44 protein-coding genes (1 of these 44 running past the window's edge) are annotated in these 57,671 nt (G+C 39.9%); 19 read left to right on the top strand and 25 right to left on the bottom strand.

Annotation, left to right across the window (positions count from 1 at the left end):
• From D0T56_RS11400 to D0T56_RS11370, 7 genes are all read left to right on the top strand, one after another.
• A protein-coding gene (locus tag D0T56_RS11400) for an FKBP-type peptidyl-prolyl cis-trans isomerase (protein WP_163320285.1) crosses the window boundary here: on the top strand, positions 1–818 show its 3' portion. 193 nt of this gene lie to the left of the window's left edge; only the last 818 of its 1,011 coding nucleotides appear in the window; its start codon lies beyond the left edge, outside the window; the stop codon is at positions 816–818.
• Between the two features lie 185 nt (positions 819–1,003).
• Positions 1,004–1,468: an Lrp/AsnC family transcriptional regulator gene (locus D0T56_RS11395; RefSeq protein WP_163320284.1), complete on the top strand. Its 465-nt coding sequence runs from the start codon at positions 1,004–1,006 to the stop codon at positions 1,466–1,468.
• Positions 1,469–1,802: 334 nt separating this feature from the next.
• On the top strand, positions 1,803–2,447 hold the full coding sequence (locus D0T56_RS11390; protein ID WP_163320283.1) for a PASTA domain-containing protein: 645 nt from the start codon (positions 1,803–1,805) through the stop codon (positions 2,445–2,447).
• Entirely contained in the window at positions 2,447–3,508 is a 1,062-nt protein-coding gene (locus D0T56_RS11385; protein WP_163320282.1) for an RluA family pseudouridine synthase, read from the top strand. Before D0T56_RS11390 ends, D0T56_RS11385 begins: the two co-directional genes overlap by 1 nt.
• A gap of 28 nt (positions 3,509–3,536) precedes the next feature.
• Positions 3,537–4,517 carry a D-alanine--D-alanine ligase gene (locus D0T56_RS11380; RefSeq protein WP_163320281.1) on the top strand — a complete coding sequence of 327 codons (981 nt, stop codon included), beginning with the start codon at positions 3,537–3,539 and terminating at the stop codon, positions 4,515–4,517.
• Positions 4,517–5,674, top strand: coding sequence for a 1-acyl-sn-glycerol-3-phosphate acyltransferase (locus D0T56_RS11375; protein WP_163320280.1), 1,158 nt, complete (start codon positions 4,517–4,519; stop codon positions 5,672–5,674). Before D0T56_RS11380 ends, D0T56_RS11375 begins: the two co-directional genes overlap by 1 nt.
• A 55-nt stretch (positions 5,675–5,729) precedes the next feature.
• A complete protein-coding gene (locus tag D0T56_RS11370) occupies positions 5,730–6,269 on the top strand; it encodes a hypothetical protein (RefSeq protein ID WP_163320279.1) in 540 nt (179 codons plus the stop codon).
• A 9-nt stretch (positions 6,270–6,278) separates the two neighbouring features.
• Here D0T56_RS11370 and D0T56_RS11365 read toward each other — a convergent pair whose 3' ends face one another.
• Positions 6,279–6,878 carry a ribonuclease HII gene (locus tag D0T56_RS11365; RefSeq protein ID WP_163320278.1) on the bottom strand — a complete coding sequence of 200 codons (600 nt, stop codon included), beginning with the start codon at positions 6,876–6,878 and terminating at the stop codon, positions 6,279–6,281.
• A 478-nt stretch (positions 6,879–7,356) separates the two neighbouring features.
• Between D0T56_RS11365 and purB the strand changes: the two genes are divergently transcribed.
• The 4 genes from purB (at position 7,357) to D0T56_RS11345 (ending at position 12,365) form a co-directional block, all read left to right on the top strand.
• Positions 7,357–8,700 (top strand): adenylosuccinate lyase, encoded by a 1,344-nt coding sequence (gene purB, locus D0T56_RS11360; RefSeq protein ID WP_163320277.1) that lies wholly within the window; start codon positions 7,357–7,359, stop codon positions 8,698–8,700.
• 54 nt (positions 8,701–8,754) lie between these two features.
• Positions 8,755–10,074, top strand: a complete 1,320-nt coding sequence (locus D0T56_RS11355; RefSeq protein ID WP_163320276.1) for a pseudouridine synthase — start codon at positions 8,755–8,757, stop codon at positions 10,072–10,074.
• Positions 10,075–10,119: 45 nt separating this feature from the next.
• Entirely contained in the window at positions 10,120–11,517 is a 1,398-nt protein-coding gene (gene asnS, locus D0T56_RS11350; RefSeq protein ID WP_163320275.1) for an asparagine--tRNA ligase, read from the top strand.
• Between the two features lie 89 nt (positions 11,518–11,606).
• Positions 11,607–12,365: a hypothetical protein gene (locus tag D0T56_RS11345; protein WP_163320274.1), complete on the top strand. Its 759-nt coding sequence runs from the start codon at positions 11,607–11,609 to the stop codon at positions 12,363–12,365.
• A gap of 15 nt (positions 12,366–12,380) precedes the next feature.
• On the opposite strand, the gene D0T56_RS11340 is transcribed toward D0T56_RS11345, so the two are convergent.
• From D0T56_RS11340 to D0T56_RS11300, 9 genes are all read right to left on the bottom strand, one after another.
• Complete coding sequence (locus D0T56_RS11340) at positions 12,381–12,650, bottom strand: DUF4834 family protein (protein WP_163320273.1); 270 nt, start codon at positions 12,648–12,650, stop codon at positions 12,381–12,383.
• Positions 12,651–12,746: 96 nt separating this feature from the next.
• The gene (pssA, locus tag D0T56_RS11335) at positions 12,747–13,451 is read right to left on the bottom strand and encodes a CDP-diacylglycerol--serine O-phosphatidyltransferase (RefSeq protein WP_163320272.1); all 705 of its coding nucleotides are present in this window, start codon (positions 13,449–13,451) and stop codon (positions 12,747–12,749) included.
• 7 nt (positions 13,452–13,458) lie between these two features.
• Positions 13,459–14,124, bottom strand: a complete 666-nt coding sequence (locus D0T56_RS11330) for a phosphatidylserine decarboxylase family protein (protein ID WP_163320271.1) — start codon at positions 14,122–14,124, stop codon at positions 13,459–13,461.
• 59 nt (positions 14,125–14,183) lie between these two features.
• Positions 14,184–15,119 carry a ribose-phosphate pyrophosphokinase gene (locus D0T56_RS11325; RefSeq protein ID WP_163320270.1) on the bottom strand — a complete coding sequence of 312 codons (936 nt, stop codon included), beginning with the start codon at positions 15,117–15,119 and terminating at the stop codon, positions 14,184–14,186.
• Positions 15,120–15,308: 189 nt separating this feature from the next.
• The gene (locus D0T56_RS11320) at positions 15,309–16,997 is read right to left on the bottom strand and encodes an alpha-amylase family glycosyl hydrolase (RefSeq protein ID WP_163320269.1); all 1,689 of its coding nucleotides are present in this window, start codon (positions 16,995–16,997) and stop codon (positions 15,309–15,311) included.
• Positions 16,994–17,788 carry a patatin-like phospholipase family protein gene (locus D0T56_RS11315; protein ID WP_163320268.1) on the bottom strand — a complete coding sequence of 265 codons (795 nt, stop codon included), beginning with the start codon at positions 17,786–17,788 and terminating at the stop codon, positions 16,994–16,996. Before D0T56_RS11315 ends, D0T56_RS11320 begins: the two co-directional genes overlap by 4 nt.
• 135 nt (positions 17,789–17,923) lie before the next feature.
• Positions 17,924–18,412 carry a CvpA family protein gene (locus D0T56_RS11310; protein WP_163320267.1) on the bottom strand — a complete coding sequence of 163 codons (489 nt, stop codon included), beginning with the start codon at positions 18,410–18,412 and terminating at the stop codon, positions 17,924–17,926.
• Positions 18,413–18,498: 86 nt separating this feature from the next.
• Positions 18,499–18,660 (bottom strand): 50S ribosomal protein L34, encoded by a 162-nt coding sequence (gene rpmH, locus D0T56_RS11305; protein WP_163320266.1) that lies wholly within the window; start codon positions 18,658–18,660, stop codon positions 18,499–18,501.
• A gap of 172 nt (positions 18,661–18,832) precedes the next feature.
• On the bottom strand, positions 18,833–19,741 hold the full coding sequence (locus D0T56_RS11300) for a helix-turn-helix domain-containing protein (RefSeq protein WP_163320265.1): 909 nt from the start codon (positions 19,739–19,741) through the stop codon (positions 18,833–18,835).
• Positions 19,742–20,079: 338 nt separating this feature from the next.
• On the opposite strand from D0T56_RS11300, the gene D0T56_RS11295 reads away from it, so the two are divergent.
• Positions 20,080–20,787 carry a hypothetical protein gene (locus tag D0T56_RS11295; RefSeq protein ID WP_163320264.1) on the top strand — a complete coding sequence of 236 codons (708 nt, stop codon included), beginning with the start codon at positions 20,080–20,082 and terminating at the stop codon, positions 20,785–20,787.
• A 40-nt stretch (positions 20,788–20,827) separates the two neighbouring features.
• On the opposite strand, the gene D0T56_RS11290 is transcribed toward D0T56_RS11295, so the two are convergent.
• The 9 genes from D0T56_RS11290 to D0T56_RS11250 form a co-directional block, all read right to left on the bottom strand.
• Positions 20,828–22,534 carry a SulP family inorganic anion transporter gene (locus tag D0T56_RS11290; RefSeq protein ID WP_163320263.1) on the bottom strand — a complete coding sequence of 569 codons (1,707 nt, stop codon included), beginning with the start codon at positions 22,532–22,534 and terminating at the stop codon, positions 20,828–20,830.
• Positions 22,535–22,734: 200 nt separating this feature from the next.
• Positions 22,735–25,368: a phosphoenolpyruvate carboxylase gene (gene ppc, locus D0T56_RS11285; protein ID WP_255491163.1), complete on the bottom strand. Its 2,634-nt coding sequence runs from the start codon at positions 25,366–25,368 to the stop codon at positions 22,735–22,737.
• Between the two features lie 453 nt (positions 25,369–25,821).
• Positions 25,822–27,195, bottom strand: coding sequence for an MATE family efflux transporter (locus tag D0T56_RS11280; RefSeq protein WP_163320262.1), 1,374 nt, complete (start codon positions 27,193–27,195; stop codon positions 25,822–25,824).
• A gap of 35 nt (positions 27,196–27,230) precedes the next feature.
• Positions 27,231–28,154 carry a putative 2-dehydropantoate 2-reductase gene (locus tag D0T56_RS11275; protein WP_163320261.1) on the bottom strand — a complete coding sequence of 308 codons (924 nt, stop codon included), beginning with the start codon at positions 28,152–28,154 and terminating at the stop codon, positions 27,231–27,233.
• Positions 28,155–28,251: 97 nt separating this feature from the next.
• On the bottom strand, positions 28,252–29,739 hold the full coding sequence (locus D0T56_RS11270) for a UxaA family hydrolase (RefSeq protein WP_163320260.1): 1,488 nt from the start codon (positions 29,737–29,739) through the stop codon (positions 28,252–28,254).
• Positions 29,736–30,155, bottom strand: coding sequence for an HIT family protein (locus D0T56_RS11265; RefSeq protein ID WP_163320259.1), 420 nt, complete (start codon positions 30,153–30,155; stop codon positions 29,736–29,738). Before D0T56_RS11265 ends, D0T56_RS11270 begins: the two co-directional genes overlap by 4 nt.
• A gap of 141 nt (positions 30,156–30,296) precedes the next feature.
• Positions 30,297–31,730 carry a tagaturonate reductase gene (locus D0T56_RS11260; protein WP_163320258.1) on the bottom strand — a complete coding sequence of 478 codons (1,434 nt, stop codon included), beginning with the start codon at positions 31,728–31,730 and terminating at the stop codon, positions 30,297–30,299.
• A 125-nt stretch (positions 31,731–31,855) separates the two neighbouring features.
• On the bottom strand, positions 31,856–33,088 hold the full coding sequence (locus tag D0T56_RS11255) for a DUF4861 domain-containing protein (RefSeq protein WP_163320257.1): 1,233 nt from the start codon (positions 33,086–33,088) through the stop codon (positions 31,856–31,858).
• A 27-nt stretch (positions 33,089–33,115) separates the two neighbouring features.
• A complete protein-coding gene (locus D0T56_RS11250) occupies positions 33,116–37,582 on the bottom strand; it encodes a hybrid sensor histidine kinase/response regulator transcription factor (protein WP_163320256.1) in 4,467 nt (1,488 codons plus the stop codon).
• Positions 37,583–37,785: 203 nt separating this feature from the next.
• Here D0T56_RS11250 and D0T56_RS11245 point away from each other — a divergent pair, with 203 nt between their 5' ends.
• From D0T56_RS11245 to D0T56_RS11215, 7 genes are all read left to right on the top strand, one after another.
• Entirely contained in the window at positions 37,786–39,192 is a 1,407-nt protein-coding gene (locus D0T56_RS11245) for a polysaccharide lyase family 1 protein (RefSeq protein WP_163320255.1), read from the top strand.
• 116 nt (positions 39,193–39,308) lie between these two features.
• Positions 39,309–42,578: a TonB-dependent receptor gene (locus D0T56_RS11240; RefSeq protein ID WP_163320254.1), complete on the top strand. Its 3,270-nt coding sequence runs from the start codon at positions 39,309–39,311 to the stop codon at positions 42,576–42,578.
• 28 nt (positions 42,579–42,606) lie between these two features.
• Entirely contained in the window at positions 42,607–44,427 is a 1,821-nt protein-coding gene (locus D0T56_RS11235; RefSeq protein ID WP_163320253.1) for a RagB/SusD family nutrient uptake outer membrane protein, read from the top strand.
• Positions 44,428–44,449: 22 nt separating this feature from the next.
• Entirely contained in the window at positions 44,450–46,009 is a 1,560-nt protein-coding gene (locus D0T56_RS11230; protein ID WP_163320252.1) for a DUF4957 domain-containing protein, read from the top strand.
• A gap of 86 nt (positions 46,010–46,095) precedes the next feature.
• Positions 46,096–47,736, top strand: a complete 1,641-nt coding sequence (locus tag D0T56_RS11225; protein WP_163320251.1) for a glycoside hydrolase family 28 protein — start codon at positions 46,096–46,098, stop codon at positions 47,734–47,736.
• 34 nt (positions 47,737–47,770) lie between these two features.
• Positions 47,771–49,813 (top strand): T9SS type A sorting domain-containing protein, encoded by a 2,043-nt coding sequence (locus D0T56_RS11220; RefSeq protein WP_163320250.1) that lies wholly within the window; start codon positions 47,771–47,773, stop codon positions 49,811–49,813.
• Between the two features lie 289 nt (positions 49,814–50,102).
• Positions 50,103–50,855 (top strand): hypothetical protein, encoded by a 753-nt coding sequence (locus tag D0T56_RS11215; RefSeq protein ID WP_163320249.1) that lies wholly within the window; start codon positions 50,103–50,105, stop codon positions 50,853–50,855.
• An 88-nt stretch (positions 50,856–50,943) separates the two neighbouring features.
• Here the strand turns inward: D0T56_RS11215 and D0T56_RS11210 are convergent, their stop codons facing one another.
• From D0T56_RS11210 to D0T56_RS11185, 6 genes are all read right to left on the bottom strand, one after another.
• Positions 50,944–52,677: a phosphoenolpyruvate carboxykinase gene (locus D0T56_RS11210; RefSeq protein WP_163320248.1), complete on the bottom strand. Its 1,734-nt coding sequence runs from the start codon at positions 52,675–52,677 to the stop codon at positions 50,944–50,946.
• 183 nt (positions 52,678–52,860) lie between these two features.
• Positions 52,861–53,499, bottom strand: a complete 639-nt coding sequence (locus D0T56_RS11205; protein ID WP_163320247.1) for a DUF3256 family protein — start codon at positions 53,497–53,499, stop codon at positions 52,861–52,863.
• Between the two features lie 39 nt (positions 53,500–53,538).
• The gene (locus tag D0T56_RS11200) at positions 53,539–54,438 is read right to left on the bottom strand and encodes an EamA family transporter (RefSeq protein WP_163320246.1); all 900 of its coding nucleotides are present in this window, start codon (positions 54,436–54,438) and stop codon (positions 53,539–53,541) included.
• Between the two features lie 16 nt (positions 54,439–54,454).
• Complete coding sequence (gene nhaA, locus D0T56_RS11195) at positions 54,455–55,618, bottom strand: Na+/H+ antiporter NhaA (RefSeq protein WP_163320245.1); 1,164 nt, start codon at positions 55,616–55,618, stop codon at positions 54,455–54,457.
• Positions 55,619–55,840: 222 nt separating this feature from the next.
• Positions 55,841–56,584 (bottom strand): tRNA pseudouridine(38-40) synthase TruA, encoded by a 744-nt coding sequence (gene truA, locus D0T56_RS11190; RefSeq protein ID WP_163320244.1) that lies wholly within the window; start codon positions 56,582–56,584, stop codon positions 55,841–55,843.
• Between the two features lie 75 nt (positions 56,585–56,659).
• Positions 56,660–57,325 (bottom strand): DUF5715 family protein, encoded by a 666-nt coding sequence (locus D0T56_RS11185; RefSeq protein WP_185153878.1) that lies wholly within the window; start codon positions 57,323–57,325, stop codon positions 56,660–56,662.
• Between the last annotated feature and the right edge of the window lie 346 nt (positions 57,326–57,671).

The raw sequence follows: 57,671 nt of genomic DNA, 5'->3' as shown, positions 1-57,671 counted from the left end.
CATTGGCTAGTTCATATCAGGCACGTATTGGTGCAGAAACCGATGAAGCAAAGAAAGCCGAGTTGGAAAAAGAATTTAAAAGCAAATTGGATTCGGCAAATACTGCAAATCAAAAAAATAAGGCTGAGTTTATGAAAGGTCTTACTCAAACATTAAATTTGGATGAGAAGAAAGATGCTTACGCAGCCGGTCTAATGGCGGGTGCACAAATGAGAATGCAAGTGAAAAGTTTAGAAACTTTCGCATTCGAAGGAACAGACGACAAAATATCGAGAGCAATATTGTTGGCAGCCGTGAAAGACGCAGCTAATGGCAAAGAACCTGCAATTGAAAATCCGAGCGAAGTATTTGAAAAAATGATCGGAGCTATGGAAGGAAAAGTTCAGGAAAGACAAAAAGCAAAAGAACAAGAAGAAGTTGGTAAGAACAAAGAAGAAGGACAAAAATATCTGGATGCTTACAAACAACAAGCAGGCGTGGTAGTTTTACCTAGCGGAATCGAATACAAAGTATTGACAGAAGGAACTGGTGTAAAACCATCGGAAACAGATACAGTTGTTGTTCATTATCACGGAACTTTGGTAGACGGAACAGTGTTTGACAGTAGTGTAAACAGAGGTGAACCAATCTCGTTCCCGGTAAATCAGGTGATTAAGGGATGGACAGAAGTTCTTCAATTGATGCCTACCGGATCTAAATGGCAAGTTGTTATTCCATCGGATCTTGCTTATGGAGATGCCAATACAGGCGGCCCGATTAAAGGAGGTTCAACTCTTGTGTTCGATATAGAACTGATAGACGTGAAGAAGGCAAAATAAGAATAATAGAACCCTGAAATTGAAGAAGGGATTATTGTACACAATAATCTCTTCTTTTTTTAGAAAAAATGTTTTATAACTATATATTTTGAATCTTTTTATGTGAAAAAAATATCAAAAAGATAGTAAATCAAAAAAATAATATTATTTTTGGTCTAAATATCGTAACGAAAAAGCACATAATTATGGATAAAATTGATAAACTGGACAAGAAGATTTTAGAAATTATCTCTCAGAATGCACGTATACCTTTCAAAGATGTAGCACTGGAATGTGGCGTTTCAAGAGCCGCCATTCACCAGCGTGTGCAGAGAATGATAGAGATGAACGTAATCGTAGGTTCAGGTTATATCATCAATCCGAAGGTACTCGGCTACAATACATGTACGTATATAGGCGTGAAACTGGAAAAAGGTTCTATGTATAAAACAGTTATACCCGAATTGGATAAGATACCCGAAATAGTGGAATCGCACTTTACAACAGGGCCTTACACTATTTTGGTTAAACTGTATGCCAGAGATAATGAACACCTGATGGATTTGTTGAACGACAGGATACAAGAGATAGAAGGTGTTGTTGCCACCGAAACCATGATATCGTTGAGTCAAGGTGTAAAAAGGCAGATTCCTATATCGAAAACGGAGTAAAAAACAATAAGAAATTATAATATGAGGGAGTAGCTATCGAAAAACGGATGGTTACTTCTTCTTTTTTTTAACAAATAAATACCTAATAAGTAAATAAATACTCTTTCTATCGGGGTTAAAGTATCATTTTATTCTTTTTTTTGTATTTTTGCGTGTTAAGTAAGTAGTCTATAAATTCAATGATATACTTTACTTGATTATAAGTTATTTCGGCCTTCGGGCAGTTACAAATAAACGTGGGGTGCACATAGAAAACCTATACAGGCTTACTTGTTTCGTAACTAAACAAAAAGTAATGAAAAAGGTCTGTGCGACCTTATTATCTAAACTAAAGATGGCTAAAACAGAAAAGAAATCGAAATCTAATATCTTCTTCAGAATATTTACGAACAAATACCTTACGAATATTCTTTTGATGGCACTCATTTTCGTCGCATCAATATTTTTGGTCTTGTTCTTGATGGATGGTTATACCAGGCACGGAACATCGGTTGATGTACCCGATCTGACAGGTCTGCAAGTGGAAGAAGCATCAGCCATACTCAAATCGTCAGGATTGGGATATGAGGTGATAGATTCACTGTTCGAGAAAAAAGCGGTAGGCGGAGCCATATTGGATCAAGTGCAAAAGCCAAAATCAAAAGTGAAGAAAGGACGTGTTATCTATCTGATAATTCAGGCAAAAGGGAAGAAAATGATCTCGGTTCCGGATGTGGAAGATAGTTCTTACAGGCAGGCCGAAGCGCTACTGAGTGCGTATGGACTGACAAATGTGAAAAAAGAGACAATCAGCTCCGAATTTAAAGACCTCGTTTTTTCGCTCGAATATAAAGGAAAAAAACTAAAATTGGGAGATCGCGTCCCGGTTGATGCAGAGTTGGTGTTGAAGGTTGGCAGTGGCACAGGCGAATCAGAATATATGGAGCCGATACCGGAAATTGACCCATCGACAGTCATTGACGAAACTTTCATGGAATAATGACAGAATATCAAGACGATATAGACGATTTTATAGAAGACAACCCAATTGATGACGCATCGGAAAGATATGAACATTATCGTTTCGTTGCCGATAAGGGGCAGAGCCTTCTGCGTATAGATAAATTCCTCACAGACAGGATAGAAGGAATTTCAAGAAATCGTATACAACAGGCTGCGGATGCAGGCTGCATATTGGTGAACGACCAGGTTGTGAAGTCGAACTACAAGATAAAACCAATGGATGTAGTTTCCATTGTTATGGATCGACCAAAACGGGTGTTGGAGATTATTCCGGAAGATTTGCCTCTCGACGTCGTGTACGAAGATGACGACCTGATGGTGATAAACAAAAAAGCCGGAATGGTGGTGCATCCCGGTCATGGAAACTATTCGGGAACGTTGGTCAACGCAGTGGCTTTCAGATTGAAAGATCTGCCCGGTTATGATGCGAAAGATCCCCGGATGGGGCTTGTTCATCGCATAGATAAAGGAACTTCGGGACTATTGGTGATTGCCAAGAATGAAAATGCGAAAACCCGTTTGTCGGAGCAGTTTTTCAACAAAACTACGAAGCGTTTGTACAACGCCTTGGTTTGGGGTAGCATTTCGGAAGACGAAGGACGGATAGAAGGAAATATCGGGCGAAGCGTGAAAGATCGCCTCCAGATGACCGTTTTTGAAGATGGCGAACAAGGTAAACATGCTGTTACACACTACAAAGTGTTGGAACGCTTGGGGTATGTGACTTTGGTTGAATGTCAGTTGGAAACAGGACGTACACATCAAATACGTGTACACATGAAATATATTGGCCATACGTTGTTTAATGACGAGCGATATGGCGGAAACCAGATTTTGCGTGGAACTACTTTTGCTAAATACAAACAGTTTGTTCAGAATTGTTTTAATACATGTCCCCGACCGGCATTGCATGCCCGGACTTTGGGATTTGTGCATCCGAGAACAAAAGAGGAAATGATGTTTGAGGCTCCGTTGCCATCCGATATGGAAGAATTGTTGGAAAGGTGGCGTAATTATGTATCCAGCAGGGAAATATAAAAGTAATAAATTCGTTATATAATTATATATGAAGAAAAATATTGCAGTTGTGTGGGGAGGCTATTCGTCGGAATGGATAGTTTCGGAAAAGAGCATGGTAGGAATCTGCTCTTTCCTCGACACCAAATTGTATAATGTTTATAGTGTAAAGATCGACAGGCAATCGTGGAATGTTGTGGCGGATGGCGCTGAATATCCGGTTGATAAAAATGATTTCAGTTTTTCTGTTGAAGGAGAGAAAGTTAATATCGACTTTGCTTATATCACCATTCATGGAACACCCGGCGAAGACGGGCATCTGCAAGGTTATTTTGACATGATCGGCATGCCGTATTCTTCTTGCGGATTGATGGCATCGGCACTAACATTTAATAAATATATCTGCAATAATTATTTGAAAAATTTTGGCATAACTGTTGCCAAATCGAGGCATTTTACGAAAGATATGTCATACGATTTAGGGCAGGTGGGCGAAGAACTAGGCTATCCGCTTTTTGTGAAACCCAATACCGGAGGTTCCAGCTTTGCCACAACGAAGGTAAAATCGCTGAACGATTTTCAGAAGGCTATGGATGACGCCTTTAACGAAGCTGAAGATGTGGTGGCTGAAAGTTTTATATCGGGAGTGGAAGTAACATGCGGATGCTATAAGATAGGAAATGAAAAGACTCTATTGCCATTGACAGAGGTGGTTACGACTAACGAATTTTTTGATTACAATGCAAAATATGCAGGGCAGGTGGAAGAAATAACTCCTGCACGGATTTCGGAAGAAATGACTTTGCGTATTCAGCAGTTAACATCACGTATTTACGATCTTGTTGGGGCAAAGGGTATTATAAGAGCCGACTTCATAATTTCGGATAATGTTCCGTTTTTGTTGGAGGTGAATACTACTCCCGGCATGACGGTTACGAGTTTCATTCCGCAGCAAGTGAAAGCAGCAGGATTGAGCATGACGGATGTGCTGACAGATATAATTGAGGAAGAATATAAAAAGGTTAAGTGATGGAAGATAGTACTATTTATGACGACATTGCTCCTGTTTATGATCATGAAGTAAAGCGGGTTATTCAGGAATTGCTGGATGATCAGGGATTTCGTAACGCATTGGAGTATCTGATTCCCGGCGTCAATTGGACGGAGTTGGGAGCGCAGATGTTAACCTTTGAAACAAAAATTGATTTTCAAAAAAGTATTATTTATCCGTTGGTATGGGGTGTTCTCAAAAAAACGGCGTCTTCCGTAACATCCTCGAACTGGGAAAATATTAGCCGGGACAAAAAACACCTGTTCCTATCCAATCACAGGGACATTGTTTTAGACGCAGGCATCTTGAATATATTGATGTTTGATCATAGTTTAAAGACAACGGAAATAGGTATCGGCGACAATCTGTTTGTGTACCCATGGATAAAGAACCTGGTGAGGCTGAACAAAAGTTTCATCGTTAAGCGTGGGGTTTCGGGTCGTGAAATACTATTAGCCTCGAAGCACATGTCGGAGTACATTCATTATGTAATCACCCGAAAAGGGGAGTCGATATGGCTTGCTCAACGTGAGGGGAGGGCAAAGGATTCGGACGACAAGACTCAGGAAAGCCTGTTGAAAATGTTGACGATGGCCTCTACCGGCAAGACGTTTTCCGATAGCCTGAAAGAACTGAATATTATTCCGTTAAGCCTGTCGTACGAATACGACCCATGCGATTATCTGAAAGCAAGGGAATTTCAGTTGAAAAGAGATAATCCTGAATATAAGAAGACTAAGAAGGACGATCTGATTAGTATGGAAAAAGGTATTATGGGATTCAAAGGAGATATTCATTTTCAGTTTGGCAAAGAAATAAACGACGAGCTGGATAAGATTGCGTTGGAGCCGGACAAAAAGAAGCAAGTTGAATTGGTTGCTCAATGTGTTGATAAAGAAATACATAAAAATTATAAGATATATCCGATCAATTATATAGCTTACGATTTGCTGAACGAGACAGATCGGTTTCGTTCGATGTATACGGAGGAACAAGCCGAAAATTTCAAGAGCTATATAGATAAGCAAATAGGCAAGATTGATATAGAAGAAAAGGACATAGAGTTCTTGAAAGACAGGTTCTTGGTGATGTATTCAAATACATTGAAAAACCACTTGAAAGCTATGAGTGAATGATGAAATAACATCTGTTGTTTTCGTTTTGTTGTTGATCTAAAAACTTGAAAAAAAAATGAGAAGGTTAATTTGTTTGATGTTGATGTGCTCTTTGGTATTGATATCTAAAGCTCAGATTATAGATACAGATGATGTAGCAGTTGTTGACGGGAAAATTATTTTTACAAAAGAGATGAAACTACCCGAAACTCTTTCCCAACCCGCTTATCCACAGATAAAAGAATGGGGGAGAAAGAGGTATGGAACAGATTTCCATTCTACAATCAAGTTTGACCAGAATAATGATGAAGTGAGGATTCACTCACGAATAGAATTGCTTTTGCCCGAAAATCAGGCGAAAAAGAGAGAGAAAATTCAAATGAAATACAAAGCCAATATATTTATTGTTCAAGATAAATATGTGCTGGAAGTGACTGAAATCGTTTATTTTGTAAACGAGGGCAGGAAGTTGAAACGCTACAAGGCCGAGGATCTCTTTCTGGAAGGCAGCGTGGTTGGAGGTCATTTTTCAGCCGAATTTAAAAACAATATAAGAAAAAGCACTACCTATTTTCTTAATGAACTTTGCCAAAGCCTTACCGAATACATAAAATAATATACAGCATTATAAATCAAGTTTCAATTGGCGGTCGAATAAATTGAAACTTAGCCTGTGATAGGGAGAAACTCCATGTATTTCTATTGCCTTGCGGTGTTCGGCAGTCGGGTATCCCTTGTTCTTATCCCACTTATAATGAGGGAACTCGTTGTGTAGATTCATCATGAAATCGTCCCGATAAGTTTTCGCAAGTATAGACGCTGCTGCTATCGGTTGAAATTTGCTGTCGCCCTTCACAATGCAAGAGTGCTTGATATCCCCATATTTTTTGAAGCGGTTTCCATCTATCAAAAGGTGTTGAGGCTCGCAATTCAGGGATGCTATTGCCCTGTGCATGGCAAGAAAAGAGGCGTTTAGAATATTAATCTTGTCAATTTCTTCGTGGTCGACAATGCCAATTGCAAAAGAAATAGCCTTTTCCTCGATAACAGGTCGTAACCTGTATCTCGCCTTTTCGGAAAGTTGCTTCGAGTCGTTCAATTCTTCGCAGTAAAAATCGGCAGGAAGTATAACGGCAGCGGCAAAAACAGGACCGGCAAGACATCCTCTTCCGGCTTCGTCGCAACCGGCTTCAATGAGGTCGGGATATAAAGAAAGTTGAAGCATAAAATATGTATGTTTTTTTTAATTTCGGAGATGAACTTTATATGGATATAACCCGTAGTGCATTTAATACTTTGATGTTAACTCATTTATTATAAGATACATATTGGTTTTGTCATTTTGAACGAAGTGAAAAATCTGTGTATTTTCAATCCAGATCCTTCGTTTTACTCAGGATGACAATGTAAATATGTATTATGTTTCAGTTAATTATCTTTTATTTTCTAAATGCACTACGAGTGGATATATCTCATTTTTAACGAAACAAATATACGATGATTTGCAGAAAATGTAAGTTTTGTTATAATATTCCTGCCAAAAAAAATATTTTTAGGCATTTATGTTCTCCGATATAAATTAATCATTATTTTTGTATTGATAATTAATAGCATCGGGAAAACAAAAACAAAGAAGATTGTTTATATTCTAAAATAAAGGCATTTAAATTGCATAGGAAACCAACATCCAAAAGAAAAATATAATGGACTTAAATACCCTAACAGCCATATCACCTATTGATGGGCGTTATCGTAGTAAAACACAACAACTGACGAACTATTTCTCCGAATACGCATTAATAAAGTATAGAGTACATGTAGAAATCGAATATTTTATAGCGTTATGTGAATTACCATTGCCTCAATTGAAAGAGGTGGATAGTTCAGTCTTCCCCGATTTAAGGAAAATCGTATCTGATTTTTCAGAGTCGGATGCCTCTCATATCAAGGAAATTGAGAGCGTAACCAATCATGATGTCAAGGCAGTAGAGTATTTTATAAAAGAGAAATTTGATCTTTTAGGATTAGAGCCTTACAAAGAATTCATCCATTTCGGATTGACATCGCAGGATATAAACAATACATCTATTCCATTGTCATTGAAAGATGCTTTGACCGATGTGTATTATCCGATGTTGGAGCAACTGATCGGATCGTTAAGAGCTAAGGCCGAAGAATGGAAAGATATCTCGATGCTGGCTAAAACCCACGGACAGCCGGCCTCCCCTACACGCTTAGGGAAAGAGGTTATGGTGTTTGTGAGCAGGATGGAGCAACAGCTTTCTATTTTGAAACAACTGCCGATTTCTGCGAAATTTGGCGGGGCAACAGGCAACTACAATGCGCACAATGTAGCATATCCCGAATTCGATTGGAAACAATTTGGAAACAAGTTTGTTTCAGAGAAGTTGGGCCTTCAAAGGGAAGAATGGACCACCCAGATATCAAATTATGATAATCTGGCGGCAGTGTTCGATGCCTTGAAGCGTATAAATACAATAATGATTGATCTGAACAGGGACTTTTGGCAATATATTTCGATGGAATATTTCAAGCAGAAAATTAAGGCTGGTGAAATAGGTTCTTCGGCAATGCCACATAAAGTGAATCCGATAGATTTTGAAAATGCCGAAGGAAATCTGGGAATAGCCAATGCCATTCTGGAACATTTGTCGGCTAAATTGCCCGTTTCACGTTTGCAAAGGGATTTGACGGATTCTACCGTATTGCGTAATGTAGGTGTTCCTATGGGACACATTCTCATATCTTTACAAAGCACACAAAAAGGATTGGATAAATTGCTGTTGAATGTTGAAGCATTAAATTCCGACTTGGATAATTGCTGGGCAGTGGTTGCCGAAGGTATTCAAACCATATTGAGAAGGGAAGGATACCCCAAGCCATACGAAGCGTTGAAGGCTTTGACCCGCACCAATGAGGCGATAACGCAACAATCGATACGTGATTTTATAGAAACTCTGGATGTGAGTGAAACCGTAAAAGACGAACTAAGAAAAATAACACCACATTCGTATACTGGAATTTAAGAAACAAGTAACCGTGAGGTTATATATTTAAACATTTAATTTTTTATTATTATCATGATTACAGACGACAGCCGCAATGAAGGAAAATCGCAACAAGACGGCGGAGGAATTAAGAAAAAAAGACCTCGTGTAGGAGAGGCAGGGAGAGTAGCTAATCGTGAGATTGGCGTTTCTCGGGGAAATACAAACTACAGGGATAATAACTCATCAGACTCCCAAAACAGAGGTGGTGGGTATGCACCTCGCAGGAATTATGACAACCGCAATAGCGGCTATTCTAACGACCGGGGAGGCGGCTATTCAAACGATAGAAGCGGAGGATACTCCAACGACAGAAGAAACTATTCGAACGACAATCGAGGAGGTGGCTACTCAGGCGGAGGAGACAGAGGAAACTATAACAACGGAAACCGTTATTCAGACGGTGGAGGAGAAAGACGTTCTTCCGGTGGATATAATAATGGAAATAACCGCAACTACAATAACCGGGGAGGAAATAGTTATGGTGGCGGCGGAGGACAACGTCCCAACAATCGACAGGGACAAGGAAACAGAAATCAGCGTCCGGGTGCTAATGTGCCTCGAAACGGAAAAGTTATACAGAGAGTAAAACAGCTGATTAAGCCTGTAAAATATAAGGAAAATATAGATCCGAATACGGATATCCGTTTGAACAAATATCTGGCAAATGCCGGAGTATGTTCACGTCGTGAGGCTGATGCCTTTATCACGGCAGGTGTGGTAAAAGTAAACGGAGTGGTTATATCGGAACTAGGTGCAAAAGTGAAAAGAGGCGATAATGTTACTTTTCAGGAGCAACCGGTATGTTTAGAGAGCAAAGTTTATGTGTTATTGAATAAACCTAAAAACTGCGTGACAACATCAGACGATCCTCAAAACCGTATGACGGTGATGGATTTAGTGAAAAATGCTTGTCCCGAACGTATATATCCCGTTGGCCGGTTAGACAGGAATACAACAGGTGTGTTGCTGCTTACCAATGACGGAGATTTGGCTTCTAAGTTGATGCATCCGAAATACTTAAAGAAAAAGATATATCAGGTGCGTCTCGATAAAGATGTGGCTATTGAAGACATGCAGGCTATTGCCGACGGAATCATGTTGGACGATGGAGAAATTCATGCCGATTCTATCGCTTATGTAGCCGAAGACGTTCTGAATGAGGTCGGTATTGAGATTCACTCAGGTCGTAACCGCATTGTCCGTCGTATATTCGAAAAGTTAGGCTATCAGGTATTGAAATTAGACCGTGTTTATTTTGCAGGCCTGACCAAAAAGAACCTTCCACGAGGACGTTGGAGATATCTGACTGAGTCGGAGGTGAATATGCTTCGTATGGGAGCTTTTGAATAATGAAGAAATAAAAACTATTAAGATTAGAATAATAACAAACACAAAATGGAAACAATTCGTAGAACTAAAATTTCAGATTTGCTCCAACAAGACGATTTCGGAGCAACCGTGAGTGTAAAAGGTTGGGTGAGGACCCGACGTGGTAACAAAAATGTTAGCTTTATAGCACTTAATGATGGTTCTACAATAAATAATATCCAGATTGTAGCTGAAATTGAAAAATTTGGAGAAGATTTTCTGAAACCTGTTACCACAGGTGCGTGTATACACGTTGTGGGCAAATATGTGGAGTCGCAAGGTCAAGGACAAAAAGGTGAAATTCTGGCAGAGAAGATAGAGATATACGGGTCGGCCGATCCGGCTACATATCCGTTGCAAAAGAAAGGTCACTCATTGGAATTTTTGAGAGAGATCGCTCACTTGCGCCCTCGTACAAATACATTTGGGGCTATCTTCCGTATGCGTCACCACATGTCTTATGCAATACATAAGTATTTTAATGACAGGGGATTCTATTATCTGCATACACCAATTGTAACGGCTTCCGACGCAGAAGGTGCAGGGTCTATGTTTCAGGTTACAACACTCAATTTGAACAATGTACCCAGAACGGAAATGCAGGATGTTGATTATTCGGAAGACTTTTTCGGGCGTCAAACAAATCTTACCGTATCGGGTCAGTTAGAGGGCGAATTGGGTGCAATGGCCTTAGGTGCTGTTTACACATTCGGACCAACTTTCCGTGCCGAAAACTCAAATACGCCACGTCACTTGGCTGAGTTCTGGATGATTGAGCCGGAAGTTGCTTTCTACGACATTCACGATAACATGGATTTGGCAGAAGATTTCTTGAAATATCTAATCCGCTATGCTTTGGATAATTGTGCTGATGATATAGCCTTCTTGAACGAGCATTTCGATAAAGAATTGATCGAACGCCTGAATTTTGTCGTAAACAATGATTTTGTGCGTTTGACTTATACCGAAGGGGTTAAGATATTGGAAGAAAGCGGACATAAGTTTGAGTTTCCTGTATATTGGGGTGCAGACCTTCAGTCGGAGCACGAACGTTATCTTGTAGAGAATCACTTTAAGCGTCCTGTAATCTTAACGGATTATCCGAAGGAAATCAAGTCTTTCTATATGAAACAGAATGATGATGGAAAAACCGTTCGGGGAATGGATGTCTTGTTCCCTAAAATCGGGGAGATTATCGGAGGTTCTGAGCGTGAATCGGATTATGATAAACTAACCAAACACATGGAAGAGATCGGTATGAATTCTGCCCCAATCTGGTGGTATATCGAGACTCGTAAATTTGGTACTGCTCCACATGCCGGATTTGGTCTGGGTTTTGAACGTCTTATGCTCTTTGTTACAGGTATGGCAAACATCAGGGATGTGATTCCGTTTCCGCGTACACCGAATAACGCTGATTTTTAAATAAGTATTATGAATAAAAAAGGAACTGAAATATTTCCAGTTCCTTTTTTATTTTAGATTGAATCTTGACAAAATAAAGAGCAAGCATAATGAAATTATTTACTCTATTATTATCTATTGTACTTTTGATAATTGGTTTTTCTTCTTGTAGAGATGATGACGATGAGGATAAGTTAAAACTTTTGACAGAAATAAATCTTGTTGATGAGGATGGGGCTCAATCAATGATTTTAGAATACGATTCGTCGAATAGAATTACGAAATTAAAGCATAAATGGGATCTTTACTATTCTAAAGGTTATTCAGAAGAAATATTTACCTATTCAGAAGATGGATTCCTTGAGAAAGTAGAGGATGATAACCAACATTATGAATGGTTTGCATATAATGGGGATTCTATTTTTGCAGAAAGAGGAGTCTTTATGTACAAAGGATATCCGGATCCGGCTATGATGGCGCGAGATACCTTAATATTAAATGCCAAAGGTCTCATTATTAAAATGTATTCAGGTATTCATTATACTCTATACGAATACGATAATAATAATTTAATAGAGATAGTTTCTTATTCTTCTTTTTGTGGAAAAGAATATCAAAGTTCAAAATTTGTATATGGATATGACAATAGCAAAAGTATTTTCTCCAATCAAATCACTCCTAAATGGTATTGGGTATATAAAGGAGGTCTTGTGGGTCATGTTGGAAACAATAACTGGAAAACCAGACAGGGTGGTAATTATGAAAATGTGCAGAGAAGCTATTTTATAGATGCTCATGGCTATCCAACCGGATATAAAGAAAATGAAAAAATATATAAGAATGCTTTTAAATATAAGGTAATTGGTTGATTGTTATGTTATAAGTTATTCCGTAATTTCTTCAAAATCAATATATTCTCCTTCTTCTTTAGAGAATATCTTTTTTTGTCCTGTATGTTGATGGTCTCTGCTGTCTTTTGACTCAGAATTGCTGTAATTGTAACTGCCTCTTCCTTGTTGTCTGCTCTGATATTGGCGGGAAACATTCTTGCCGAATAATAAACGCAAAATGCCTCTTACAATACCTCCACCTATGGACAGCACCGTAATGAACAGAACAAGTATAAGAAAAAAGAAAAATAATAGAAATGACATAACTCTTTTTGTTAAAATCAGAGATTAAAGATATAAATTCTAAGATAAACAAAGAAACTTGTTTCGTTATTTTAACGAGTTATGCGTGGTTTTTGTTCATTCCTTCACTTTCTTGTATGAGACAAGCGTCAAGGCTATGTAGAAGATAATTGTAGCTGCTATACCCATTATTTGCCATATTGCAATGGCTGCTATGCAGAAGATTATTAAAAGGTACTTTAATTCATTCCCTTTCAATTTTAGGTTTTTTACCTTTAAGGAAAACATCGGAATCTCGGAAACCATCAGTAATGAGAAAATAACAATCAGAACTATTATTATGTATACAATGGTGTCGGATGCTACAAATTTTTCATTCAATCCATAGCATAAGCTGATCCAGAACAATGCGTTGGCTGGTGTTGGCAATCCGATGAAAGAGGTAGTCTGCCTAGTATCAATATTGAATTTAGCCAATCTAAGAGCTGAAAATATGGTCAGGACAAATGCAAAATAGGGTAGGATATTTTGCAACGAATGTAGAGCCGATTCAGCACCTAAGGCACTTGTAATGTAATGAAAAACGATAAGGCTGGGTGCAACACCGAAACTCACGAGGTCGGCCAACGAATCCAGTTCTTTGCCAATGTCGGAGTATGCTTTGAGCAGGCGAGCCATAAATCCATCGAAAAAATCGAAAATACTCCCCAATATTACGAAAAATACAACCCAAAAATATTCACCTTGAAAAGCCATTGTGCAAGCAATACATCCTGAAAATAGATTGAGGCAAGTGAATAGATTTGGAATATGTTTTTTCATCAGTGTCTTATTTTATGGGAAGTTCTGCGATAACTGTTTGATTTCCCGTTACTTTTTGATCCATGTCTACCAATACAGGGGTGCCCACCGGCAGATAAACATCTACTCTGGAGCCAAGTTTGATGAATCCGAAATGTTCATCAATATGAGCATCATGCCCAACTTCGGGGTAAGTTATGATGCGCCTAGCCATAGCTCCGGCAACCTGTCTGACAAGTACTTCCGTGCCATCTTCCCTTTGAATGACGACTGTCGATCTTTCGTTTTCCGTGCTAGACTTGGGTAGGTAAGCAGCCTGAAAACGCCCTTTGTGATGTTTCTTTAGCACAACTTTTCCGTTTACCGGAAACCAATTGGCATGAACATTGAGGGGAGACATGAAGATGGAAACCTGCAATCTTTTGTCTTTAAAATATTCGGGTTCAAACACTTCCTCTATGGCAACAATTTTACCGTCGGCAGGGGCAACAACCGAGTCCCGCATATTTCCGGAAAATCTTCTGTATGGACTTCTATAAAAATTTAGTACTATCAGAAAGAATATTATAGAAGCTGCTAATACGAGATAGTTGAGTATTGAATATGGGCAAAAACGTAACATACACCCATTGATGAGAATCAAAAGGATTGTTAGTGTAGCCAGAACTCCGCGCCCTTCATGATGTACAGTCATATTTTGTATAGTGTGATGGGTATCAAATTTTTTACTAATTTTATTTACATCCCTTGTGTTTAAAGGACATAAAGAGAACTGATCGACTCATTGAGGCGAACCCTGCGAATGGATTCGGCAAAAACATCGGCAACCGACAGGATGGTTACTTTTTCGCATTTCTTTGAATAAGGGATGCTGTCGGTAAATAAAATTTCAGATAAGCTGGACTGGTCTACACGAGCCGAAGCCGGATCCGACATCACAGCATGACTGGCAATCGCTTTTACGGAACGAGCTCCGTGTGCCATCATCAAATCGGCTGCTTTTGTAATTGTACCGGCAGTATCAACAATGTCGTCCACCAATAAAACGTCCATGCCTTCCACGTCTCCAATGATTTGCATTTCCGAAATTTCGTTAGCTTTTTTACGCAATTTGTAGCAAATAACCATCGGTATTCCGAAATATTTGGCATACGAACTGGCTCTTTTTGTACCACCAACGTCTGGTGTTGCTATAACCAAATTTTCTTTGTCCAGCGTATTGATATATTCTGTGAAAATTGCGGAAGCATACAAGTGGTCGACAGGAACATTGAAGAATCCCTGTATCTGGTCGGCATGCAAATCCATGGTTATAAGCCTGTGTATCCCCGCAGCGCTTAGCATATCGGCAATAAGTTTAGCTCCGATGGATACACGGGGTTTGTCTTTTCTGTCTTGGCGAGCCCATCCGAAATAAGGGATAACGGCTACTATTGATCTGGCAGAAGCTCTTTTAGCAGCGTCGATCATCAAGAGAAGTTCGAGGAGGTTGTCCGAGTTTGGAAATGTCGATTGCACCAGAAAAACCTGATGTCCTCTGATTGATTCTTCGTACGAAACAGAGAATTCCCCGTCGGCAAAACGTTCAATATTCATGTTTCCGAGGGTGCATCCTAAACTTTTACATATTTTTTCTGCCAAATAGCGTGAATTTGTTCCTGAAAAAATTTTAAAAGGCTCCTTTTCCATTTTCTTCTTCTCTTATGTTTTTTGAGTGACTAATTAATTGAGTATAAAAATACTTAATGATTTATTATCAAGTTGTAACCCGCTAAGGTTGTTTTACTTGCAAAGCAATAAAATAAGTTTGCGACCTTACTTGTGTTTTGATGGTGCAAATTTATAAAACTATTTAGTATTACAGTCCCTCTTTTCTAACTATTCTACTACAAATTTGAAAATTCTTCCGCTATATGCTTCCAATTTGGTTTCGAAGCTAGATGATAGACCGGATTTTAACGATTGTTTTTTGTTGGATAATAAATCTTTAGCCGACCTGAACTTCGAGGCGTCAATATTGAGGTAGTCGTATACTGCCTCAGGTATATTGATGTTGATATTTACCGCCTTATCGTCAAAATTGGCAACAATAAGCAACAGGTCTTTTTTATATCCTCTGAAAAATGCATATTGTTTGGTTGGGTCAAAATCGGGATTGTCATAGTTTACATACATGACATCGAAAAACTTACCATCGGATATGGCCTGTTCGGAAGAACAAAGAGACAGTATCTTTGTGTATATTTTTCTCAGATTTTTCTGATCTTCAGTCAAATTGCTTAGTCCGAATTTGCCGTCATTGTACCAGTTGCGGATAGAATCGACAGACCAGTAATCGAATATGGTTGTTCGTCCGTCAATGCCGCTGAAACCTTCTTTATCCATGCCTTTTTCGCCGAGTTCTTGTCCCGAGTATACCATGAACGGGCAAGTGTTCATTGTTGCTGAAACAATGAGTCCCGGAATGGCTTTGAACGGGTCTTTTGCAAAGAAATCGGATGCAATGCGCTGCTCGTCATGATTTTCGAGAAAGTTGAGCATGTGAGGTTGCAAATCGCCCAGACTTTGCCAGCAGCCGGTTATGTCTGAGCTGGGGCGGTTGCCTGTAATAATGTTTTTGAGCGAATCGTAAAGTCCGACTTTGTCGTACAGATAGTCGAATCCTGCCTGAATATAACTTGCATATTCGTTCGGATTGTATACCTCGGCAATGAAAGTGATTGACTTATATTTGCTTTTGATTTTCGGAATCACCCAGTTCCAGAATTCGACGGGAACCATTTCTGCCATATCGCAGCGGAAACCGTCGACGCCTTTCGATGCCCAAAAAAGCAAGATGTCTTTCATTTTGTACCAGGTGTCGGGTTCGGGTATAAAATATTTGTTACGCCCGTTTGCGTAGTCAACCCCATAGTTTAACTTGACAGTTTCGTACCAATCGTAAAAATTGGGAGTGTTGTCAAATCTGTCGTTACCTGTTGCTTTTGCCGGAAATTCGTGATAGGCATTTTCTCCTTTGTCGGCAGCAAAGTCGAGGTAAAGTTCTTGATTCGGTGTATAATAAAAATTATTATCCGGAGCAAAGGCTCTGGATGTATCGTCTTTTTCTCCCAGATTGTCTACCTTTCGGCGTTTTGCATCCGAAAAATATTGGCGGGCAACATGGTTGGCAACAAAATCTACAATAACTTTTAAGTCCTGCTTGTGCGATCTTTCAACCAGGTCTTCAAATTCTTCCATCCTGAACTCTACCGAGTCGGCCAAATCGGGGTCAACATCATAATAGTCCTTGATGGCATAAGGGGATCCGGCATTTCCCTTCACTACGTCGGGATGATCTTTTTTTATACCGAAGCCTGAGTAGTCGGTTTTTGTGGCATGTTCTATTACTCCGGTATACCAGATATGGGAAAAACCCATTTTTCTGATTTCGGAAAGAGCCTTTGTTGTGAATGAACTGAATTTCCCAACCCCGTTTTCTTCTATTGTTCCGTTTTCTTTATTGACATTTGTTGTGTTTCCAAACCATCTTGGAAATACCTGATAGATCAATAACTTACCTTTCATATTGTAACTAATTTGATTTTGTTTAACTCTTTTAGTAATATTTCTTTAGATGTATCATATCCTATTTTGTAGATTTCGTCTACATGATCGAGGTCGAACATTGTATATTTCGAGACGTTTGTAGATTCAATCAATATATCGCACAATTTCCTGTCATACAAAGTGTTGGATGATGACATGTAGTGAAAAGACCTTTCTGCCACATGTAGCATAGATTTCTTATATTTCATCTTTGTCAGAGGTGCTACATTTACTCCAACAATCTTTTCGCATAAAGGTTTGATCACTGATACCGGAAAATTCTTGAATAATCCTCCGTCGACATAATATTTGCCATCAATTTCTTTTGGCGTGAATATTATCGGAACAGAACAGGAGGCAACAATGGTTGGGATAAGTGTACCTTCCGAAAAATGGGTGCTGATGCCTTCCTCTATATCGGTGGCTGTGACAAAAAGAGGTGTTTGCAGTTGCTCAAAAGTTTTTGCCCTTAAGTACTGTTTCAGAAAGGTTTCTATTTTGTCACTTTTAAAAATGCCGGCACTTGGTATTGTAAATTTGGCAAATTCCGAGAATGCCTTTTTCTTGAATATTTCGGCTATTTCTTGCGGAGCATACCCGTCGGCATACAAAACTCCGGCTAAAGAACCGGCACTGGTTCCGGCTATAACCTGGGGTTTAATACCTATTTCGTCCATAGCCTGAAGTACGCCAAGATGAGCGAAGCCTTTCGCGCCACCTCCACTTAATGCTAAACCTAATTTGTAGGGGTATTCTCTGCTATTATTCATGAATAGATATGCTTAAAAATATGTCTTTAGTCGAAAATACAAATTTACTGCTTTTAATTGATTGCTAGTGTCGTTTTTCGGAAAAAAGAATATAAGAGTCAGTCTATTACAGAAAAAAAAATCGGATAGTTGCGATTATACATTCTCCTTTACCATTCTGAAATATGGTATGATTTTGGGTACTACGGCTTTAACGTAGGGGTATGTGAGTGAAGTATCTTCGGTATTGGTCGCTGTTGGTTCGTTTATTTGGAACTGGGCAACGAGATTGACAAGAAGGCTTAGCAGGAAGAAATATTTTATCGTGCAGAATAAGCTGCCTGCAAGCCTGTTGGGCAGGTTCAGTTTTATAGTTTTCAGTATGCCGGTGAGAAATTTCCCCATCAGTATGATGGCTAACCCGATTATTAAGAATGCTATGATGAACGTAGCCGGTTTTGCATAGTGCATAGATTCGGGGCTGAACTTCATGTACGGAAGTATGAATGCCGATACTTCACCAACAAACAAGGTTCCGGCAACTAAGGCTGCCAGATAGGCAATTTGCATAATGAATCCCGACATATAGCCTTTGATTACTGCAAAAACAAGTACTGCAAAAACGAAGAAGTCGAACCAATTCATAAGCAAATGTATATATACAACAAAAGTAAGAATTTTATAAATTCTTACTCAGTTTTGTTTAAACAAAATATCTTTAAACAGGCTTTTTATTTTTTAGTGCCTAGGTATTCGTCAGATACTGATAGTTTTTTTCTACCTTTGGCTCTGCGAGAAGCTAACACTCTGCGTCCGTTAGCAGTAGCCATTCTTGAGCGAAAACCGTGTTTGTTTTTTCTCTTTCTGTTCGATGGTTGGAAAGTTCTTTTCATTGCGATATTATATTATATGTTTTATATTCTTGACAATCGGGTTGCAAAATTAGGGAGTTTATTTTAAATAAACAAGTTAAATGCAATGAAAATTGAAGAATATTTAACTGCGAAGTTGCATGGGGAATAAATTCAGGAAGAATGAAAAACAAAACTCTGCAAGATTTTATAGTCAAGCTCTCTCTCGAAAAAAGTATCTATGTTCTATTGCATATCTCATAATAATTTGCCTATCTTTGTACTTTGGTAAACAACTAAATAATAGCCTTCTGTCACTGGGTAAGTGACGGAGGGGTCTTTTTTTTCTTCTGATTTCGGAAGGAGAATTTCCCAGATTTTTGTGACAAAATTCGTTGAAGTGAGAAAGCGTGCTGAACATGTTTTCTGTCGATATTTGCTTCAAACTTTTGTTCGTGTAATAAATATCGTGATACACCATATTTGCCCGACGCTTTCTGAGCCATGAGTAAGCCGATACGCCGAACGATCGCCTGAACCGCTTGTTGAACCCTGAATAGCTATAATTCATAATTTCAGCCAGTTGGCGGATATTTTTAATATCTTGAGATAACAATTTCACCTGTTCCGAGAAGTATAAATCGTTTGTGATATAGCTGCTGAAAAAACGGCTGAGCTCTTTCTGTGTGTAAGACGCCTTCAGTATGTATATCAATTCCTTTGCTTTTATTCTTGCTAAGGAGTTGTAATCTAAACTACTACCCTTGTAGACCTGTAACGATTCGATGTATGCGGAGACAATCTCGTTGAAAGTCAAATAGAGGTTTTGATTGTTATCATTTTCATCTGTTTTGTCCGATTGAAAGTATGTCAACTGATTGATTTCCTCACTTATATCAATGGATATCAGAGCAGATTCCTCCATTGCCTTTACGACTGTTTCGTAGCCGGTAGGGATCATGAATATCTTTCCTGCCGAAATCCTTTCATCTTTATGCGATAAAGAAGAAATATTCAATCGACCTTTACTAATGAGAATAACGCTGCAATTTCTCCTGTTTGTTTTCCATTCCTGACCTTTTTGAAGATCAACGAACAGAATTCCTTTTTCTTCATATTCCATATTTTCTGTTGTTTAAGTATTTGTTGCTGTGCGTGTTTAACCAATGTCTAATAATTATTTTTCGTATACATTTTTCGTCTGAACCAGAAAGTGACTGTCTTCTAAAAACTTAGAATGAAATAAGTAGCCCGACTTACTTCTCCTTTTCGACCATGTTTTATCAATGTTTATCTTTTTCAATTTCACCCTTTCTTAACTAATTGATTACAAACAGAATAACATATCCAAAATCACTCCTCCGTCACTTACCCAGTGACAGATATGCAAAGGGTTAAAACAGAGATATTTAACACAACAAACAACATTAGAAACTTATGAAAAAGAGCAGTTTAGTTTTATTGATTTTTTTAGCCGTTACGGCACTCAAAGCACAGGTGGGAGTGAACACGGAATCGCCACAGGGAGTATTTCACATCGATGCGGCACGTAACACGAGTAGTAACACAAACATCGCAGACGATGTGGTGGTGGATGCGCAAGGCAGAGTCGGAGTTGGGACGAATGCGCCGCAGACTAAAGTAGATATCCGTTCCGGAACTATTAACAAAGGTTTCAGATTACAGGACGGATCACAGTTGGCGGGCAGAGTTTTGATTTCAGACAATGATGGGAATGCCAGCTGGCAGCAAAACGTTGGTAATCAAAGCTCCTTATATCGAAAATTAGCAGCTTCTACAGCTTCTACAGTAACTCTTACTACTGGGGTAAGTAATGAATTGCCTGGCGTAGGAACTTATACGGCTGTTAATTCAGGTAAATATCTCGTTTTTTTTCACTCCTTTTTGCATGTTCCATCAACATCTGCTGCAGGAATGAAATCTTTTTATTTCTGGATTTACAGAAATGGCTCTCCTCTTTCGAATGATGAGACATACAGTTACGTTACTCAAGGTTCTGTTCTAAACACACACTATTCTACGGTAGTATCTCTGAATGCAGGAGATGTTATATCCTTCAGAGTTGTCGCCCAAATCGGAGCACCTCTTCTTATTACCAGTAGCACAGCTGGTAGAAATGCGGTAGAAGTCATTTTTCTGGGGATATAGTATTTCGCGCCATGTCGAATCGACCGATTTGACATGGCGTTTAATTGTCAGTATTTTGCCATTCGTTCAGCAGCACATTTGCTCTTTCCAGTGCCGCATCAATATTGGGGCAGATATTTTCTACACCAATCAGTGCCGGGAATTTTGCTTTTTCGAGCGATTCCCTAACTTCTTCGTTTACACCGGATAGGATAATATGTATTTCTTCTTTCTTGGCTTTCATACATAAACTCTCAAGGTTGTGCAAGCCTGTTGAATCCATAAACGGAACTTTCCGCATCCTGATGATCCGTATTTTGGGTTTTCCGCTAATCACACGCATGCTTTCTTCAAACTTATTGGCAATTCCGAAGAAGAAAGGCCCGTCAATTTCGTATACTTCAACGCCTTTGGGTAGTTCTACCTTGTCTTTGTATTTTGCCGAACTTTTGTCGGACACGTTCAACACGTCTTTAGAAACCAATACTTGTGTCGATTCTGTTACACGTTTCATAAACAGGAAGATAGCCAAGACGATCCCCACCTGAATAGCCATTGTCAAGCCGAAGATCACGGTCAGCAGAAAGGTTGTAACCAGAACAATAATATCGGCTGTTGAATTTCTCATCAGTGCAACAAAGGAACGCCATTCGCTCATGTTGTACGAAACCACTACTAATATGGCGGCAAGGCAAACCATTGGGATGTGTTTGGTTAACCCACCAAGAAACAAAACAACCAACAAAAGGAAAATGGAATGAATGATGCCTGCCACCGGGGTTCGTCCTCCATTGCTTACGTTTGTCATTGTGCGAGCCAGAGCACCTGTTGCCGGAATACCTCCGAATATAGGAGTAATGATGTTGGCTATACCTTGGGCTATCAATTCGGTGTTGGAGTGGCTTTTGTCGCCTGTAACCCCTTCCGCAACACTGGCTGATACCAGAGATTCTATTGCACACAAAATGGCTAGGGTGAATGCGGTTGGAAACAGGACATTTATTAATTCGATGTTGAACGAAAACTTCTCAACCGTGGGCAGATTGCTGCTAATATCAAACTTATCTCCAATTGTCTGGACAGAGGTAATGTCGCAAGAATTGCGCAATATTACCACCAATATGGTAACTATGACTATTGCCAATAGAGAACCGGGTATTTTCTTCGATATCTTGTGCGAGAAAATGATGATAAGCAAACTTAATATCCCTACAATTGTGGTTGTGATGTCCAGCGTTGTGAAATTTGCGATGTATAATTTCCATTGACTCAGAAAATCGGCGGGTATTGTACCTATCTGTAGTCCGAAAAAATCTTTTACCTGTGTCGAAAATATTATCACGGCTATCCCGCTCATATAACCAACCAGAATGGGATAGGGGATGAACTTGATAACTATACCGAGCCTCAGTACCCCCATCAAAATGAGGATGATGCCCGCCATAATAGTTGTTATTATCAGCCCGCTAGTGCCATATTGCGCCAAGATATTGGAAACGATAACAATAAATGCCCCCGTCGGGCCTCCGATCTGCACGCTGCTGCCGCCCAGAAAGGAAATTATGAATCCGGCAATGATGGATGTGTAAATCCCCTTTTCGGGACTAACTCCGGATGCTATACCAAAAGCAATGGCCAAAGGCAATGCTACTATACCTACGATAAGACCTGCCATGAGGTCTTTCATAAATTTTTCTTTGTTATAAGTCTTTAGTGAACTAAAAAGTTGAGGCTTAAAACTGTTCTTAATGTCTAGCTTTAGTTTCATGAAGGCTAATATTTATTAACCAAATAAATAGGTTTTACTCGATACCAAAAACAAAGCTGCAAAATTATAACAATAAGTTGGAGAAAGCTAATTGTTGTTAAGAAAACTTTTTGTTTTCCCTAAAAGTGTGTAAAAAAGAAAAACGTCCGAAAATATTTCCGGACGTCGTAAATAATTATTTTTACATGTTTGCAAATGAATCAACCTGTATTTCGCATACCAGCCGCTATGCCGGATATGGTAACCATCAAAGCCTGTTCAAGTTCGAGAGGCGAATTTTCATCTTTCCTGCATCTGTATAGCAGTTCTACCTGTAACAGGTTTAACGGTTCGGTATATATGTTTCTGGTGGCAATATTTGCAGCCGTATCGGGCATGTTTTCCATCAAAGACTTATCTTTCGCTATGTCGAGTATGGTTTGCGTATCTTTTTTCAGTTGAGAGCGAAGATCTTCGCCAAATTGAAGCAAATCTTTTTCCACGAGCCTGTCGTCGTAATACTGCGAGATGCGGGCATCGGCTTTAGTGAAAACCATTTCGAGCATACTTATGCGGGTATTGAAAAAATGCCAGTTGACGTACATTTCTTCCAGCATGTTTTTCTTTCCGTTGTCAATCAGCTTTTGCATACTTGCTCCCGCACCCAGCCATGCAGGCAACATCAGGCGGTTTTGTGTCCACCCAAAAATCCAGGGAATGGCACGGAGGCTTTCAACCCCTCCTGTTGCTTTCCTTTTTGCAGGGCGAGAACCTAAAGGCAACTTAGCCAATTCGGCTTCGGGGGTAGCCTGATAGAAATATGTGATGAATTCCGGTGTCTTTTTTACCAAGTCCTGATACATTTCGCTCGATATGTCCGACAATTCGTTCATCGTTGCCCTCCATTCGTCTTTAGGGATGGGTGGAGGCAATAAATTGGCTTCCAATATGGCATCTACATACAATGCCAGGGAGTTTATGGCAAGATCGGGCAATCCGAATTTGAACCTGATCATCTCGCCCTGTATTGTTACACGTAAACCACCCTTCAAAGAACCGGGAGGTTGGGAAAATAACGCAACTTTTGCAGGGCCTCCTCCTCTGCCTATCGTTCCGCCCCGTCCGTGAAACAGGGTCAATCTTATGCCTGCTTCGTCACATGTTCTGATCAGTGCTTCCTGAGCTGTGTATTGTGCCCAACCTGCCGCCAGGGATCCGGCGTCTTTGGCCGAGTCGGAATATCCGATCATTACCATTTGTTTATTCTCGATGATGCCTCTATACCACTCGATATTGAATAATTCCTTCATAATCGGAGCAGCGTTATTCAGGTCGTTTAGTGTTTCGAAAAGAGGTGTTACTGGCACGGTGTAAGGGCACTCAACCTCTTTCAACAATAAATAAACAGCCAATATGTCGGACGGCGTGCGTGTCATTGAAATCACGTAAGTAGGTATCACCCCTTCCGGAGTTGATGCAATAACTTTGCACGTATCCAGTATTTCCTTGGTTTGGGCACTCGGTTGCCACGAATGAGGGACAAGCGGTCGTTTCGAGTTCAATTCTTCGATGAGGAATGCCTGTTTTTTATCTTCCGTCCAAGCCGAGTAGTCACCTAATCCGAGATAACGGGTTATTTCGGATATTGCGTCGGAGTGAGCAGTGCTTTCCTGACGGATGTCTATTTGCACCAATGTTATCCCGAAACATTTTATACGGCGCATGGTGTCGAGCAAATTTCCGTTCGCTATCATGTGCATCCCACATGCAATAAGGGATTGATAACAAGCATTGAGGGGTTCCCATAGTTGGTCGTTGCTGATAAGTATGTCGTCGGTCAGTGCAATATCCTTGTTTTCTTTCTTCGCTTCGTGGTAAGCAATTGTTTTCCTTAATTGCGAACGCAACTTCTTCATCAATTCCCTGTAAGGTTCCTGTACTTCGTAATTCCCTACATAATCACGAAATTCTTTGGTGCAATTTGACATAGAAAGTTCTTTAACCAACACTTCTATATCTCCGAGAAATAATATTGCCGCCCTTCTTCTGCTGTCTATCAAGACTTGCTGCGTTACTGCTGCCGTAACATTCGGATTTCCATCCCTGTCTCCTCCCATCCAAGATGAAAAATGGATAGGACGTGCATCAACCGGAAACCTGTATCCAATTGTTTCGAAAGTTTGCTCATCCAAATCACGGATGAAAGCGGGTACAGCCTCCCAAAGGCTGTTTTCGATAACATCATATCCCCATTTGGCTTCTTCGTTGGGCGTAGGGCGGTTCTGCCTGATTTCGTCAGTATACCAGTATTGAACAATAAGCTGCTTTAGTCTTTTAAGAATCTTTTCCTGTTTATAGTCTACAAGATCGTCATGATCGAGTTGCTGTAAACATTCGCTCACCTGATTCATATTGTTGATGAGGGAACGGCGATTTATTTCGGTAGGATGTGCAGTCAGAACCAAGTCGATATCTATGTTGTTGAGGGCGTCAACTACGTCTTCGTCGCTGAAATCCTTTTCTTTTAGTTTTTTGTATAACTCCTTGAAATGTACGGGATTTTTTTTCCCTTTTGCATGGGGTGACACAGAATCATATTCTTCTGCAACATTCGTAAGGTTAAGAAACTGATTGAATGCCTTTGCCACGGTCAGAAAATCTTTATTGTCGAGGGTCTGAAGAGTGTTCAAAAGTTCTGATATTGCCTTCTGATCACCTTTGTTTATGGCTTTCGACAATCTGCGAATGCTCTCTACCTTGTCGAATGCTTTTTGCCCTATTGCTTCACGTATCGTATCTCCCAGCAAGCTGCCGAGTAGATTGATATTGTTGTGCATGAGTGAATTAGATGTCATATATTGTTTAGTTTAGTGGATTCCTCCTTTATAGAACGTAAAATTAACAATATTTGTTTCTAAATAGGAATAAATGATTCCTAATTATTCTGAATGTAAGTGTAACTTTTCACACATAATGTATGCACGGAGAGTCAAAATATCACCCCTTATTTGTTGATTATTACCCCTCGATCCATTATAAATCGTTTACTTTCGCATTAGTAATACACATTGTTCTTGTCGGATAAATGCAATTTGCCCCTACATTTTCAATTTTAAAAATAGGTCGAATTTAGAATAACTGATTTATAATTAATAATAAAAAAACAGACACTTCATATAGTACATTCCTTAGTCTTTCGATAATGGATTGTATATTGTTGTAGTAATGGTAAAAGTGTAAAGGTGTCTGTGAGATAATTTCTTTTGGAATTATTGCAAAAAGAGGTTGATGAAAATCAACCTCTTTTTTTATTGTTTTGCGGAATTGTTTTGAGAAAATTCGAGAGCCAGCTTTCTTTGTTGCTTTCTCAATCGCCTCATAAGTAGTATTGCTGCAATTGAAAGTCCGAAGATGAAGCCTACCCACAAACCTCCTGCCCCCCAATTGAATATGAAAGCGCAAAGGTATCCTGTCGGCAAATTGATTACGATGTAAGAGAAAAACGCTATTGTTGCTATTGGTTTCACATCTTGTATTCCACGAAGTATGCCCACCGATATGGATTGCAATCCGTCGGAAAACTGAAACGCAGCAACAAAAATCAAAAGTTGAGAGGCAATTCTTATTACTTCCGGATCGTCTGTAAATATGCGGGCGATTTGTTCTCGGAAGACAATAAACATGATTGCGGTGAATGTATTCCACATCAGTCCCATGTGATATGAGGCATTGGCTGCTTTTTTCAGTTCGGGAGCATCGTTTCGTCCATACGAGTGACTGATACGGATTGTGGTTGCCGAACCAAGTCCTATGATAATCATAAACGCACAATTGGAGATAGTCATGGCAATTTGATTGGCTGCGATCTGAACCGTACCTATCCATCCCATCATGATGGATGTCAGGGCAAACGCTGATCCTTCCATAAACATCTGCGACGAAATAGGCAGTCCTACGGAAAGTAAATTGCGTATGCGTATCCAACTGAAGTTTTTCTTTCTGAAATAGCTGAAATAATACCTGAATTTGGACGCAAATATGAAAAACAATATTGCGAAAACCGGCATGCAAATGCGTGAAATTAGAGTAGCTAATCCGGCTCCGGCAGCCTCCATGCGGGGAAAACCCCAGTTCCCATAGATGAGAAGCCAATTGAAAAATATGTTGATAAGATTGGCTGTAATGATAATTACCATATTTACGGTTGTGTTTCCAATTCCTTCTAAAAATTGTTTGAATACACCAAAAATCATATAGGGAATAACCGACCATACCAGATATTGATAGTATGGAATAGCCATATCTACCACTTCGGGAGGTTGTTTCATATAATACATTAGCGGAGTAATGGAATATTGCAATGCAAAAGAAACAAAACTAACGAGAGTGAAGAGCAGTAAAGAATTTTGAAAATAAGCTGCTGCAATATGCTGTTTCCCTTGCGAAAATTGTTCTCCGACCAATGGCGTGAGTGCCATCGAAATACCGGTGACAAAAATAAATCCCAAGAAGAAAACTGTTCCGCCAAAGGCTACGGCAGCAAGAGGCAACGCACCGAGGCGGCCAACCATGGCATTGTCGAATAGTTGCACGGCAATCACGCCCAATTGCGAAAGCATTACAGGTGCAGCCAGACGCAGGGTTGCAATATATTGACTTTTATAGGTTTGAAGAAAAGACATAATTAATGAAAAGTGAAAAGTGCGCAAAAGACTTTTTAAGAATATTGAGATTCGATGAAACGCAACTGTTGTTCAAGCATTGCAGTGTGCGACATTTCATAACCGGCCTCTTTTGCTGTGAGAACGGGACGGGAATAGATATATTCAATCTCCAACGGGCGGTGGTTGTCATAATCGAGTTTCATACTTGGCGAGTATGGAGTCATTTTATCCGTTGTTGTCAGCATTTGATCTGCAAAATCTTCCGAAATCAGGAATCGCCCGTTTCCAACCAGATTAGCCGCTTGTATAACCTCAAGCATAAGATCTCGGAGCAATTTTCTGGTGTGCGGGTTTTTCATCAACTTGTCGGTCGTTGTATTCAGAACAACCGTCATGCCGTTGTAAGGGATATTCCAGACGAGTTTTTTCCATCGGGCAGGCTCCAAGTCAACAATATGGCATTTTACACCCGATTCGACGAAATCGGAACAAATAGTGTCTAATATACTGCTATCTTTACAGGAGTAAGAGCCTATACTTATCGACCCTTGGTCAAGGTGCGCAATGTGCCCGTCGCCAATCTTGTTTGAACATATAAAAGCCATTGCACCCGCAATGCTGAGGTTGGGGAAATCTTTTGCCAGATCGGCTTCCAATCCTAAACCGTTTTGTATCAAAACAACAATTGTATTAGCGTGCAAGAGAGGAGGAAGCAAATCTTTCAATATAGCGTTGTTTGTAGATTTGAGGCATACTAAAACAACATCGCACTGAGGCATATCGTTTGCATTATGATATGCCTGAATAGGGGAAATTAAGAAATTTCCGTTTACGGAATCTACCTGCAAACCGTTTTTTTCTACATGCTCGTAGTCGGAATGAAACAAGAAGTGAACGTCTTTACCCGATTTGGCAAGCATTCCGCCATAATATCCGCCTATGGCTCCCGATCCTATAACTGCATATCTTAATGCCATATTACTTTTTCGGGCAAAGATAAGAATTTGAAAACGAAAAAAATAAAGAGTGCAGATATATTCTGCACTCTCCACATTCGTATTATTACTTTTTGATTTATAAAGTAACACCTGTTTTGAAGATAGCGATTTCTTTGAAACCGGTCTCTTCGTGATGCAGATGCTTACCGTTACAAGTTTGAATGATGAAATCAACAAAGTCTTTCAACACTTTCTCCATGCTTTGACCTTCCAGCAAAACTCCTGCATTGAAGTCGATCCAGTTGCTCTTGAAGTTGAAAAGTTTAGTATTTGTCGATATTTTCATTGTTGGAACAAATGAGCCGAATGGAGTTCCCCTACCTGTGGTGAACAATACCAATTGACAGCCGGACATTGCCAGAGCAGAAGCAGCAACAAGGTCATTACCCGGAGCATTCAGCAGGTTCAAACCATGCACTTTCACTGGTTGGGCATAGTCAAGCACATCAACTACTTCCGAGTTTCCTCCTTTCTGAGTACAGCCTAAAGACTTGTCTTCCAGAGTTGTGATTCCTCCTGCTTTATTTCCCGGTGAAGGGTTTTCATATATTTCCTGATCGAAACGACGGAAATAATCTTTGAAATTGTTCACCAAAAGAACAGTGTTGTTAAATACACTTTCATCTTTAGCACGGTTCATCAAAATTGTTTCCGCTCCGAACATTTCAGGAACTTCTGTCAATATTGATGTCCCGCCTTGAGCAATCAACCAGTCGGAGAATTGACCTACAAGAGGATTTGCCGTAATACCCGAGAATCCGTCGCTACCGCCACATTTCAATCCAACTTTCAGTTTAGAAAGAGGCAGGTCTTCACGTTTATCATTTCTCATATATTCAACAAGCTCTTTCATCATTTCAAAGCCTGTTTGAATTTCGTCTTTCACTTCCTGAGAAATAAGGAAACGGACACGGTTTTCGTCCCATTCGCCCATCACTTTCTTAAAGTCTTTCTGCTGATTGTTTTCGCAACCGAGGCTCAATACCAAAACGCCTCCTGCATTGGGATGTTTAGCCAATGCTGCCAATGCTTTTTGCGTATTCACATGGTCATCGCCTAATTGAGAACAACCATAATTGTGCGTATAAACACGGATGTCATCAATATGGCTTGTGTCCAGCTCTTTCTTCACCCGGTCTATAATTGCCTGAGCCTGACCGTTCACACAGCCAACCGTAGGCACAATCCACAGCTCGTTGCGGATACCCATATCGCCATTGTAGCGAAGATATCCTTTTACGGTCAGGTCGCTTTTGGGGATCGACAGGGTAGGGTGTACCGGCACATATTTATACTCCAAATTGTCATGCAAATTGGTCTTTATATTGTGAGTGTGAGCATGTTCTCCCACCGCAATATCAGCCAGAGCATGACCAATAGGGTAACCATATTTGATAACGTCTTCGCCCTCCTTTATTGGACGGATAGCGAATTTATGCCCTGTTTCGATATTATTTTTTATGGTAATATCGGTGCCGTTAACGTTCAGCACATCACCTTCGTTGAGAGTGTCGATGGCAACAGCGACATTATCGTTAGGGTTGATAATCAAAAATTTATTCATTGATTCAGTCCTTCCTTAATTTTGTTAATCATTTCAGTATATTCCTGATCAGACAAATATACCTTTTGAGGATTCATCGTAAATGTACCGCCATAATCAGGTCCTCCTTCATATTTTGGCACAAGATGAATGTGCAAATGCGGCAATTTGTCCGAATAAGCTCCATAATTTATTTTTACAGCGTTGAATTGCTTCTTCATCACTGCGGCAACTTTGTTCACATCTTTCATGAATGCAAGCAATTCGTCATCACTAAGTTCGAAGAGTTCAACATTGTGTTTGTTGTATGCAACTATACATCTGCCGCTGTATGTTTGTTCTTTAAACAAAAAAACAGTGGAAACGTTCAAATCGCATATCTCAATCATCAAATCTTTTTGAGTTTGATTTCTATCGCAATATAAGCAGTCTGCCATAATAGTTTTTTAGTTACGAGTTACGAGTTACAAGTTACGAGTTACAAGTTACAGGTACGAGTTGCCAGGTTGCATACGCCTGCTAGGCATATTTTGACTTATAGCTGCCCGAAGGGCGAAGTCTACTCGTAACTTTATTTATTAGATTATTTCTTTAAGTGCAACCTGCATGCCATTCTTAAGGATCGACTCTACGTCTTTTGTCACTTCGTCGATGAAGAATGGAACCTCTGCAAAGTTTTCTTTCCACATAGATTTGTTGTTTACAATTCCTGACACCCATCCTTTAATGTCATTTGCGTTGAATGTCGATTGGATGAATTCGATAAATTCAGGGGTATCGTTCGGAGTAAATCCTTTAGCTTCCGATTTTCCTGTGTAAAGAACAAGCAAGGCTGCAAATGAGAATGTTACAAGTTTGGCATTCTTGTCAAATTTCTTGTAGTTGTCGTAAACCATTGGCCAATCTCTTGTTTCCCATTTTGAGATGGAATTCAAAGAAATATCTTTCAAATAGTGTTTCAGGAATGGATTATAGAAACGTTCAAGAATTTTTGCTGCAAATTTTTCCAATTCTGCCGCATCTTCGTCAATTGTAGGAAGGGTTTCCTGAGCAACCATTTCGTTGATATATTTTTCTACCTCAGGAGTGTTGAACGCATCCATTACGGTTTCGCAACCCAATTGAAGAGCCACAGGAACCATTGCTGTATGCGATCCGTTCAAGATACGTACTTTTTTTGCACGGAAATCTTTGATGTCGTCCATAAACAATACGTTCAAACCAGCTTTATCCAAAGGAAGTTTTTCTTTGATGATCGGGTCACCGCCAATTGCCCACACATGGAAATACTCACCTTTTACCACAAGATTGTCGTTGAAGTCTAGTTCAGCTTTAATCTCGTCGATATTTTCTTTAGGAAATCCCGGTACAATGCGGTCAACAAGCGTGTCGTAGAAATGGTTTGCTGTTTTCACCCAATTGATGAAATCTGCTCCGAGGTTGTTATATTCTGCGTGTTTAAGGATATATTCACGAAGAGTGGAACCGTTGTCTTCTATCAATTCGCAACAAATGATGAGCAAACCTTTGTTGGCGTCGCCATTGAATTTTTGGAAACGTTTGTGAAGAAGTGCTGTCATTTTAGCAGGGAACGATTTTGGAGGTTGAGCAGTCAGGTCGTCTCCTTCTTCGTAACGGATACCGGCTTCTGTTGTGTTCGAAATAATCATTTCAAGCCCATCGCTTAAAAACAATTTTTCATATTCGGCATATTCTTCGTAAGGATTCAATACGTCCATAATGGTTTTCACAAGCGAAACTTCTTTCACCGGTTGTTTATCTTTAATACCTTCCAGATAAACATGATACATGCAGTCTTGTTTTCTCAACATTTCGCCTAATCCTTGTGCTATTGGCTGAACAGCTACAACACCGTGGTTCATCACACCAGCATTGTTTGCTTTATCAATCATCCAGTCTACAAATGCTCTGAGGAAGTTTCCTTCTCCAAATTGAAGAATTTTTACCGGAAGATCTTTCTTTTCTACTGTTGTTTTATTTAATTCTTTCATTGTTAATAAGTTATTAGGTTTGTATTATTTTTATCTGATATTTTCTATACTTTCTATGTCATCATGAGTGAAACGAAGTTTCTGTGTTTTCAGATGCTTCACAAATGTTCAGCATGACAAAGTGTTTATTTTATTTTCACTGTTACAGGGTTGTTCAGGCGAACGAGTACTTCGTCAATACATCTTTTAAAATCATCTATCGTAGCCACAGGCTCCCAATCCAACTCCCAGGTTGGCATGAAGTAATATTCAACATATCCGTTATCCGGTTTAAGCACAACAACGTGGTTCAGTTTGTCTTCGGTAATTTTTTCAACCTGTTTGGTTCTAACAAAAACGGCCAACCCCATCATATCGTTGTTGAGGCTTTGTTTTCCGAAGGTGGCTACGTAAGACCATTCGTTTCCACTGTCGTTTGATACGATCAGTTCAGTATTCTTCATTTTGATGATACCTGTTGCCAGATTGTCAATCTTCTTGTCCACAAGCAGTTCCATGTGCGAAGCACGGCTGCCGGCATCAATAGAGATAAGTGATGTCAGATTACATTTTGTTCCGTTTGCGTCCCATCCGTAGTAGGTTGTTTTCACTTGCGATCGGACTTTGCCGTCGGCAGGAATGTGGCAGATAGTACTGTCTGTTTTTTCCACCCTTACGGCTTTTTCTCCATTCCAGATTGCGATAGACCCTATACCCAAACTGCTTCCTACTTTCATGTTATCCATGCCCCAATCGGCCATGTTATGGTAATTGTCATAACCATCTACTCCAACAAACGGAAGTACAATTCCAGGTGTTTTTTTCCCGAAAACATCTATACCGTTGCGCCAATCGAGATAGAACCGGAAGCCAACTTTGTCGCTCTCCCATCCCGGACCCTCGTATTTGATATAGTAGGCATGATCCGTGAAATTGTCAGGCACTCTCAGGTAGTTAGGTTTCACCCACGAGTAACCACCGACATACTCGTTGCGGGTATATTTTTCAGTGACTTTCGGCTCAAATTTTCCTCCTATTTTATGTGCCAGTTCGGCATAAGTTCGTTTGGGATAAGCGTGGGCAGTCCCTTTACGTATGCCGAAACTTTGAGATTCCTTGCCTTGTAGAAGGGAAACCGGAAATATTGCTTTCTGATTTCCTTTGAGGTCGGTTACAATCTCAACCGGCAAAGACGTATTGCTGCCATCAACAGCAATATAATCTCCAATATTCAGTTTTAGATTTTCTATCGGAATTTCAACCGTATAGTCTTTAACAGGCTTATCCGATTTATTGCTTATTTGCACTGTTTGCGCACACAAACCGCTCCAAATAGAGATTGAATATAGTGAAATAATAAGAAAACTGTTTCTTTTCATATTTGAAATCATATAAAAATTAATCATTTAATTAGCGTTTGCATCTGGTTCCAGATTTCTTTTATATTCAGATGGCGTCATATTATACTTTTTCTTAAAGCATTTGCTAAAGTACTTAGAATCGGAGAAACCCACCATGTACGAAACTTCTTTCACCGAATATTGCCCTGTTTCCAGCAATTGCGCTGCCCTTTGAATAACAATATCCCTGATAAATTCTATCGGGGCAAGGCCTGTCAGGCTTTTTATTTTCTTGAAGAATACGGTACGGCTCATGCCTACTTTCGAGGCCAGATCTTCTACCATAAACTCGTTATTATCAATATTGTCTTCGATAATTGTGATGACAGACGACATAAAATCCTGATCGCGTGAACTTATGTTTGGCGTAGACGGAGCAAATGTTGCATTGTCGTTATTATCTTCCGGTGTATCTGTATCGTCGTTTTTGTTCGACTGAGCAGAGATAAACTCTTGATAATAACTCTGTATTTTCTTACGTCTTTCCAGTAAGTTTTTTACACGAGCCTTGAAAAACGGAACGCTGAAAGGTTTCGTTATATATTCGTCGGCTCCAAAATCCAAGCCCTCTATCTTACTGTCGAGAGTGGTTTTAGCTGTCAAAAGTACAAATAATATATGACTGGTGTTGATATTGTGTCTTATTTTTTGAAGAAATTCCATTCCGTCCATTTCCGGCATCATGATGTCGCTGACAATCAGGTCGGGCATCAAACGGGAGGCTTTTTCCAGACCTTCCTTTCCGTCTTCCGCTTCAAAAATGGTATAATTATCTTCGAGTGTTGTTTTTATGAAGTTGCGCAAATCGGCGTCGTCTTCAACAACCAGGACAGTGGGTTTTTCGTCGATGTCTTTGGTCAGAGAAGACAAGTTGCTATCGTTTGCAATTTCCATCTCGTCGGGGTCTGACATTAATTCTTGCTTGAGCGATTTTTCTTTGTTGTTAGAATAATGTACATCATCATCAAAGTGTCCTGTTCCTTTCTGAAAAACAACAGTGAACGAAGACCCCACATTGGGCTCGCTTTCTACATATATTTTGGCATGGTGTTTATCAACCAACTCCTTCACCATCGATAACCCGATGCCCGTACTAGGCTTGTTTTTGTCTTCGTTGAAAGACGCAAAACGTTTAAACAAACGGCTTTGTATCTCTTTTGTGATGCCCACGCCTTCGTCTTCTACCTGCACGGCAACGCCTCCGTTCTTGTTGAAGATATTAACCTTTATAGATTTGTTTGCAGGCGTATATTTAAACGCATTCGACAACAGGTTGAAAACGATTTTTTCCACGCAATTCTTGTCGAACCAGATTTTTTCGTTACCCACTTCGTTGTTTACGATGAAACGCACATTCTGCGCTTCGGCGGTTTTGGTAAAACTGTCGCACACATCTTCTACAAAATAGCCGATCTCAGACTCCTGAACATTCAGGTCTGTTTGACGTATCTTCCTGAAATCGAGAATCTGATTCACCATATCCAACATTCTTGATGTGTTTTTTGACACAAGTTGAAGTTGTTTTTTTATGCCGTCGGGGGTTTCCTTATCCTGCAAGATATTCTCTATCGGAGAAACTATCATCGTCAGAGGTGTACGTATTTCGTGCGATATATCGGTAAAGAAACGGGCTTTCATTTCGGTTTCTTTATGCTCCAATTCCATTTTATCTTTCATCCGATAGAAAGAAAAGAGAATGCGGAAGCTGATAAAGATCAGAGAAACAATCAGTATGGTGTAAATAAGGTATGCCCAGATTGTTTCCCAAAAAGATGGCTTCACCACAATAGGAAGCTCGCGTATGTCATCGCTCCAAACGCCGTCACTGTTTGTCGCTTTCACCATGAATACATATTCGCCTTTCTGCAAATTAGTGTAATTTGCCACCCTCTGATTCTGGCAATATATCCAATCGGAATCGAAGCCTTTGAGCATGTAGGCGTATTGGATATTTTTGGGTTCGATATAGTCTAGTGCCGCAAATTCGATACTGAAAAAGTTTTGGTTGTGTTCCAATACCAATTTATCTACCTCGTCAATGTTCGATTTTAGAGGAGAGTCTTCGCCTACCTCAATGTCTTTATTGAACAACTTGAACTTAACCAAGGCAATATATGGGTTGTACGTGTTGTTTTTTACCTCTCTGGGGTCGAAGACAACTATCCCTTTAGAGAAGCCGAACAGAACGTCTCCGTTGGATGTGACACACCTTGAAGCCTCAGAGAAATTTTGCCCTTTTATCAGCCGTTTAATTTCACTGAATGTTTCGAAAGATTCGTCTTTCGGATTAAATTTAGTCAGGTTGCTTTCGGTACTGATCCACAACATTTTGTCTATGTCTTCAACGATGGAAAGGGTCACATCGGAGGGTAGTCCGTTCAAGGTAGTATAAGTCTTGAATTTTGTGGGAAATCCTTTCTGGTCTGATTCGGCAATCACGTTTAATCCGCCTCCGAAAGTGGCGATGTATGTTTGCCCGTTCAGAGTGGTGCAAATATCGAATATATCGTTACCGCTGATGCTGTTGTCATCGCCCGGTATTCTCATATATGTCTTGAAATCAATCTTTTCAGGCGATTCGAAGTCGGAGGGGAAAGCAACTAGCCCCACGGTGGTTCCAACCAGAATATTCCCTCTTTTGTCAGAAGATATGATTCTGATTTGCGAACCTGTTTCAATAGGATATTTTTTCAGGTTGTTCCGGTGGTTTATAAACCGGGGATTTGCCTGTTGGGTGTTTTCGTAGAGGTTGAGTCCTCCGTTGTACGAGCCTATCCATATTCTGCCCCTTTTATCCTGAAAGATAGAGTAGATGTTGTTGTCGCTCAGACTGTAAATGTTGTCAGGTGCATATTTGAACTGTTCAATATGGTAGCTTTCATCGCCTTTTGGTGTAGCTTTAAATACGCCTTCGCCTTTAGTCCCGATCCAGATATTCTGCCCGCTGTCTTGCATCATGCAATATGCAACGCCGGGAATGGGATTTCCGTAACCTATTTTACCATTGTCGCACAAATATCCCAGTTGTTTTTTGTTCCTGTCGTACACATATATTTTTCCTCCTTTTGTAGAGATCCATGTGTTTTGATTTTTATCTTCGAAAATAGACCGGACGTCGTTGCTGACAGTTGAGTGCAACTCGTTGTCTACGATCATGTTGCGAAAGCATCCGTCGTCGAATATCACCTTTTCCAATCCATACGAACGTGTGCCCAGCCACATGTTTCCTTGCTTGTCGGAGAAAGCCGAGTGCAACATGTTCGAGAACTTCCAGTTGGGCGAAAAGGGCTCGTTGAAGAAGGGCATCAAAGAATTGTTAGAGGGGTCGTAATATGAAAATCCTCCACCTCTGGGATGTACCCATACCCGATTGTCACGGTCTTCGAAAATGAAGAAATTAGGAAGAAATACGGTTGATATCGAACTTTCTATTTTGGGCGTGAAATGCGTCATCGTTTGGCTGTGCGAATCAAACTTCGCAACGCCGAAACAATCCATTTCCAACCAAACATTTTTGGAGTGGTCTACAAAACTTGTTACGATATTGTCAGACCGCATATTAATCAGATTGGCGGTTGTGTAGTTTTTCAGGTTGTTGTTGCTGATTTCGTATATGTAGAAGCCGTTGTTTTCGGTGATGGCAACAATCTTATCGTCGGTAATTTCCTTTATTTGAGGTATTTTTGATTGGCGATGCAGATCGAGCAAGTCAAATTGTCCGCTTTTTTTTGTGTATTTCCAAATCCGTCCGTTTTTAGATCCAAACCAAATAAACTTATCCTGTTCCAGAATGGAAAAAAATGATTGGTTACGGTTGTTTTCGGTATATCCTTTTTCTGAAAAATAATAGTTGAACTTTTCGCCGTCGGGCGTTAACATGGCAATGCCGTTGTTGGTGAGTATCCAAGTGTTATTGTGCCTGTCTTCGTATATTTCGTATACTTTTTCTCCCTTCAGCTTTCCGTTCTCCATGTTGAAAGTTTCGACATTAAACGCCGAATCTTTCACACATATACATCCGCTATTGTCGGAAATCAGCCACGTTCTGCCCGATTTCATGGAGATAATCCTTTGAGTCGAAAAAGTGAAGTTCTGATACTCTTGCAAGGATTTCACGCTCATAAATTTTTCTGCTTTCGGGTCGAACCTGTGAGCTTCCCTGTCGTACGACAGAGTCCATATATGACCGAATATGTCTTCGTAGATGTGGTCTATACGGTTACTTCTCATGTGATATGTATCGCCTTGCTGTATCTTGTATGTAGTGAAGTCGTATCCGTCAAATTTGCAAAGACCATCCCAGGTAGAAAACCAAAGGAACCCTTTCTTGTCTTGCAAAATATCCATAATGGTATGTTGAGGCAAACCATCCTCAGTGCCAAAATGTTGGAAGTAACATTTGGGTTGAGCCTGAGCCTGCTGAAAAATCAGTAGCAGAAGTAACAAAAAGATAAACCGATGGTTAAATTTCATGGTGGTAAAGCCTCTCTTTTTTCTGAATAATACAAATATAGTTTATCTCTTTTATATCACATCGCATAAAAATGATAAAAACAATTTATACCCATTTAAAAACCAAAAAGTACCCCGTTCTGTCGCCGATATGTGATAATATTGTATATTGAAAAGTGGTATCTATTTAATAGAAATTAATTAAAAAAGTATAGATATAAAATATGTTGAATACTAAGCAAATAGTGATAGGATGCCTTTTCTGCATTTTGGGTATGTCGGCAGCAGGTCTGTTCGCTCAGATGCCGGCGTTTCCCGGAGCCGAAGGTGCCGGTATGTATACCACAGGAGGAAGAGGTGGAGAGGTTTATTATGTAAACACTCTGGAGGATTCAATTGTTGGAAATAAGGAGACAAAAGAAGGCTCGTTAAGATGGTGTTTGAAAAGACCGGGACCAAGGGTCATTATGTTTAAAGTTGGTGGAATAATTGACTTGAAGTCGCCCCTGAGTGTGCCTGCTAATACCACAATAGCCGGACAAAGCGCACCCGGCGACGGAATCTGTATTTCGGGCAATACGGTGAAATTGGATGGAGACAATATTATTGTACGCTATATGCGTTTCAGGCTTGGAGATAAATACGATGTTCAGGATGATGCGCTCAAAGCGTCGAAAAAGAAAAATCTGATCATAGATCATTGTTCTATGAGTTGGGCGGTTGATGAATGTGCGTCTTTCTACGATAATGAAAATTTTACCATGCAATGGTGCATAATATCGGAAAGCCTGCGTGCATCGAAACACTCGAAGGGTGCTCATGGATATGGAGGAATATGGGGCGGACAAAAAGCAACTTTTCATCACAATCTATTAGCGCATCACGATAGCCGCAACCCTCGTATGTGTGGAAGCCGCTATTCGAACGAGCCTGAGTTGGAAAAAGTAGATTTCAGAAACAATGTAATATATAACTGGGGAAGTAACAGCGCTTATGGCGGAGAAGGTGGACAATATAATATTGTAAACAATTATTACAAACCATCTAAAGCCTCATCTAATAGAGGTCGCATCTTTGCAGCAAATGCAGATGATGGCAAGAATAAGCAAGAAGCCGGAGTATGGGGTCAATTTTATGTCGATGGCAACTATGTTGATGGAGATATTAAAGTGACAGAAAATAATATGTTGGGGATAAACGCCAAAGGGGCTCATGCGATAAGTGTAATGGTTTTGAAGGAATTTTCCCTGGCAGGAGTGAAAACTGACTCGGCAAGAGACGCTTATAAAAAAATATTGTTGTATGGAGGAGCCAGTTACAAACGAGACAATACGGATGCTCGGGTTGTGAATGAGGTGAAAAAAGGTTTGGCTCCGAAAAGAGCATCGCATGATGCCGGTACAAAGCCCGGGCTTATTGATAGTCAGGAAGATGTAGGCGGTTGGGATGTATACTCGTATCAGGAAAATGAAGTTCCGGAAGACTCCGATATTGATGGAATTCCGGATGGATGGTTGGAAAGTAATTATCCGGGCAAGAAGTCGACAGACTTCAACGAAGAAGGTTATACGTACTTGGAGGTATATCTGAACCAACTTGTACAAAACATCACAAAAAATCAAGCAAAATGAAATAACAGATAAACACTATCTAATGCCATAATTTATATGAAAAAATGAGAACGTACATAGCTGACAATCAAATAAAAATAAATAATAAAGTTATTAATTAACCAAAAATCGAAAACATGAACAATCTTAAGAAAAAAGTGATTTTTTCGATCTGCGCTATTTTCTTCATGCTGCCTTGCGTGAGTTTGTATGCACAAACAAAAACAATAAAAGGGGTTGTGACAGAAGCGAATGGCGATGCGATCATAGGAGCCGGCGTAACGCTTAAAGGGACAAATACTGCAACAGTTACGGATCTAGATGGAAATTTCACGTTAACTGTGCCAAACGATGCAAAAACACTTGTGATATCATACATTGGTATGCAAACGCAAGAGGTTGCGATAACAAGTAACAGCCTTGATATCGTGATGGAAGAAAATAAGGCTTTAACAGAGCTGGACGAATTAGTAGTTATCGGTTACGAGACTGTGAAAAAGAGAGATCTGACAAGTTCTGTTTCATCCATCGGCGAAAAAGCACTGAAGGATATTCCTGTTACAACTGCGGCAGAGGCTATTACAGGTAAGCTGGCAGGGGTACAAGTTACTACTACGGAGGGATCTCCTGATGCGGAAGTTAAAATCCGTGTTCGTGGAGGAGGTTCTGTTACGGGAGACAATACTCCATTGTTTATTGTAGACGGATTTCCTGTTTCAAGTATATCCGATATACCGCCAACTGACATAGAATCAATTGACGTATTGAAAGATGCTTCATCCACTGCTATTTATGGATCTCGTGGAGCTAACGGGGTAATTATTGTTACTACTAAAAGCGGAAAAGAAGGGAAACTAACAGTTAGCTACAACGCATATTATGCCATAAAACATAAGGCAGGAAAAGAGTTGAAAAGACTAAGCGTTCCTGACTACCTGAACTGGCAATATGAGTTGGCTATGCTGAAAGAAGGTAAACCGGATAAATATGAGAAATATTTTGGAGCATACCAAGATATGGATCTATATGGCGACGTGAAGGGCAATGATTGGATGGATCAAATATATGGACGTACAGGCCATGTTTTCAATCAAAATTTGAGTTTGACAGGTGGTTCTGACAAAATGAAGTATGCTTTCAGCTATGCTCATGTTGATGATAAAGCTATTATGATCAGTTCTAATTTCAAAAGGGATAACTTCTCTTTAAAATTGAATCATAAGCCAACCAAGACTGTAACATTAGACTTTACGGCACGTTACTCTGAAACCGAAATTAAAGGTGGTGGAGCAACTGACCAGAAAGTGAATTCTACAACAGATGCCCGAACCAAACGAGCTATGCTATATTCGCCCGTACCATTGAACGGTAGCGGAGGATTAGACGAAGATGATGACGATCCTGAGGCTTCTTCATATTTGATAAATCCGCTTACAATTGTTTCGGATAATGAAAGGGAGCAAGAACGTAGAAACTTGAATATTGCAGGAAGTTTTGCTTGGAAAATTATAGATAATCTTACTTTGAAAACAGAGATAGGATTGGATACGTACGATAACGACAGCCGACGCTTTTATGGAACAAGCACTACCTATTCGAAAGAAAGTGCAGCCGTAGGTAACAAAGATAAACCGGCTCTGCAACTTGTCAATACATCAAGAAGAACTCTTCGCAATACAAACACGATCAATTATGACTTCAAAAAGTTGTTGAACAATAAGTCTCACTCTTTAAGGCTGTTGCTCGGTCATGAAATAATTAATCGTGAAGAGAAAATTATGACTAACATGATGGAAGGTTTTCCTGTCGAATTTGGTTTTAATGATGTGAAGAAACTGACAGCATTGGCAGGTAAAGCAACAGTAGAAGATTTCTACCATCCCGACGACAACATGGTTTCGTTCTTTGGACGTTTGGGTTACGATTATAAGAGTAAATATATCTTGTCTGCAACATTCCGTGCCGACGGATCAAGCAAGTTCTCGAAAGGAAATCAATGGGGTTATTTCCCATCGGCAGCCTTTGCCTGGCGTATCTCCAGCGAAGATTTTATGCAAGGAGCAACAACTTGGCTTGATGACTTGAAACTTCGTTTAAGCTATGGTACGGCCGGAAATAATAATATTCCTTCAGGAATGTTGAATCAGACTTTGGCTCCGTCAACCTCCAATGTCAATTGGATTGAAGGACTTACCAGTTATTTTAACCCGTCGAAGATAATGGCTAATCCAGACCTGACATGGGAAACAACTTATACAAGAAATATCGGTATTGACTATACATTGCTGAGAGGCCGATTGAGTGGGGCTTTCGAATTTTATTGGAACACAACCGAAGATTTGTTGATCAAGTTCAATACATCCGGGTCTGCTTATGATTTCCAGTATCGTAACATGGGTAAAACCCAGAACAAAGGGATTGAAATGCAGTTGAACTATATAGCATTGGATAAACCTGACTATGGTTTGGACTTTAGCTTTAACATAGGATTCAATAAAAACAAGGTGAAATCATTAGGATTGACAGATGTGTATTCTGCCAACTCGTATTGGGCATCGACGGAGATTAAAGACGATTATATGCTAAGAGTAGGTGGTTCTGTTGGTCAGATGTATGGATACGTTTCTGATGGACGATACGAAGTAGATGACTTTTTGACGGAGATGGATGCAAATGGTCAACGTCAATTTGTGTTCGACTCAAAAGGAAACTATATCTTAAATGAAGGTGTTGCCAATTCTTCTTCAGTTGTGGGTACTATTCGTCCCGGAGCAATGAAATTGAAGAAAACCGAAAACGATGGAACAACAAGCATAAACCCTAATGACAGAAGATTTATAGGAGATGCAAACCCAACTCACACAGGAGGTTTTACGATCAACGGACGTTACAAAGGGTTTGACCTGTCTGCAGTATTCAACTGGAGTTATGGCAACGATGTTTACAATGCAAACAAAATAGAATATACTTCTACAAGTAAACGCAATTATAACAACATGATAAACGAAATGGCTTCCGGCAGACGCTGGACAAGCATGACTGCGGATGGACAAATTTCGAAAGATTATGCAACATTGAAAGCCATGAATGAAAATACAACGATGTGGTCTCCTTATATGGACAGATATATATTTACAGACTGGGCAGTAGAGGATGGTTCTTTCCTTCGTCTCAACACATTGACTTTAGGTTATACAGTTCCTAAAAGCCTGTTGATGAAATATAAGATTCAGAATTTAAGATTCTATACATCTATTTATAATGTATTTTGCTTGACAAACTATTCAGGATTTGATCCGGAGGTTTCTACCCGCGATTCGTCTGGTGGGCTTCCAACTCCTGGAGTAGACCACTCTGCTTATCCTAAGAGCCGTCAATTCTTACTTGGTGTGAACTTGACCTTTTAATTACTAATTGCCGTTAAAATACAAACAAATGAAAAAAATAAATATATTATTAATATTAGCGCTGTTGTTTGTGTCTTGTGATGATTTCTTAGACACACCATCAGAATCGTCTCTCGACGAAGCGGTTATATATTCAAACCCTATTTTGGCAGAAGGGGCTATTATGGGGATAACGATGTCTTTTGCCGAAACCGAATCTTACAGGGGGCGTTTCTTGCCTTGGTATGGTTTGAATACAGATATAGAGTGGTATAACTCTTCTGCTAACTACGAAACAGATAATGGTAAGGCCGATTTGGCGGTATACAGAGCTGCTGCCAATAATAGCCAAATGAACTCGGACAAAAACGCTTGGGCTAAAATGTATGAAGGGGTAGAGAGAGCCAATATTGCTGTCAGGGGATTAAAAAACTCTGGATTGGCAGAGCCGGGTACAGAGCTGGGCCACCTTCTTGGTGAAGCGTTGACCCTGAGAGCTGTAATCTATGCAGACCTGGTAAGAGCATGGGGCGATGTTCCTGCTCGTTTCGAGCCTATTAGCGGAGAAACAGTGTACATACCAAAATCGGACAGAGACGTTATCTACAAACAAATCATAGCTGACTTGGGAGAGGCTGCCGAACTTACATTCTGGCCAAATGAGCATACATATACCAAAAAAGTGACAAGAATAAACAAAACTTTTGTGAAAGGTCTTAGAGCTCGTCTTTGTTTGGTTGCATCGGGTTACTCTCAGCGTCCGGATTCAGATTCTCCACGCTTGAGCAATGATCCGGAACTGGATAAAAGTGTATTGTACCCTATTGCAAAACAAGAATTGCTGGATTTGTATAAGAATTCTGCGGCAGGAAGCATGGAAGATGATTTTGAAATGGTGTTCAGAAAACTTTGTGAGGAAGATTTGACACCCGGAGGGGAGTCTATGTGGGAAATACCATTTTCGAGCAGCCGTGGCCGTATGGCTTATACTTTTGCCGTAAGACATCAGCTTTCCGATCAATATACAGCTATGGCTCAGGGAGGACAGGTTGGTCCGACACCGAACTTATTTTACGATTACGATGTAAATGACCTTCGTCGCGACGTAACATGCGTTCCTTACAGATGGAGTAAAACAAACCCTGCAATACAAGAGCTTAACGCCCTTAACAGTTGGTGTTTTGGTAAATATCGTTTCGAATGGATGTCGCGTGAAGTAACATCAGAGCAAGATGATGGTTTACGCAAGCAATATATGCGTTTTTCAGAAGTCATTTTAATGTTGGCTGAAGTTACAAACGAATTAGACGGTTATTCAGCGGCAGCTCCGTATTTGAAAGAGATTCGTCGCAGAGCATTTGACAAGTCATTGCATAGTTCGAAAGTTGATGGATATGTAAATGCTATTACATCAAAAGATGCTATGCTGAAAGCTATTCAGAATGAGCATGCTTATGAGTTTGCAGGAGAAATGTTGCGTAAAGAAGCATTGATTCGCTGGAATCTGTTGCAGGCCAATATGGAAGATACTAAAGAACGAATGAGAGAATTGCGTGATCGTAGAGATCGTTATGAAGATGTGCCTGCAGTTCTTTACTACCGGTATGCTACTGCCGCCGATGTTGCCAAAAATAATAAACTGGTGGAAAAGGAAAGTTTAATTGTTTATGGATTGAACCGTGGCGAAAATGATCCGGTGGAAGCGGCTAAATATGAGTCTAACATAGAGTGGGTTGGCACAGGTAAACTTAAGGATGAGAAAATAGATGTATTATTTGTTCGTGATCCGGATAAATATCAGTTCTGGCCTATTTGGCAAACTTTTATAAGTAACAGCAACGGTTATTTGAAAAATGATTACGGATATTAATAGATAAAAACAGAAAATAATCATGAAAAAATATATTTCAAAATTTATAATAGGACTTACTATTTTCTCAGGTGCATTTATGGTTGCCTGTGACGATGATATAGATCCCGTAATAGATTCGTTAGACTTCGATCGTCTGATGGCTCCGGTCGGAGTAAGTGCAAAAATTACTAACTATATGACTGTGAATCTTACCTGGCAATCGGTTAAGGGCGCAGACAACTATGTAGTGGAACTTTATAAAGATAGTATGGAGTTTCTCGAAGAAAATCGTATTTATACGACAGAGGTATCGGAAACTACTGTAATAAAAGACTTGGAAAGCGATACACGTTATTCGGCACGTATCAAGGCTTTATCGTCAGAGAAAGATGAGTCTAAGTGGTATGGCATAGATTTCCTGACATCAGTGCCCGACAGATATTTATCGGCAGAGATAGGGGATGTTAGGGTGAATGAGGTTACGATGAGATGGAACCCCGAATTGCCTGCAACGAAAATAACTTTCAAATCGGCTACGGAAGGTTCTGTAAGTGTAACTCTGTCTGATGATGATATCGCAAATGGATTTGTTACGGTTCCAGATCTGACAGGGTCTACTAAATATGAGGCTATACTATATAATGATAAGCAAAAAATATCATTGAGAGAAATTACAACACTGAAAGAAGGAACTATTTTTGTCGAATCGGGTGATGATTTAGCTGCGTTGATAGCTGAAGCTAAGGATGGCGCTGCATTCCTTGTTCTTCCGGGAGATTACTTGGATGCCGGAGAAAAAATTACTATCGATAAGAACATTTCCATATCAGGAGACAATGAAAATGCGAAGCCAACTATTCATGCACACTTTATTGTTAGTACGGCAGCTTCTCTTGAGTTGAAATATTTAGATTTGGACGGAACAAGACCTAGTGGATTGCTGGATCATGCAGTTCAATATACCGCTACATCAGGATCCATACAGTCTCTTGTAATTGATGGATGTACTGTCAGAAATTACAATAAATCGTTGATAGCAGCCGGTTCGGGTATTGCTGTTAAGATCAATTCTGTAACAATAAATAACTCAGTTGTTTCGAACATATTGACAAACAGTGCCGATTGTATTGATATCCGTGCAGGATTTGTGGCAAATTTGATGATAACAAAAAGCACATTTAATAATTGTGCTCCGGAACGTGATTTCCTTCGTCTTGATGACTCTTCGGCAACATTCCCGGATGAAACATGTAATGTGTCTGTAGATCAATGTACATTTAATGCAGTTTCTAATAGCTCATCAAGACGTATATTGTATGTTCGTTTTGTGAAGAATACATTAAGTGTGTCAAATTGTATTTTTGCTAATACTGCGGGATATTATACAAATAGTTTAGCATCGGCGCAGCCACAATGTGCAAACAATAACTATTTCAATGCTCCGGGATTCTTATCCGACAGCAATATTCACGAAACTGCTAAATACGATACATCAACAAATTATACAACTGCTGATCCTCAATTTGAAAATGCTTCAGAGGGTATTTTCACAGTAGGAAATGCAGCTGTAACTGTTGGTGACCCAAGATGGTTGAAATAAAGAAAAAAGATTATTGAATATTTTATCCGGGAAGCAGGACTATATCGGTTCTGCATCTCGGCTAAATAAAACTACTTAAAATGTTTATGAGAAATGTGAAAAAAGTTGCTCTATTGTTATTGATACTCGGGCAGGGGTTTGGTGCATATAGCCAAGGGCAATATAAATATGAATATCTGTATAAAGATCTTCAATTTAAAATGCCTAAGATTAAAGCGCCCGTTTTTCCCGCAAACAGTGTGTCGATAGCAGACTTTGGAGGTGTATCGGATGGTTCTACCCTAAACACAGAAGCTTTTGCAAAGGCGATGGATGCTTTGGCAAGCAAAGGAGGCGGAACATTAATAGTTCCATCGGGAGTTTGGTATACAGGCCCAATCGTGTTTAAATCAAATATAAATCTGCATCTCGAAAAAGGAGCACTAATTCTTTTCTCGGCAGATTTTGACTTGTATCCTTTAGTTGAAACTGTTTTTGAAGGACTTAATACTCGTCGTTGCCAATCGCCTATTTCGGGTCGTAATCTGGAGAATATCGCAATTACGGGAGAAGGCTCTATCAACGGATCGGGTGAGGCTTGGAGGCCGTTGAAGGAAGGAAAAGTAACAAGCAATCATTGGAAAGCGGTTGTCAATTCGGGCGGCGTTGTAATGGACGACAATTATTGGTTCCCGTCAGAAGGTTCCAAGAAAGGACTATTGATAAGTGACATGAATGTGCCGAAAGGAAAACTGACAGAAGCGCAATGGCTTGAAGTTAAAGACTTTCTTCGTCCGGTGATGGTAAATTTCATAGAGTGTAAGAATATACTCTTGGAAGGTGTGCTTTTCGAAAATTCACCAGCATGGAACATACATCCTTTGATGTGCGAAAATGTGATTATCGACAATATTGTGGTACGCAATCCCGGATATGCGCAAAATGGCGATGGATTGGACCTTGAGTCTTGCGTAAATTCAATTATTGTGAATAGTATATTCGACGTGGGTGATGATGCTATTTGTATCAAATCGGGAAAAGACGAAGATGGTCGTCGTCGAAACCGTCCTACCGAAAATGTGATTATTGACAACTGTAAGGTTTTTCAAGGGCATGGTGGCTTCGTAGTAGGAAGCGAAATGTCGGGTAGCGTGAGAAATATAGCTTTGTCTAATTGTCAGTTTTTAGGAACGGATGTAGGTTTAAGGTTTAAGAGCAAAAGAGGTCGTGGAGGTATTGTCGAAAATATTTACATAAATAATATCAATATGTTTAATATAGCGACAGAATCTTTCTTGTTCGACCTTTATTATGGAGGAAAATCGGCAACAGAATCATTGCAAGACGGAGACAAGACTCCGGTTGATACCACAATTCCGGCAGTGAGTGAAAAAACTCCAGCTTTCCGCAATATTTATGTAAAGAATCTGGTATCGAGAAATGCTCGCAGGGCAATGTTATTCAACGGTTTACCCGAAATGCATATTAAAAATATAAATGTAGAGGATGTAATAATTACTTCTACCATAGGAGCCGAATTGTCGGAATCTGACCAGATAAACTTTAAAAACGTAACAATCAACCCCAAAGAAGGTCCGGCATTGATTATAAAGAATGTATCGAACTTCAATGTAGATGGTTTCGATTATCCGTCGACATTGGAAAAGGTGGTTGAACTGAAAGGGAATAATAAGAACATTAAATTGCCTAAAAATATAAAAGGCGAGAAAATCGTCATGGCAAATTAACAGTAAATAGCTCAGAAACATTAAGAGGTATACAATGAAATTTAAAGCAATCTTTTTCGGCTTTTTAATCTGTGCGATCAGTAGTTTATCTGCTCAAACTCCTGCATTTCCGGGTGCCGAGGGTGGAGGTATGTATACGAAAGGTGGCCGTGGAGGCAAAGTTATTTATGTAACCAATCTGAATGATTCCGGCACGGGCAGCCTTAGGGCAGCTTTAACTGCATCTGGAAAAAGAACCGTAGTTTTTAAAGTGTCGGGAACTATTGAATTGAAAAGTGAAATCAGAATAAGCAACGGATACGTAACTGTTGCCGGGCAAACAGCTCCCGGAGATGGGATTTGTGTGAAAAATTATGATATATATGTTTATGCAAATGAAGTTATAATTCGCTATATGAGGTTTCGTCTGGGAGATGCAACATCCAACGACGACATGGATGCCATTTGGGGTAGATACCAAAAAAACGTTATTTTAGACCATTGCTCGATGAGCTGGTCGATAGATGAATGTGCCTCGTTCTATTCCAACGAAAATTTCACTATGCAATGGTGCTATATTACAGAATCGTTGAACAGAGCAGGGCATGATAAGGGCGATCATGGTTATGGCGGCATCTGGGGCGGAAAGAACGCTTCATTTCACCACAATCTGATTGCGCATCACAATAGCAGGAATCCACGTTTTAATGGATGGAAAAGATCGGGTCTGAGTTACAATAACCCAATGAGTGAAGAACGGCTCGATTTCAGGAACAATGTAATTTATAATTGGGGAGCTAACGGTGCTTATGGCGGCGAAAGCGCAGGAAAGTACAATATAGTAGCAAACTATTATAAGTATGGCCCTGCAACCAAATCGGATATCAGAAGTCTGATAACACAAATAGACATAGATAAAGATCCTACGAAAAATCCGCCGGGATATGGACAGTATTATATTACAGATAATTATGTTTATGGAAATAATACTGCTACAAATGACAATTGGAATAGTGCGGCAGTTAAATATGCTGAAGGTGTAGATAAAACAGCTTGCCGGACAAATCAACCTTTCGATTATTATCCGATTACGCAGCATACGCCTCAGATGGCATTCGAGAGAGTGTTGACTTATGGCGGAGCTTCTCTGGTGAGAGATGTAGTAGACGAGCGCATAGCAAGGGAGGTCCGTAACGGAACTTACACTTATGTGGGTTCGGAAACCGGAAAACTTGGTATCATAGACTCTCAGAACGATGTTGGTTCGTGGCCCGAGTATACACAAGGAAAGGCTCCGGCTGATTCTGATGCGGATGGTATACCTGACGGGTGGTTGAATACTAACTATCCGGGCAAAAAGTCGACAGACTTAAATGAAGAAGGATATACTTATCTGGAAGTATATTTGAATAGCATTGTTGAAGATATAACAAAAGCACAATTAAGTCTGAAAGATGATGAAAATCAGGACGAAACGAAAGACTTGTTTTGTGGCAGCATCCCAACCGATGGAGGTGTTCCTCTCGAAGTTTCATCTCTGATTACAAATGGTAGTTTGAGTATCGAGAATAGAGGGTCGAAGGACGCTTGCAGCGAGAATGGATATGCTTGGCGCACGAATGATGTGACATTTACGTTGCCTGCAAAAACTCGTTTTTCTGTAAATCTTACAGCGAATGGTGTGCGCACGGTGTCTGTAACAATAAACGGAAACGAAGCAGAAAGTCTGACATACTCAATAGAAAAGACATCTTGCCAAGCGATATCGTTCAATTTAGATAGCGATACTCCAAATACAATCCGTATACAGGAAATTGGTGGTGCAGATGCAAATGTATTCAGTATGACAGATTTGTGCATACAAGAGATACTTAATTCTTCGATAGAGGAATCTGTTTCTAATGAATTGATCTTTACTCTGATTGGCGATATGTTATATTCCGATGCAAAAAGAATAGAAATATATTCAATAACAGGGAAACCGATTGTCTCTTCAGAGAAAAATCAATTGTATGTAGGCAATCTGAATACAGGTATTTATATTGTCAGGCTAATTGGCAACCAGGGAGTGGTTTCTACTCATAAGTTCATTAAATAAGGTTTTATTAGGCATTCTCGCTTTCATCGTAGCATGAAGTTGAAAATGCAGAGGCAAATTGTCATGTTGTGTGAATCGGAATATCTGTTTTGTAGATGTTTCGTGTTGCTCAGCATGACAATCCTTTCATTGTTGTTGCACGTTGCATGTTTACTTAGCTAAAAACCAAAAAGACTACCCTATAAAGTCAATTATTACACCCTGTTAAATATTGATTTACATACATTTGTGATACGAGAGATTAAAAAAAGATACAAACAAATTATTAACAATCAAAACAATTTTTATCATGAAAAAAACTTTACTTTTCGTAGCCGCTTTGGCGATGACTTTGGGTGCAAGTGCACAAGAACTGATTACTTTTACTGAAGCTGGTGGATATACAGCTGATACAAAAAATGGATCTTTTACATTTAAGGCGACAGAAACAGATAAGACAGACAAACCTTACAACAGAGGATTTGAGATAGATGGTAATACAGCGTATTTCTACGATGGAGATTTGACAACTGTTGCTATTGGAGATTGCGATAAATTTGATTTTCGCCTTAAATCAGGAGGAGCAAGTAAGGCTTCTTATCGTTATATAATTTTAGATGCAAAAGATAAAGGAACGCTTAAAATTGCTGCTAGAACAGGTAGTAATTCAGCAACAGATAGAACTGTAGTGGTAGCACAAGCTGGAAAAGAATTGTATAATAAAGTTGTAGTAGAGTCAAGTGCTCAGGCAGTATCAAATCCTAGCCAAACTGATCCTAGTGCAACGTCAAAAGTTTACCCATACATAAATGTTGAAGTTCCTGCAGCAGGTGAAGTAACTATTACATTCCCGGTTAGTAGTATAAATATATATAGCCTTTCTTGGGCTACGGAAGGCACTTCTTCTATCAGCGATGCTACTGCCGATAAAGGAGCTGTTGTATCTGAAGTATATTACAACCTTCAAGGAAAACAAGTTGCTGCTGATGCTAAAGGTTTAGTATTGAAAAAAGTAACTTACGAAAATGGTTCTGTTGAAACGGTGAAACAAATATTAGACTAATATTTGGGTTTTTAAATAGAGTTTATCAAAAGAAAATGGAGATTGCAATTTTGCAATCTCCATTTTTTTTTTTGGTCAGTATTTTCGCTTATTCATTGATAAGGGTAAATAGTTCTTCGGCTGCTTGTCTCGGACCGTCTTTAGTCATCCCGTCTATGGCAAGGCTTGTATGCATTTCACCAATTTTTACCCCATTTTCGTTCATGGCAGTAAAATATTTTTTGATGAGTTTTTCGGCTAGTTCACGTTCCTGCACAGGTCCGAAAGGATTGGCGAAATAAGATTTAACCAGTCCTTTTTCTGTTGTTGTACCTTTGGCTTTGCGTGCTCCGGCTTCAAAAACTTCGATTGCTTTTTCCAGATTATCGAAGAAGTTGATCTTTTGTTCGCTTTCGGCATAATTGTTTGCATAAAGCATATAATCAACTTTATATCCTTTCGATATAACCTCGTAGGTAGATACAGGAATTGTTACACGGGCGTTTACCTTGTCCGGATTTGTGTAGATGCCACGGTCGAGTTGTTCGAAAGCGTAAGTCGGATCTAAGTCGTCTGTGCGCACAAAAGCACCAATTTCTGTTCCGTATGCTTTTATCGAACCATCATTCTCAAATTTCAGGTAACCCATATCGTCAAAAATTATGCGCATGTGGCGGATAAAGTTGTCGTTGAGAGTACGGAATGCTTCAAGGCTTTCCGATTTTCCCGCACCACTGTCGCCAATGATAATGATATTTGCTTCCTTTCCATTTTTCAGGGCAACATTAACCATTGCGCCGTGCAGCGGAAGGGCTCCGTTTTCCATTTGCTTCACATTGTGCAATGTGAGCAACATCTTTTTCATGTATCCGAAATAGTCGATATCGTCGCAATAGTTTGCATATCCGATAAGGATGTCGTTCTTTTTGTCTTTATGATAGAATGTGCGTTTTTCTTCATGTGCATCAGGATAACCGAACAGATAGATCATATCCGGTTTTTTGCCTATATAGTCACTTTCGGTAGCCAGTTCGAAGAGGTTTGCCAATCCCAATCCGTGGTCGATAAAATCTTTGTGGAAGTAGACAAATGTCAACATATTTCCCACCCAGGCAGGAAACACGAACCAGTTGTCGTCATTCAGGTTTATTCCTTTCAAAGGATTTTCTTTATGTTCCTGAAATATTCCGTCACGGGTATTTTTCTTAGTGTACGTGATAACGGGAGGGTTGAACACAACAGAACTGATGAAAGGCACAGTTGATAATCCGTTGTACTCGGCGGGACAGTTCCATTTCACGTCGTTCAGGGTGAGTCCGGCGTTTGCGCCTGCCGCCAACTGACGATATACACGGTGGCTATATCCCATCACGGTTTCTTCCGTGCGGCGATAAATTGACAAGATCAGCTCGTTGAAGAGGTCGTTTGCTTGAATGAACCTTACGTTTTGCAGACCGTCGCCCAGCTGTGAGTTGCGAACAATGGTTATCCTTTCCAGTCTTCTCCAATATTTGTAGAGAAGTTCTATCAACTCAATAAACAGGCTTTTATCGTCGAGGAAAACAGAATAGATATTGTTTACCTTCAAAATTTCGTCCAACTCGCAAACATTCACAAGTTTGAAAAACTCTAAAAGAGAGTTGATAAATTCTTCATCCGTTTTGAATGTTTTGATGTAATAATCGTATATTATTACTTCATCCTTTTTCAAGTTTTCTATGATGAAACTTTCTATTACTCGTCTAAAGCCGTAGCTGTTAAACATTTTTTGGCGGGTATCGCAATATTTAAGCGTAAAATTAATCATCGCTTTGCCCCTGCCTAACGTAAATTCTTGTTGCATGATTTTATATAGTTATATACAATTTGTTTGTTATTGATACCTCTTTTTCTTGTTTTGTATTTATAAAATGTCCAAAATGTAACAATTTTGTCGTGATTCTTTCCTTTATTCGATAAAAATGATATTATTGCAGCAAAAGTACATAATATTGATAAATTATGAAACAAAGATTAATATATTGTGTTATTTGAACGAAATTTTATTCCATTTAAATGTCACCGGATCTTTTTTCAGGTATTTCTCTATTTCGTTGTACTCGGTTTCGGAAAGATATTCTTTTATCCCTAACTCGGCTTTTATATCCTGCGTATCAGCATCTAAAACTAACTTGACAGGCAGCATTGAAACCACAGCCAGAGCATTCTGGAAATCGTCGGAATTCTTATCAATATTATCTTCAAGGAAAGTGTTTATATCAAGCCGGGGAAACAACTCTACGTTTTCGAGCGGAGTCCAATTGGCAGAATAGAAAAATTGTATTTTGCTGTCACAAACCTTGCCGCATACTGTTGTAACCACGCATATTATTTTCGATTCGTTAACAAGAGGAAGCAGTTTTATCTGAGTGGTTCCGGCTTCGGATGTTTGAAGCGAAATATAATCGTCCGACAAATTGAGGCGTTTGGTCGTTTTCTGGAATATATTGTTAACAGACACTATTGCACTGTCTTTTGGTTGGGCAACAAGTTTGTCTTTTTCTTCAGCCGATAATCCGAAGATAATATTGTCCGGAGCATTCAGCACGATGCCGGTAATATCTTGTGCTGTCAGGCTTGATACGAAAGAAACGAATAGAAATAATAATATGATTTTATTTTTCATAAGTGTGCGTACTGTATAATGTATTGTGAGGCCAGCGGCCTATTTTGTTCCCAAATATAAGAAAAACATCCCTATAATGATTAAAGCAAGGTCTATTGCCTTTCCTTTTAAGTTTTTTTCATGGAAGAATAAAACTCCTCCGATAAACGAGACTACAACAGAGCTCCTTCTTACCATAGAAACGATCGAAATCATGGCCTCAGGATCGGTCAGGGCATAGAAATAGACAAAGTCGGCAAGTGTAAGGAAAAAGGAAACCAGCAGAATGTTCCATTTCCACTTGAAAGGGGTGGACTTTCCCCGTCGTGGATACCATAATACAATCAGGACTATGGCCATCATCAAGAATTGATAGAAATTGTACCAAAACTGAACAGACGTGGAACTGAATCTTTGCATCAGGAATTTGTCGTACAATCCGCTTGCAGCACCAAGAGCCGCTGCCAGAAACATGAAGATGATCCATTTGTTGCGACGGAAGTTAATCCCCTCTTTTCTACCTGTCGCCGAAAGAAGAAAGACCGATATAATAGTCAGTAAGACACCTATCCACTGATACAGGTTCAGCCTTTCGCCGAATATGAGGAGCGCACCCAGCAGCGTCATTACGGGGCGTGTGGCGTTTATTGGTCCGCTGATTGTAAGGGGGAGGTGTTTTATGGCAAAATAGCTGAATATCCAGGACGATAGTACCAAGGCCGACTTCAGGACAATGTAGAAGTGGGTTTCGGCATCTATTGCGGGCACGTAGAAAATGCTCCCGGCAACCAGATCGGGCACAAAGCGGGATAACAGGAATAGTGGAAGAAAGAATAATGTACAGAAAAAAGTGTTCAGGAATAAGACGGGAATAACCGCATTATTCTGAACCGACATCTTTTTGTTGACATCGTAACACCCTAGAAAAAAAGCCGATAGAAAGGCCAGAGCTAACCACATATATGTTTAATTTTTTTTATTCTTTTCGTTTCTTCAATACAAAGTTGAGCCATGTATACCCCAATATTCCCGCAATTGTGGAGGCGAAGAGAATCATCAGTTTCGACTCGTTTATATAGTGTACACTGTCTTTAAACGCCAATAAGGTAATAAAAATAGACATTGTGAAGCCTATACCTCCCAGCATGCCGACCCCAATCATCTCTTTCCATTTAGTACCTCTGGGTAGTGAGCACAGGCCTGATTTAACCATGATGAAGCTGAATAGCGTGATACCCAGTGGTTTGCCTAGTATCAACCCGAATATTATACCCAAGGCAAATGGTTCTCCTATTGCCTGATCCCAATTGCCTTCCATCACTATGGCCGTGTTGGCTAATGCGAACAATGGCAATATGATGAATGCCACGGGATAATGAAGCGCATGTTGCATCTTGTTCGACATGCAAGCCGGATCTCCTTTCTTGAAAGGGATGGTTATTGCAAGCAATACTCCGGCAATGGTTGCGTGAACTCCCGATTGAAGCATGAAATACCACATAACGACACCTCCAATCAGGTATGGGATAAGGTTTTTTATATTGAAAACCTTATTCAATACAAGTAAAACGACAAATGTTCCCAGAGCGATAAACAAGCTGATCCAAGAAAGCGAGGATGTGTAGAATATGGCAATCACAATAATTGCCCCCAGGTCGTCTATTACTGCCAATGCCGTAAGGAAGACTTTCAGGGATGTGGGCACACGGCTACCAAGCAATGAAAGAATGCCCAAGGCAAAAGCAATATCTGTTGCCATCGGTATTCCGTAGCCGGCGTGTGTTTCAGTGCCGTAGTTGAATAACATATAAATTCCGGCGGGGACTAGCATTCCTCCTAATGCCCCGGATAAAGGGAGCATGGCTCTTTTGGTGTTTGATAGTTCTCCTTCGTGAATTTCCTGAATCAGTTCCAGTCCCACCAAAAGAAAGAATATCGCCATCAATCCGTCGTTGATCCAATGGGCAAAGGAATGGCTGCCGATATGGAAATCCCATATACCCAGATAATGTTGTCCGATACTCGAATTTGCCAACAGAAGGGATAGGAGAGTGCATACAATGAGGACAAGTCCGCCCGATTTTTCACTTTCCATGAATCCTTTCAATGTCCTTCCGTTCAAATAAGTATTTATTCTCATAGTTATTATAGTTTATCTATCATTTATGCGAATCTAGTTGAATACACCTCTCCCTAACCCTCTCCCAAAGAGAGGGAATAACCCTTCCTCCTTTTGGGGGAGGATGTGTGGCGGTGATTTGTAGGGGCGTAAAATTTTACGCCCTTATAACAACAACATTGGGTGAGTTTTTATTCACACCTACAAATATGATTTGTATAAATTTAAAAGACCGTTTTTCAATTATAAAAATATATCTTCCTTATATTCAATATCTTCCAAAAAAAGCGCATTTCCCGGAACAGAATGTCCTGCCGTCGATCTGTTTTTCGCCTCTATTATTCTTCTCATGCCCTGCTCGTCCAGTTTTCCCCGTCCTGCTTCAAGCAAGGTTCCCACTATCGCCCTGACCATGTTGCGAAGAAACCTGTTGGCTTGAATGGTGAAAATGTAATCGTTGCCTTGCCGTTCCCATTGAGCATGCATAATCTCACAATCGTTTGTCTTCACATCTGTGTGAAGTTTGCTGAAACTGGTAAAGTCTTTATACTCAAACAGGATGTTTGCACAGCGGTTCATCATATCCATATCAAGATCGTGGTGTATCTTGTGTTTGAACGGATACAAAAATGGATCTTTCTCCGTCGTTATATAATATCTGTATAAGCGAGCCGTTGCATCGAATCGGGCATGAGCATCCGGTTTTACCCGAATTGTTCTGAAAATGGCGATATTTTTAGGCAATATTCTGTTCATTCTGTCAGAAAATTCGTCTAAATTGCTAATTTCTGCATCAAAATGTGCAGCCATCAGTCTGGCATGCACTCCGGCATCGGTTCGCCCTGCTCCTACAATTTCAGTTGGCGTTCGCAACAATGTGGAGAGCGCATTTTGCAGGGTTTCCTGAATAGATTTTCCGTTCGGTTGTATTTGCCAACCGTTATAATCAGTGCCGTTATATGCTAAATATATAAAATATCTATTCATGCTTAAATGTTTCTTTTATTCGGTTGCGAGCAGACAAGCTGCATGTTGATTGCATTTCCCTGCAATCATCAGTTTTTATCTTACAGTTATATGAAAACACGCTTGTTTTCTTTCGTGCTTTATGTAGCACCTGTCACGTTCCCGCAAATCGTGCAGAACCTCTCCCAAAATTAGTTTCAGCTTATCGGTTCCAACATCAGCCCCTCGGGTGTCAACTTTCTCGAAACGCCTCCACGATATGTCGAAAGTGGTGGCATAACGATGCGCCGAACTGTCGCTGGCATTGACGTTTCTTCTGGTCAGCTTTGCCACATCTTCGTCTGTGCGCGTGATGCTGGTTATTATTGGTTTATATAGAGTTAAACTCTTTCTCGATAAAGAGTCTCTGAAATTGGCGCAAATATTTATGAGCAGGTCGGAAGCATCGTTGGTCAGGTAGGGGATAGAATAGGCCAAAGAATCGGTTTTGTACAAAAACAATTCGTTTGGTATTCTCTTCAACCGGGTCATATATTTGCTCGTGTCTGCCCTGCAGGCCAGTGGCGGTATTCCTTTTCTTAGGGCAGCTTCGGTGTGCAGGTTGTGCAGGTCGTTGAACGTATTGTTGTAGTTGCCCTTAAACCTTGTATATTTTTTTTCTTCTTTTGTTTCCTGCCGATTTGTTCCTCGCTCCGGTTCCTGTTCTTGTTTGCATGCGAAAAGCACTAAGGATGCAAAACAAAATGCTAATGCATACTTCATCTTTTTTTTGAGATATGTTTACTATGTTAAATGCTATTTTTTAGGTCACAAAAGTACAAAAAACTTATTTAACTATCGTTATCGGAATGTATATATTCACAGCTATGTGTTGATATTGAATATTTTAATCTTAACTTTGTAATCTTGTGCTGCTGAGAGATGCGAAGCATCTGTATTGAGTTGGTTGACGACCGACCTCACCCCGGCCCTCTCCAAGAGGAGAGGGAGCAAACCCCTCTTTTGGAGCAGGGTTGGGGAGGTGTTCAATTTTACGCCTTGTTTCGCTTAACGTGTCCCCGCCTGCGAAGCAGATGCCGTTTCGCCTGACGGGTGTAAACGTGACATT

This window comes from Dysgonomonas sp. 520, assembly GCF_010501095.1.
Taxonomy (GTDB): Bacteria; Bacteroidota; Bacteroidia; order Bacteroidales; family Dysgonomonadaceae; genus QVMP01.
This window is presented reverse-complemented; position numbering and strand designations above follow the sequence as displayed.

Excerpts from the sequence above, each read along its gene's own strand:
- rpmH (WP_163320266.1), bottom strand. The coding sequence starts at position 18,660 with ATGAAAAGAACTTTCCAACCATCGAACAGAAAGAGAAAAAACAAACAC.
- D0T56_RS11345 (WP_163320274.1), top strand. The coding sequence starts at position 11,607 with ATGAAATTATTTACTCTATTATTATCTATTGTACTTTTGATAATTGGT.
- nhaA (WP_163320245.1), bottom strand. The coding sequence starts at position 55,618 with ATGAGAATAAATACTTATTTGAACGGAAGGACATTGAAAGGATTCATG.
- D0T56_RS11385 (WP_163320282.1), top strand. The coding sequence starts at position 2,447 with ATGACAGAATATCAAGACGATATAGACGATTTTATAGAAGACAACCCA.
- D0T56_RS11210 (WP_163320248.1), bottom strand. The coding sequence starts at position 52,677 with ATGCAACAAGAATTTACGTTAGGCAGGGGCAAAGCGATGATTAATTTT.
- D0T56_RS11255 (WP_163320257.1), bottom strand. The coding sequence starts at position 33,088 with ATGAAAAGAAACAGTTTTCTTATTATTTCACTATATTCAATCTCTATT.
- D0T56_RS11225 (WP_163320251.1), top strand. The coding sequence starts at position 46,096 with ATGAGAAATGTGAAAAAAGTTGCTCTATTGTTATTGATACTCGGGCAG.
- D0T56_RS11220 (WP_163320250.1), top strand. The coding sequence starts at position 47,771 with ATGAAATTTAAAGCAATCTTTTTCGGCTTTTTAATCTGTGCGATCAGT.
- D0T56_RS11240 (WP_163320254.1), top strand. The coding sequence starts at position 39,309 with ATGAACAATCTTAAGAAAAAAGTGATTTTTTCGATCTGCGCTATTTTC.
- D0T56_RS11395 (WP_163320284.1), top strand. The coding sequence starts at position 1,004 with ATGGATAAAATTGATAAACTGGACAAGAAGATTTTAGAAATTATCTCT.
- D0T56_RS11365 (WP_163320278.1), bottom strand. The coding sequence starts at position 6,878 with ATGCTTCAACTTTCTTTATATCCCGACCTCATTGAAGCCGGTTGCGAC.
- truA (WP_163320244.1), bottom strand. The coding sequence starts at position 56,584 with ATGAATAGATATTTTATATATTTAGCATATAACGGCACTGATTATAAC.
- D0T56_RS11215 (WP_163320249.1), top strand. The coding sequence starts at position 50,103 with ATGAAAAAAACTTTACTTTTCGTAGCCGCTTTGGCGATGACTTTGGGT.
- D0T56_RS11330 (WP_163320271.1), bottom strand. The coding sequence starts at position 14,124 with ATGACTGTACATCATGAAGGGCGCGGAGTTCTGGCTACACTAACAATC.
- D0T56_RS11250 (WP_163320256.1), bottom strand. The coding sequence starts at position 37,582 with ATGAAATTTAACCATCGGTTTATCTTTTTGTTACTTCTGCTACTGATT.
- D0T56_RS11390 (WP_163320283.1), top strand. The coding sequence starts at position 1,803 with ATGGCTAAAACAGAAAAGAAATCGAAATCTAATATCTTCTTCAGAATA.
- D0T56_RS11270 (WP_163320260.1), bottom strand. The coding sequence starts at position 29,739 with ATGAATAAATTTTTGATTATCAACCCTAACGATAATGTCGCTGTTGCC.
- D0T56_RS11205 (WP_163320247.1), bottom strand. The coding sequence starts at position 53,499 with ATGAAAAATAAAATCATATTATTATTTCTATTCGTTTCTTTCGTATCA.
- D0T56_RS11340 (WP_163320273.1), bottom strand. The coding sequence starts at position 12,650 with ATGTCATTTCTATTATTTTTCTTTTTTCTTATACTTGTTCTGTTCATT.
- purB (WP_163320277.1), top strand. The coding sequence starts at position 7,357 with ATGGACTTAAATACCCTAACAGCCATATCACCTATTGATGGGCGTTAT.
- pssA (WP_163320272.1), bottom strand. The coding sequence starts at position 13,451 with ATGAAAAAACATATTCCAAATCTATTCACTTGCCTCAATCTATTTTCA.
- D0T56_RS11310 (WP_163320267.1), bottom strand. The coding sequence starts at position 18,412 with ATGAATTGGTTCGACTTCTTCGTTTTTGCAGTACTTGTTTTTGCAGTA.
- D0T56_RS11370 (WP_163320279.1), top strand. The coding sequence starts at position 5,730 with ATGAGAAGGTTAATTTGTTTGATGTTGATGTGCTCTTTGGTATTGATA.
- ppc (WP_255491163.1), bottom strand. The coding sequence starts at position 25,368 with ATGACATCTAATTCACTCATGCACAACAATATCAATCTACTCGGCAGC.
- D0T56_RS11325 (WP_163320270.1), bottom strand. The coding sequence starts at position 15,119 with ATGGAAAAGGAGCCTTTTAAAATTTTTTCAGGAACAAATTCACGCTAT.
- D0T56_RS11380 (WP_163320281.1), top strand. The coding sequence starts at position 3,537 with ATGAAGAAAAATATTGCAGTTGTGTGGGGAGGCTATTCGTCGGAATGG.
- D0T56_RS11235 (WP_163320253.1), top strand. The coding sequence starts at position 42,607 with ATGAAAAAAATAAATATATTATTAATATTAGCGCTGTTGTTTGTGTCT.
- D0T56_RS11280 (WP_163320262.1), bottom strand. The coding sequence starts at position 27,195 with ATGTCTTTTCTTCAAACCTATAAAAGTCAATATATTGCAACCCTGCGT.
- asnS (WP_163320275.1), top strand. The coding sequence starts at position 10,120 with ATGGAAACAATTCGTAGAACTAAAATTTCAGATTTGCTCCAACAAGAC.
- D0T56_RS11375 (WP_163320280.1), top strand. The coding sequence starts at position 4,517 with ATGGAAGATAGTACTATTTATGACGACATTGCTCCTGTTTATGATCAT.
- D0T56_RS11290 (WP_163320263.1), bottom strand. The coding sequence starts at position 22,534 with ATGAAACTAAAGCTAGACATTAAGAACAGTTTTAAGCCTCAACTTTTT.
- D0T56_RS11230 (WP_163320252.1), top strand. The coding sequence starts at position 44,450 with ATGAAAAAATATATTTCAAAATTTATAATAGGACTTACTATTTTCTCA.
- D0T56_RS11265 (WP_163320259.1), bottom strand. The coding sequence starts at position 30,155 with ATGGCAGACTGCTTATATTGCGATAGAAATCAAACTCAAAAAGATTTG.
- D0T56_RS11315 (WP_163320268.1), bottom strand. The coding sequence starts at position 17,788 with ATGAATAATAGCAGAGAATACCCCTACAAATTAGGTTTAGCATTAAGT.
- D0T56_RS11185 (WP_185153878.1), bottom strand. The coding sequence starts at position 57,325 with ATGAAGTATGCATTAGCATTTTGTTTTGCATCCTTAGTGCTTTTCGCA.
- D0T56_RS11245 (WP_163320255.1), top strand. The coding sequence starts at position 37,786 with ATGTTGAATACTAAGCAAATAGTGATAGGATGCCTTTTCTGCATTTTG.
- D0T56_RS11320 (WP_163320269.1), bottom strand. The coding sequence starts at position 16,997 with ATGAAAGGTAAGTTATTGATCTATCAGGTATTTCCAAGATGGTTTGGA.
- D0T56_RS11300 (WP_163320265.1), bottom strand. The coding sequence starts at position 19,741 with ATGGAATATGAAGAAAAAGGAATTCTGTTCGTTGATCTTCAAAAAGGT.
- D0T56_RS11200 (WP_163320246.1), bottom strand. The coding sequence starts at position 54,438 with ATGTGGTTAGCTCTGGCCTTTCTATCGGCTTTTTTTCTAGGGTGTTAC.
- D0T56_RS11275 (WP_163320261.1), bottom strand. The coding sequence starts at position 28,154 with ATGGCATTAAGATATGCAGTTATAGGATCGGGAGCCATAGGCGGATAT.
- D0T56_RS11355 (WP_163320276.1), top strand. The coding sequence starts at position 8,755 with ATGATTACAGACGACAGCCGCAATGAAGGAAAATCGCAACAAGACGGC.
- D0T56_RS11260 (WP_163320258.1), bottom strand. The coding sequence starts at position 31,730 with ATGAAAGAATTAAATAAAACAACAGTAGAAAAGAAAGATCTTCCGGTA.